The 47,962-nt window shown below is 72.6% G+C and carries 38 protein-coding genes and 1 pseudogene; 12 read left to right on the top strand and 27 right to left on the bottom strand.

What is annotated here, in order from left to right:
* Nucleotides 1-115: 115 nt before the first annotated feature.
* Nucleotides 116-967 (bottom strand): GNAT family N-acetyltransferase, encoded by an 852-nt coding sequence (locus ACZ4TV_RS27425; protein ID WP_468137665.1) that lies wholly within the window; start codon nt 965-967, stop codon nt 116-118.
* A 173-nt stretch (nt 968-1,140) separates the two neighbouring features.
* Nucleotides 1,141-1,566 carry a hypothetical protein gene (locus ACZ4TV_RS27420; protein WP_468137663.1) on the bottom strand — a complete coding sequence of 142 codons (426 nt, stop codon included), beginning with the start codon at nt 1,564-1,566 and terminating at the stop codon, nt 1,141-1,143.
* A gap of 162 nt (nt 1,567-1,728) precedes the next feature.
* Between ACZ4TV_RS27420 and ACZ4TV_RS27415 the strand changes: the two genes are divergently transcribed.
* On the top strand, nt 1,729-2,460 hold the full coding sequence (locus ACZ4TV_RS27415) for an SIR2 family NAD-dependent protein deacylase (RefSeq protein ID WP_468137662.1): 732 nt from the start codon (nt 1,729-1,731) through the stop codon (nt 2,458-2,460).
* 64 nt (nt 2,461-2,524) lie between these two features.
* Here the strand turns inward: ACZ4TV_RS27415 and ACZ4TV_RS27410 are convergent, their stop codons facing one another.
* The 8 genes from ACZ4TV_RS27410 to ACZ4TV_RS27375 form a co-directional block, all read right to left on the bottom strand.
* Nucleotides 2,525-3,007 (bottom strand): VOC family protein, encoded by a 483-nt coding sequence (locus tag ACZ4TV_RS27410; protein WP_468137660.1) that lies wholly within the window; start codon nt 3,005-3,007, stop codon nt 2,525-2,527.
* Nucleotides 3,008-3,132: 125 nt separating this feature from the next.
* Nucleotides 3,133-6,711: a bifunctional glycosyltransferase/CDP-glycerol:glycerophosphate glycerophosphotransferase gene (locus tag ACZ4TV_RS27405; RefSeq protein WP_468137659.1), complete on the bottom strand. Its 3,579-nt coding sequence runs from the start codon at nt 6,709-6,711 to the stop codon at nt 3,133-3,135.
* Nucleotides 6,712-6,941: 230 nt separating this feature from the next.
* The gene (locus ACZ4TV_RS27400) at nt 6,942-7,316 is read right to left on the bottom strand and encodes a hypothetical protein (RefSeq protein ID WP_468137658.1); all 375 of its coding nucleotides are present in this window, start codon (nt 7,314-7,316) and stop codon (nt 6,942-6,944) included.
* A 92-nt stretch (nt 7,317-7,408) separates the two neighbouring features.
* The gene (locus ACZ4TV_RS27395; protein WP_468137657.1) at nt 7,409-7,807 is read right to left on the bottom strand and encodes a roadblock/LC7 domain-containing protein; all 399 of its coding nucleotides are present in this window, start codon (nt 7,805-7,807) and stop codon (nt 7,409-7,411) included.
* Between the two features lie 71 nt (nt 7,808-7,878).
* The gene (locus ACZ4TV_RS27390; protein WP_468137656.1) at nt 7,879-8,670 is read right to left on the bottom strand and encodes a transcriptional regulator; all 792 of its coding nucleotides are present in this window, start codon (nt 8,668-8,670) and stop codon (nt 7,879-7,881) included.
* Nucleotides 8,667-9,107 carry a hypothetical protein gene (locus ACZ4TV_RS27385; protein ID WP_468137655.1) on the bottom strand — a complete coding sequence of 147 codons (441 nt, stop codon included), beginning with the start codon at nt 9,105-9,107 and terminating at the stop codon, nt 8,667-8,669. The genes ACZ4TV_RS27390 and ACZ4TV_RS27385 overlap by 4 nt, the downstream gene beginning before the upstream one ends.
* A 160-nt stretch (nt 9,108-9,267) precedes the next feature.
* Entirely contained in the window at nt 9,268-9,510 is a 243-nt protein-coding gene (locus tag ACZ4TV_RS27380; protein ID WP_326586501.1) for a helix-turn-helix domain-containing protein, read from the bottom strand.
* Nucleotides 9,511-9,638: 128 nt separating this feature from the next.
* On the bottom strand, nt 9,639-10,202 hold the full coding sequence (locus ACZ4TV_RS27375) for a TetR/AcrR family transcriptional regulator (protein WP_468137654.1): 564 nt from the start codon (nt 10,200-10,202) through the stop codon (nt 9,639-9,641).
* Between the two features lie 129 nt (nt 10,203-10,331).
* Here ACZ4TV_RS27375 and ACZ4TV_RS27370 point away from each other — a divergent pair, with 129 nt between their 5' ends.
* Entirely contained in the window at nt 10,332-11,615 is a 1,284-nt protein-coding gene (locus ACZ4TV_RS27370) for a PucR family transcriptional regulator (protein ID WP_468137653.1), read from the top strand.
* Here the strand turns inward: ACZ4TV_RS27370 and ACZ4TV_RS27365 are convergent.
* The 4 genes from ACZ4TV_RS27365 to ACZ4TV_RS27350 form a co-directional block, all read right to left on the bottom strand.
* On the bottom strand, nt 11,533-13,473 hold the full coding sequence (locus ACZ4TV_RS27365) for an APC family permease (RefSeq protein WP_468137652.1): 1,941 nt from the start codon (nt 13,471-13,473) through the stop codon (nt 11,533-11,535). The two genes, ACZ4TV_RS27370 and ACZ4TV_RS27365, sit on opposite strands and share 83 nt — an antisense overlap.
* 51 nt (nt 13,474-13,524) lie before the next feature.
* A complete protein-coding gene (locus ACZ4TV_RS27360) occupies nt 13,525-14,943 on the bottom strand; it encodes a helix-turn-helix domain-containing protein (protein ID WP_468137651.1) in 1,419 nt (472 codons plus the stop codon).
* Nucleotides 14,944-15,114: 171 nt separating this feature from the next.
* A complete protein-coding gene (locus ACZ4TV_RS27355; protein ID WP_468137650.1) occupies nt 15,115-15,570 on the bottom strand; it encodes a (2Fe-2S)-binding protein in 456 nt (151 codons plus the stop codon).
* Nucleotides 15,571-15,590: 20 nt separating this feature from the next.
* Nucleotides 15,591-17,837 carry a xanthine dehydrogenase family protein molybdopterin-binding subunit gene (locus ACZ4TV_RS27350; protein WP_468137649.1) on the bottom strand — a complete coding sequence of 749 codons (2,247 nt, stop codon included), beginning with the start codon at nt 17,835-17,837 and terminating at the stop codon, nt 15,591-15,593.
* A 305-nt stretch (nt 17,838-18,142) separates the two neighbouring features.
* Between ACZ4TV_RS27350 and ACZ4TV_RS27345 the strand changes: the two genes are divergently transcribed.
* Both ACZ4TV_RS27345 and ACZ4TV_RS27340 read left to right on the top strand, forming a co-directional pair.
* Nucleotides 18,143-18,391: an SCO4226 family nickel-binding protein gene (locus tag ACZ4TV_RS27345; RefSeq protein ID WP_468137648.1), complete on the top strand. Its 249-nt coding sequence runs from the start codon at nt 18,143-18,145 to the stop codon at nt 18,389-18,391.
* Between the two features lie 193 nt (nt 18,392-18,584).
* The gene (locus ACZ4TV_RS27340) at nt 18,585-20,006 is read left to right on the top strand and encodes a PP2C family protein-serine/threonine phosphatase (RefSeq protein WP_468137647.1); all 1,422 of its coding nucleotides are present in this window, start codon (nt 18,585-18,587) and stop codon (nt 20,004-20,006) included.
* A 194-nt stretch (nt 20,007-20,200) separates the two neighbouring features.
* Here the strand turns inward: ACZ4TV_RS27340 and ACZ4TV_RS27335 are convergent, their stop codons facing one another.
* Nucleotides 20,201-21,688: a DNA-binding protein NsdB gene (locus ACZ4TV_RS27335; RefSeq protein ID WP_468137646.1), complete on the bottom strand. Its 1,488-nt coding sequence runs from the start codon at nt 21,686-21,688 to the stop codon at nt 20,201-20,203.
* A gap of 230 nt (nt 21,689-21,918) precedes the next feature.
* Here ACZ4TV_RS27335 and ACZ4TV_RS27330 point away from each other — a divergent pair, with 230 nt between their 5' ends.
* Nucleotides 21,919-23,043, top strand: a complete 1,125-nt coding sequence (locus ACZ4TV_RS27330; protein WP_468137645.1) for an aminoglycoside phosphotransferase family protein — start codon at nt 21,919-21,921, stop codon at nt 23,041-23,043.
* Nucleotides 23,044-23,129: 86 nt separating this feature from the next.
* Here ACZ4TV_RS27330 and ACZ4TV_RS27325 read toward each other — a convergent pair whose 3' ends face one another.
* The gene (locus ACZ4TV_RS27325; RefSeq protein ID WP_468137644.1) at nt 23,130-23,786 is read right to left on the bottom strand and encodes an ankyrin repeat domain-containing protein; all 657 of its coding nucleotides are present in this window, start codon (nt 23,784-23,786) and stop codon (nt 23,130-23,132) included.
* A 153-nt stretch (nt 23,787-23,939) separates the two neighbouring features.
* Here ACZ4TV_RS27325 and kstD point away from each other — a divergent pair, with 153 nt between their 5' ends.
* A complete protein-coding gene (gene kstD, locus ACZ4TV_RS27320) occupies nt 23,940-25,718 on the top strand; it encodes a 3-oxosteroid 1-dehydrogenase (protein WP_468137642.1) in 1,779 nt (592 codons plus the stop codon).
* Between the two features lie 45 nt (nt 25,719-25,763).
* On the opposite strand, the gene ACZ4TV_RS27315 is transcribed toward kstD, so the two are convergent.
* The 6 genes from ACZ4TV_RS27315 to ACZ4TV_RS27290 form a co-directional block, all read right to left on the bottom strand.
* Nucleotides 25,764-26,264, bottom strand: coding sequence for a hypothetical protein (locus ACZ4TV_RS27315; protein WP_319723853.1), 501 nt, complete (start codon nt 26,262-26,264; stop codon nt 25,764-25,766).
* A 981-nt stretch (nt 26,265-27,245) separates the two neighbouring features.
* The gene (locus tag ACZ4TV_RS27310) at nt 27,246-27,473 is read right to left on the bottom strand and encodes a DUF397 domain-containing protein (RefSeq protein WP_374778183.1); all 228 of its coding nucleotides are present in this window, start codon (nt 27,471-27,473) and stop codon (nt 27,246-27,248) included.
* A 165-nt stretch (nt 27,474-27,638) separates the two neighbouring features.
* Nucleotides 27,639-28,814: a thiolase domain-containing protein gene (locus tag ACZ4TV_RS27305; protein ID WP_468137641.1), complete on the bottom strand. Its 1,176-nt coding sequence runs from the start codon at nt 28,812-28,814 to the stop codon at nt 27,639-27,641.
* Nucleotides 28,811-29,869 (bottom strand): thiolase domain-containing protein, encoded by a 1,059-nt coding sequence (locus ACZ4TV_RS27300; protein WP_468137640.1) that lies wholly within the window; start codon nt 29,867-29,869, stop codon nt 28,811-28,813. The genes ACZ4TV_RS27305 and ACZ4TV_RS27300 overlap by 4 nt, the downstream gene beginning before the upstream one ends.
* Nucleotides 29,869-30,837 carry a Zn-ribbon domain-containing OB-fold protein gene (locus ACZ4TV_RS27295; protein ID WP_468137639.1) on the bottom strand — a complete coding sequence of 323 codons (969 nt, stop codon included), beginning with the start codon at nt 30,835-30,837 and terminating at the stop codon, nt 29,869-29,871. The genes ACZ4TV_RS27300 and ACZ4TV_RS27295 overlap by 1 nt, the downstream gene beginning before the upstream one ends.
* A gap of 233 nt (nt 30,838-31,070) precedes the next feature.
* On the bottom strand, nt 31,071-31,871 hold the full coding sequence (locus ACZ4TV_RS27290) for a crotonase/enoyl-CoA hydratase family protein (protein ID WP_468137638.1): 801 nt from the start codon (nt 31,869-31,871) through the stop codon (nt 31,071-31,073).
* A gap of 188 nt (nt 31,872-32,059) precedes the next feature.
* On the opposite strand from ACZ4TV_RS27290, the gene ACZ4TV_RS27285 reads away from it, so the two are divergent.
* The 3 genes from ACZ4TV_RS27285 (at nt 32,060) to ACZ4TV_RS27275 (ending at nt 36,268) form a co-directional block, all read left to right on the top strand.
* Complete coding sequence (locus ACZ4TV_RS27285) at nt 32,060-33,691, top strand: acyl-CoA synthetase (RefSeq protein WP_468137637.1); 1,632 nt, start codon at nt 32,060-32,062, stop codon at nt 33,689-33,691.
* 322 nt (nt 33,692-34,013) lie between these two features.
* The gene (gene paaK / locus ACZ4TV_RS27280) at nt 34,014-35,342 is read left to right on the top strand and encodes a phenylacetate--CoA ligase PaaK (protein ID WP_468137636.1); all 1,329 of its coding nucleotides are present in this window, start codon (nt 34,014-34,016) and stop codon (nt 35,340-35,342) included.
* Nucleotides 35,343-35,413: 71 nt separating this feature from the next.
* A complete protein-coding gene (locus tag ACZ4TV_RS27275; RefSeq protein WP_468137634.1) occupies nt 35,414-36,268 on the top strand; it encodes a YhjD/YihY/BrkB family envelope integrity protein in 855 nt (284 codons plus the stop codon).
* A gap of 161 nt (nt 36,269-36,429) precedes the next feature.
* On the opposite strand, the pseudogene ACZ4TV_RS27270 reads toward ACZ4TV_RS27275, so the two are convergent.
* Nucleotides 36,430-37,943, bottom strand: a pseudogene (locus tag ACZ4TV_RS27270) (fatty acyl-CoA synthetase).
* Between the two features lie 237 nt (nt 37,944-38,180).
* Here ACZ4TV_RS27270 and ACZ4TV_RS27265 point away from each other — a divergent pair.
* Complete coding sequence (locus ACZ4TV_RS27265) at nt 38,181-40,616, top strand: penicillin acylase family protein (protein ID WP_468137633.1); 2,436 nt, start codon at nt 38,181-38,183, stop codon at nt 40,614-40,616.
* Nucleotides 40,617-40,663: 47 nt separating this feature from the next.
* On the opposite strand, the gene ACZ4TV_RS27260 is transcribed toward ACZ4TV_RS27265, so the two are convergent.
* The 3 genes from ACZ4TV_RS27260 to ACZ4TV_RS27250 form a co-directional block, all read right to left on the bottom strand.
* Nucleotides 40,664-41,767 (bottom strand): calcium:cation antiporter, encoded by a 1,104-nt coding sequence (locus ACZ4TV_RS27260; RefSeq protein ID WP_468137632.1) that lies wholly within the window; start codon nt 41,765-41,767, stop codon nt 40,664-40,666.
* Nucleotides 41,768-41,955: 188 nt separating this feature from the next.
* Entirely contained in the window at nt 41,956-43,539 is a 1,584-nt protein-coding gene (locus tag ACZ4TV_RS27255) for an acyl-CoA synthetase (RefSeq protein ID WP_468137630.1), read from the bottom strand.
* Nucleotides 43,540-43,544: 5 nt separating this feature from the next.
* Nucleotides 43,545-44,660, bottom strand: coding sequence for a nitronate monooxygenase (locus tag ACZ4TV_RS27250; protein WP_468137629.1), 1,116 nt, complete (start codon nt 44,658-44,660; stop codon nt 43,545-43,547).
* Between the two features lie 552 nt (nt 44,661-45,212).
* Here ACZ4TV_RS27250 and ACZ4TV_RS27245 point away from each other — a divergent pair.
* On the top strand, nt 45,213-47,093 hold the full coding sequence (locus ACZ4TV_RS27245; protein WP_468137627.1) for a serine hydrolase domain-containing protein: 1,881 nt from the start codon (nt 45,213-45,215) through the stop codon (nt 47,091-47,093).
* Between the two features lie 185 nt (nt 47,094-47,278).
* The gene (locus ACZ4TV_RS27240; protein ID WP_468137625.1) at nt 47,279-47,551 is read left to right on the top strand and encodes an SH3 domain-containing protein; all 273 of its coding nucleotides are present in this window, start codon (nt 47,279-47,281) and stop codon (nt 47,549-47,551) included.
* A 107-nt stretch (nt 47,552-47,658) separates the two neighbouring features.
* Here ACZ4TV_RS27240 and ACZ4TV_RS27235 read toward each other — a convergent pair whose 3' ends face one another.
* Nucleotides 47,659-47,958: a DUF1876 domain-containing protein gene (locus ACZ4TV_RS27235; protein WP_468137624.1), complete on the bottom strand. Its 300-nt coding sequence runs from the start codon at nt 47,956-47,958 to the stop codon at nt 47,659-47,661.
* Between the last annotated feature and the right edge of the window lie 4 nt (nt 47,959-47,962).

The following is a 47,962-nucleotide window of genomic DNA, read 5'->3' as shown; positions in this document are numbered from 1 at the left end:
GCGCAAGTACGTCCAGTACGAGCCGCGATCCTCCGCCTTGCGATCCACCGCACCGGACGCCGCGACCCGGCAAACCTTTCCGGCCACAGCACTAGGGAAGCAACGCCCCCTTGTATCAACCCAGTTCGAGACTGGTCACACCGAACAGCTCGGCCAGGGCGAGGTCCGGGGCGGGGCCGGTGTACATCCGGGCGGTTTCGAAGACCGGGACCAGGCCCAGGTCGGCGAAGAGTGCGGTGGCCGCCGGGTTCGCGTCCGGCACGTCCACGGACACCAGCCGTCCGGGCGCGTGCCGCGCGAGCCGTCGCAGCAGGGCGGCCGCCACCGCCGGGGTGGCCGCGTACAGCGGGCCGATCCGGTGGGCGGCGCTGGACGGGCGGATCACCCCGAGGCCCTCGATCCGGCCGTCGCGAACGGCGGCCAGCGCCGTCCGGCCGGGCAGTCCGGTCCAGGCGGACAGGAAGGCGTCGCGCGGTTCGGGGAAGAACCGCCGGTCGTAGGCGGCGAGCAGGCCGAAGGGCAGCGAGGCCGCGTCCACGATCTCGACCCCGCCGTCGACCCCGCCGTCGTCGCCACGGGGCACGCCCTCGTGGCGGATGTTGTTCCAGGCCGGACGGAAGCCGGACTTGCGGTAGTTGCCCTGCTGGGCGACAACCCCGTCCAGGCCGACGAGCCGCCCGTCGAGGCGTTCCATGGCGGCGTCCCACAGCCGGATGCCGTAGCCCTGACCGCGAAAGGCGGGGCGGGCGATGTAGAAGCCGATGAAGCCGAAGCCCCCGCCGTAGCGCACGGCGGAGACGCAGGCCACCGGTTCGCCGTCGAGCCGGCCGACGAGGAAGCCCTCCGGGTCGGCGACCGCGAACGCGAACCGGTCCGAGTCCCCCGGATTCCAGCCCTCCTCGTCGGCCCAGCCGCGGATCAGCTCCATGTCGGCGCCGCTCGCGCCGGTGATCTCGAATCCCGTCATGCTGGTGTTCTACCAGATGCCGATGCCGCGCCCGGACGCTGATGACAAACCGTCAGGAGCCGTCGGCACGCAGGGAGATCGTCCTCCCGGGTGGAGGTCGCCGACCTGCCCGTCACCCACTTCCACGACCCTCAGGCGCCCCGTGGCCGGCCGCGCGGAGCACCGTACGGGGGTCAGCCCGCGCAGATCACGTCGTCGAGCAGGATGAGCTGGGAGTCGAGGCGTACGTACGCGGTGAAGGTGTCGGTGGCGCCGGAGGTCCAGTGGGTGGTGATGGTGGCCCAGCCGACCCGGGCCTCCTGGGCGACGGTGACCGGGCCGATGCTGATGGCCTGGGGTTCGTTCTGGGCGCAGAGCAGGACGTCGGCCTCCGCGTTCTCCTGCTGTCTGTCCTTGAGGACCTGCGAGACGCGGTGCTCCCGGTCGTATGCCGAGGGGCCGTGGTCACCGTAGAACTCGGCGAGGAAGCGGCTGATCTGGACGGCGGTGTGCCTCTCCCCGGTGGCACCGGGCGCGGCGAGGGCGGGCACTGAGGGCATGACCAGCAGCGCGAGCAGGGTCAGCAGCGGGGCGCCAATGCGGCATGACTTGAGCATCATGTCCGGTTTGTACCCGCCTGGCTCGTCCACCGGCAGGGCGTGGCCCGGATCTCACTCCTGTGGGGGGCGGGATTCACCGCAGAAACGACCCTCCGGCCACCGTGCGGCCGGGGCGTGGAAATGGTGTCGCGGCCCTTCGGCGTTCGTACGTAGGGTCGGTGCATGAGGAAGCCGCTCGTCGCCGTGTTCACTGGGGCCGGGATGTCCACCGACTCCGGAATTCCGGACTACCGGGGGCCCCAGGGCCTGTGGCGGCGGGATCCCGACGCCGAGAAGCTCGTGACGTACGCGTACTACATGGCGGATCCGGAGATCCGGCGCCGGTCCTGGCTGATGCGGGCCGAGCTCGGCGCGCTCGGCGCGCGGCCGAACGCCGCGCACCTGGCCGTGGCCGAGCTGGAGCGCGGCGGCACCCCGGTCCGGGTCATCACCCAGAATGTGGACGGGCTGCACCAGCTCGCCGGAGTGCCCGCGCGCAAGGTGTTCGAGCTGCACGGCTCCGCCCGATCGGTGGTGTGCACGGCCTGTCACGCCAGGTCGGGCATGGACGAGGCGCTGGCCCGGGTGGCCGCCGGGGAGCCGGATCCCGCCTGCCTGGTGTGCGGCGGGATCCTCAAGTCGGCGACGGTGATGTTCGGCCAGCGGCTCGACCCCGAAGTGCTGGGGCAGGCGATGGCCGTCGCCAAGGCGTGCCAGATCTTCATCGCCGTCGGGTCGACCCTCCAGGTGCAGCCCGCCGCCTCGCTGGCCGGGATGGCCGCGGAGGCCGGGGCCCGGCTGATCATCGTGAACGCGGAGGAGACCCCGTACGACCCCCTCGCCGACGAGATCGTCCGCGAACCGATCGGGACCGCCCTGCCGGACCTGCTGTCCAGGATCGCGGCCGAGGGCTGATCCGACAGGAACGGCCGGGCCCGGGCCCGGCAAGATCCGAAAGAGACGGCCCGGGGAGACCCGGCTACTCCCCCGCAGCCGCGCGCCGCAGCTCCGCCACGTCCAGCTTCTTCATCTTCATCATGGCGGCGGTGGCCCGGGCGGCCCGCTCCGGGTCCGGGTCGGCGATCAGGTCGATGGCACCGGGCGGGATGACCTGCCAGGACACGCCGAACTTGTCCTTGACCCAGCCGCACGCGGACTCCTGACCGCCGTCCTTGGTCAGCTCGTCGTAGTAGTGGTCCGCCTCGGACTCGTCGTCGCAGTGGATCTGGAAGGAGATCGCCTCGGTGAAGTGGAACTCCGGACCTCCGTTGAGGCCGATGAACTTCTGCCCGTTGATCTCGAACTCGACGGTCATCACCGAACCAGCCGGCCCGGGGCCCACGTCGGTGTAGCGGCTGATCCGGCCGAGCTTGCCGTCCTTGAAGACGGACAGGTAGTAGTCGGCGGCCGCCTCCGCTGCGCCGTCGAACCACAGACACGTGGTGAAACCCTTGCCGCTCATCTCTGCCTCCAGGCCGGTGTGTGGACGGTGGATACCGTTCCTCACATACGGACCGGCCCCGGGCCCGAAATTCATCGGTGGGCCCGGGGCCGGTCCGTGTTCGGCCGGGAATTCGCTCGGACGGCCTACTTCGCCGGCGCCTCGCCCATGGCGAGCATGCGGTCGACGACGCGCCCGGTGGCGCCGCCGTCGTCCAGGTCGCAGAACTCGGCGCGGAACGCCGCTCGCGCCTCGGCGTACTGCGCCCCGACCTCGTCCGCGTTGCGCACGGCCTCGATCAGGCTCGCCGAGTCCGCCAGCAGCGGTCCGGGCGCCTTCTCCTCCAGATCGAAGTTGAAGCCGCGCAGAGTGCCCCGGTAGTGGTCCAGGTCGTACGTGAAGAGCAGGATCGGCCGGTCGGTGAGCGCGAAGTCGAAGATCGCGGAGGAGTAGTCCGAGATCAGCACGTCGGCGACCAGCAGCAGGTCGGCGGCGTCCGGCCAGCGGGAGACGTCGATGACGAAGCCGTCGCGGACGCCCTCGCGGACCTGCTCGGTCACGTGGTGGTGGCCGCGGACCAGCAGGACGTGGTCCTCGCCCAGCTCGCGGCGGGCGTGCTCAAGGTCGATCCGCAGGTCGAGCTTGTAGCCGCCGGACCAGCCCTCGCAGTTCTCGCGCCACGTGGGCATGTAGAGGACGACCTTCTTGCCCTCGGGCAGGCCGAGCCGCCGCCGGACCTCGGCGATCCGCTCCGCGTCGGGCCGTACGAGCGCGTCCGTACGCGGGCTGCCGGCCTCGATGACCTCGCCGTCGTAGCCCAGGGCACGCTTGAGGAGGGGCGTCGCGTACGAGCTCGGGGAGGCCAGCAGGGACCACTGGGCGCTGTCGTGCGCCAGCCCCTCCAGGATCTCCGGGCTCGTGTAGTAGTCGTGCACGAAGTCGTGGCCGATCTGCTTGATCGGCGTACCGTGCCAGGTCTGGACGACGACCTGGCCGGCGCGGCGGTGGAAACGCCGCGGCACGTTGTCGTTGGTCACGTAGTAGCGGGCGCGGGCCAGCAGGTCCCAGGACTCCACGCTGTCGTACTGCACGGCGCGGGCGGTCGCCGGGACCTCGGCGCGGCCGTCACGGACCAGCCAGACGTGCTCCAGCTTCTCGCCCCGGCGCAGCAGCTCCTCGTGGATGGCACGCGGCGAGTCGCCGGCGCCCTTCCCCTGGAAGGTGTCGTAGACCACGATGTCCTTGACCGGCAGGGCGCGCTGCGCCGGGTAGGTCTCGACACGGGCCACGCGCTGGGCGTAGTTGGAGCGGTCGTGCGGGCTGAGCAGGGGGTCCGCGACGAGCACCATGCGGTCGTAGAAGCGGGTCTCGACCCGCATCCGGCGGCCCTGCACGGTGAAGGGGTGCGGTCCGGCGAAGAGCAGGCCGGGCCCCATCTGCACCGGGGCGCCACGGTCGACGCCGAGCAGGCCGGCGGTGGTTCCGCCCTGGGCGGCGGGGCGCAGCGTGGGCCACCAGCGGCCCTCGGGGAGCGTGGTGCGGCCGGCGTACGCCTCGGGGAGCACCGGCTCGAAGGTGGTCTCGAAGCCGTCGCCCTCGCGGGTGACGGGGTAGCTGAACTCCATGCCGTGCGCGTTGTGCAGGACGAGTTCGTACGGCTCGTCGGTGGGCGCGACGAACCGGCCCCGCAGGGTCACGGTGCCGTCCTTCGCCTCGACGGAGTCGATCAGCGGCGGGGAGGGCTGCACGGAGAGGGTCAGGTGACCGGTGTTGCCGCGCTTGGCGAAGAGGGAGCGACCGGTGTCCTCGCCGGGCAGGGGCAGGACCAGGCCGTTGAAGCCGCCGCGCTCGTCGTGGACCATGCGGTGCTCGGCGCCGTCGGCACCGACCACGGACAGGCTCCAGGGCTCCGGGGCCCACTCGCCGGGCTCGCACGCGGCGTCCGGTACGGAGGCCAGCTCGGCCAGCGGTACGCGGGCGGTGAACGGGATCCGGCCGGAGCGGGCCGCGGCGGTCTCCAGCGGGAAGCCGAGGACGGCGCCGGTGGAGACGTGGACGGCCCGCAGCGTGGCGCCGGCGCCGACCTCGGCGGAGAGTTCGCCGGTGATCTCGACGGCGTCGTCACCGGCGCGCCGGACGTCCAGGGCGCGGGCGCGGACGATCTCCACCTGGATGGTGAGGGCGCCGGAGACGGTGGGCATGATCCGGACGTCCGGGGCCACCCAGTGGGCGGGCGGGTTCTGGCCGGTGTCGTGCTCGCCGCCCCTGAGCCGGGCGCGGTGCAGGCCGCCGGCCCCGGTCACGGCGACGGACGTGGTCCATATTCCTTCGTGCCACGTGCCGCCCGACTGGAAGATCGAGGGGTCGACGACGGCGGTGAAGCCGGCCCAGTCGGCGTGCCGCAGGGCGAGGTGCGGGGAGTTCACGGTGGCCATCGGCGAGGCGACCGTACGGGCGCTGACGACGGAGCGGCGGCGCTTGCCCCCCTCGCGGAAGACGAGCATCTTGCGGGAGCCGAGGCGGCTCTCCGCGCCGAGGTGCCCGGGCAGGGCGTAGCCGCGCAGGAGCAGCTTGCCGTCGGCCCAGGCCGCCTGCTCCAGGCGGCTGACGACCCGGCGCTCGCGCGGGCCGAGGGTGAGGACCTTGGCGGGGACCGGCGGGCGGCCCTGCAGGAAGGGGTAGTCCGCCTGCGGGCGGGCGAGGCCCTTGACCGGCACGCTGTAGTGGTAGTCGCGCTGGTGGTTCTGGAGGGCGATGAAGTCCTCGACGCGGCCTTCGCCGGCCAGGTACGCCTTGAGGCGGTCGGCGACGGTCAGGTCGGACCAGGGGCCGGTGCCGATCTCGCGGACGAGACCGCCGACCTCCTTGACGAACGCGGCGCGGAAGTCGGGGCCGCCCTCACCGACGTACTTGTAGATGAGCGGGAGTTCCTCGCTCAGCACGTTGTAGTCGTAGTCGCGCAGGTAACGGACGTACTTCGCGCCCTGCTTGGCCTTGAGGGCCTCGCGGACCAGGCGTACGGAGGTCACCCGGTCGATGAGGGAGACCGGGTCGGTGGAGCGCTGGGTGATGGAGCGCTCGCCGGTCTCGCGGACGCGCCAGTGGTAGACGCAGTCGCTGATGATGTCGACGCTGGAGGCGAAGTAGTGCGCGGGGATGCTGACCGGGGCGTCCTCGTAGAGGATGCCCTCGGGGTACTGGAAGTTGTGCTCGTCCCAGAAGCTGCGCCGGTAGACCTTGTTCCACGCGGTGCGGTCGGTGACCAGCGCCGGGAACTTGGAGATGTGGGTCTTCAGTTGGGTCCGGGCGAAGGCGGCCCGGTGGCCCCAGGACTGCTGCATGCCGACGGAGCGGAAACGCTTCACGTTGCCGCCCGCGAAGTCCGAACCCGTCTCGTCAAGTGCTTCGATGAGCCGCTGGTAGGCGTAATCGGGCATCGTGTCGTCACTGTCGACGAAGGCCAGGTACTCGCTGTCCTTGTCGGCGTGACGGGCGCCCACGTTGCGGGCGGCACCGAGGCCGGCGTTCTCCTGCATCACCACGCGGAAGCGCTTGTCCCGGGCGGCGAAGGCCTTGGCGATGACGGCGCTCGTGTCCGTGGACCCGTCATCCACGAGGATGACCTCGAAGTCATCGAAGGTCTGAGCGGCGATGGACTCCAGGCATTCGTCGAGGTAGAGCTCGACGTTGTAGACGGGGACGACGATGCTCAGGCGCGGGGGCATGGGTGGCGGGTTCTCCAGCGTTTTATGCTTTACCGATGATCAGCTGCTCACAGCATCTTACTCTGTAACAGAGTCATAAACTCCACCCATATGGGGCATACGCAGCTGATCGCCGGGGCGGACGGCAAAGAATTCAGCCGTCCGCCACCTCGACGATGCGGGGACGCGCCGGGACCGGGGCCGGGACGCGTCCGGATCGGGGCCGGCCGGGGCCGGGGCCGGGGACCCCGTCAGACCTCCAATTCGGATTCGATCTTCTTCAGCTGATGGCGGGCCATCGCGAGGTTGGCCCGCCCCTTGTCGAGTGCCAGATAGAGGAAGAAGCCCGACGTACCGCGCCCCTTCAGCAGCCGGATCAGGTGGTACTGGCCGCCGAGCGTGATGAGGATGTCCTCGATCTCGTCCTTGATCCCGAGCATCTCCATCGTGCGGACCTTGGCGCGCACGACGTCCGTGTTGCCCGCGGCGGCGACCGCGAGGTCGAGGTCCTTGCCGCCGCCGACGGTACCGAGGGCCATGCCGCTGCCGTAGTCGACCAGGGCGGCGCCGAGCGCGCCCTCGATGGTGGTGGTGGCTTCCTTGAGCGCGGTCTCCACATTGACCATGAGAGTTCCTCTTTCTCGTTTCGCTGTAACGGGGCACAACTGGGCACAACTGGGCGTAACTCGGCACAACGGACAGGGCCGGCGGTGACCGGCTAGCGTCGCCCGAGGGTGTGGTCGATCAGTTCTGCTATCCGCAGGCTGGAGCGCCGGGCCTCCAGGTGGAGGCGCCCGACGTTGACGCGGGGCTCCGCGGTCAGAGTGAGGACGGCCGCCAGGCCCGCCGCGTAGGTGGCCACGTATCCGTCCTCACCGCGCACCAGCAGTTCGCGGAACGCGCCCTGGCCCGTGCTGTCGCTGAGCCGCTGGGCCACCCCGAGGGCGGCCGCTGTCAGCGCCGCGACGGACTCGGCCTCGGCGGCGGCGCTGTCCTGCGCGAGGACGAAGCCGTCGGCGCTCGCGGCGAGGGCGCCGGTCAGCTGGGGGACGCGGGCCCGCAGCCCGCGGAGCTCGGCGAGTATCTCGGCCTCCGCCTCGGGGGGCACCGTGCTCATGTCGGCCTTTCTCCTTTCGGGCTGCCTCCGCTCGGAACGGTCGGCGCGCAGGGCCGGTCGCAGCGGGAGCCTCACAGGCTTGCCTCCAGTGCGTCGCGTAACCGGCGGAGCAGCGCCACGTCCGGAGATCGGGCGTCGGTCATCCAGTCGGGCAGGGGTGCCGCGGCCGCCGGCGGGGCCGGGGTGTGCGGGGTCTCGACCAGTCCCGCCGCCGCGAGGCGCCGTACGTCGAGCAGCGTGTGGAAGGCGGGCCGGCCCAGCACCCAGGCGAGGTCGGCCGGGGTGCGTACGCCATCGGCCCGGTCCAGCAGGATCCGCTGCCGGGCGGTGACCGTCTGGCCCGGCGCGGCCGGCCGGGGGACCACCGGGGCGGTGTCCAGCCGGGGGTACGGCCAGACCGCGTCGAGCAGTTCCCGGCGGCGCCGGGTCTCCCGTTCGACGGCGGCGGCCGGAACGGAGCGGACGGAGCCGATCCAGTGGGTGGCGCCGCGGCGGAAGCGGGAGGGCCCGCTGCCCGGGGACAGTGCGAAGAAGGCGGCGTCGAAGATGGCGGCGAGATGGCAGATCTCCAGCTCACCGCCGGCGAGCCCGCCGCTGTCCACGAGGAAGCGGGCGACCTCGCGGCGGGCACCGGCCCGGTCCACGGCCTCACGCCAGCGCTCGGGGGCGAGGCCGCCGCCGGTGGTGAGCAGCACGTCGAGGCCGGGGGTGGCCGGGCTCTCGGCGTGCACGATGCGGCCGTCCTCGAGGAAGAGCGTGCCGCGGTCGCGGAGCAGGGCGCCGGTGGCGCGTTCGGCGGCGAGCCGGGTGAGGAGGGGGGAGACGGCGGCGGAGGCGTTCGGAGCCGTGGCCGGGGCGGTCACCGGAGCACCAGCCCTTCGGCCAGGGCGCGGAGTCTGTGGCGCGCGAGGGCGAGGTTGCCGTCGGCGCGGTCGAGCCACAGGTGCAGGAAGACGCTGCTGTCGAAGCTCGTCTCGACGAAGCGCAGCACGTGGTAGCCGGTGCGGGTGGTGACGATCAGGTCCTCGACGGGTGGGCCGGCCGTCGGGCCGGCGGCCGAAGCGGCGGAGGGGAGGGATCCGTCACCGCGCGCCGGATCGGGCCGGGCCGGGGCGAAGGACTCGTACTCGGCGGCCGCCCGGGCCAGCTCGGCGGTTTCGGCGGCGGTGGTCTCGTGGTCGCCCACGGGCGAGTCCCCGGCGGTGCCGAGGGCCAGTCCGCTGCTCCAGTCGACCAGCGCGGCCCCCCGCGCACCAGGCAGGGCCATGGCTTCGAGCAGGCATTCGTCGATCCCGGGCACGCGGGCTCCCCTCCCGGCCGGACGTGCTGGGTGCACGGTCGTACGGCGCGACAGGAGGGAACTTACTCAACTTCCACAGTACGAAAGGGCGTTCTGGCATTTTCCGCTGGAACATGCCAAGAAGCGCGTAACAGCTTGGCCGGAACGCGTCGATATTTGATCACGAGGCGAGTGGAAGATCGTCCGCGAGACGGAACGACCCGCCCTCGCGCTGGACGTAGCCCTCGTGGCTGAGGGTGCGCAGCAGGTGGTAGACGGTGGGCAGGGGGATCCCCGTGACCCGGGCGAGCCGTTTGGCCGTCGCCCCGCCCTCCGCGTACATCGCTTCCACGAGGCGCAGCGCGCGCTGCACGGAACCGATCAGGGTGGGTGTGCTGTCCTTCTGGCTGTGGTCGGTGCCCATGGGTAGTCCCCCTGCTCCGGTACGAGGCCTGGCAAACCCATCAAAGTCCCTCACCGGCCGCAAAACCAGCTGACTCGCGTAAACCTGAGCATAAGATCACCGGACCCGCCCCCGGCCGGCGCCGCTGCTCAGTGCGCCGCCCGCTCCGGGAGGAGGCGCTCGACCATCGTGGCGATGAGGTCCTCCAGCGGGTAGTCGTCCAGCAGCGTCGGCGCGGTCAGGTCGTCCACGATCAGGCCCAGCATCGCGAGGTAGAGCAGCACCACGCCCTGGCGGTCACCGGGCAGGCCCGCGTCCAGGTGCCACGTGATGTTCGCGTTGAGCTCCAGACGCTGGAACCCGGACAGCTCCGCCTGGAGTTCGGGGCGCCGGGTGCCCTCCAGCCGCAGCTCCAGCATCGCGATGTGCACGCTGCGTTCGCGCCGCATCCGCTCCAGGAGCCGGCGGAGCAGCACCTTGGTGTCGAGCGGGCCGGTCAGCTCGGCCGGGTCGGGCACGAGCCGCTCGCGCGTGCGGTGCAGGATCTGTACGAGCAGCTGGGCCCGGTTGGCGAAGTAGTTCGAGGCGGTGCCCGTGGGCACGCCCGCCTCCGCGTCCACCGCGCGCAGCGTCAGGCCGCGCGAGCCCTCCCGCGCCAGGACTTCGATGGCGGCGTCGAGCAGCGCGGCACGACGCTGCGGATTCTGGCGCATGGGCGGATCCTCGGGTGCGGGGGCGTCACAACATGGGAGCACTGCAAGTGCAGTGCTTCGCTCACGGTAGCGGACGCAGCCGGTCCGGGCCCTCCCCACCGCACCCTCCCCCGTGTCAGGCTGCCCGTCATGGAGCGGATCATCGAGGAGATACGCGAGGACCTGTCCCGCCGGATCGCCGTGGCGGCGGACCGGCTCGCCGACCGGACGCTGACCGAAGACCCCGCCTACGCCGCCCTGCTCGGCCGGGCCGAGCTGCGCGAGCGCATCCACCACAACCTCCGCCAGGCAGTCGAAGGCCTGGTCCGCAGCTCCCGTGGCCTTCCGGTGGAGCTGGCCGACGCCCGGGCCACCGGCACGCTCCGGGCCGAACAGGGGCTGCCGCTCACCTCCCTGCTGCGCACCTACCGCCGCGGCGGCCGGCTGCTGTGGCAGACCCTGACCGAGGCAGTGGCCGTGCACGACCGGGAGGCGCTGCCCCGGCTGCTGCCGGGTGCGACCGCGCTGTGGGACGTACTGGACCAGCTGACGGACGCGGTGACCGAGTCGTACCGCCGTGCGGAGGCCGCGCACACCGACCGCGACCGGGAACGCCGGGCGGCCCTGCTGGACGTCCTCCTGGACGGAGCGGCCGCCACGGACGGTGCGACGGCCTCGGAGGCCGCGGCGCAGCTGGGCCTGCCGGAGCGGGGGCGCTTCGCGGTCGTCGCGGTGGCTTCCGGCGGCTCGGGCGGGGCCGCCGGACCCGCCGGGAGAGCAGGCGGCGACGGGAGAACCGGCGGCGACGGCGCCCCTCGTGTGCAGTGGCGGATCCGCGCCGACGGGGAGACCGGCCTGGTGGAACTCGGCCACCACCCGCTGGAGTCCGTACGGGAGCTGCTCGCGCCGCTCGGGGTGCGCGCCGGGGTCAGCCCGGTCGTCGGGGCGCCGGCGGAGCTGGCCGGGGCGCACCGGCTTGCCGCCCTCGCCCTGCGCACCGCCCCCGAGTCCGGCGGTCCGCGCACCGCGCTGCTGGACGAGCGGCTGCCGGCGGCTCTCGTCGCCGCCCAGGCCGAACTCGCGGGGCGGCTGCGCCAGGTGGTGCTGGGCCCGGTGCTCGCGCTGCCCGCGGAGGACCGCCGGACGCTGCTGAGCACCCTGGGCACCTGGCTGAGCTGCCAGGGCTCGACGACGTACGCCGCGCAGCGGTTGTACTGCCACCGCAACACCGTCTCGAACCGACTGCGCCGCCTGGAGCAGCTCACGGGCCGCTCCCTCTCCGACCCGCGGGACGTGGTGGAACTGGCGCTGGCGCACGCGGCGGTGCTCCAGCGGGGCGCCGGCGAACCGCCTACCCCTCCCGCCGCGCGGCCTGCGCGGGTTTCGCCGACTCCAGCAGGTACGGCACGTCGATCACCGCGACGCCCGGCGTGAACAGCAGTCGCGCCTTCAGCCGCAGGGCGTTCTGGTTGTGCAGGGGCTGCTCCCACCAGTGGCCCACCACGTACTCCGGGATCACCACCGACAGCACTTCCGTCGCGGAGTCGGCGGCCAGTTCCTCCACGTGCGCCAGGATCGGGCCCACCACCTCGCGGTAGGGCGAGTGGAGGATCTTCAGCGGAAGGCCGGTGTCGTGCTCGGCCCACGCCTCGCTCAGCCGGGTCGCGTCCTGCGCGTCCGCCGCGACGGTGACCGCCGTCAGGGTGTCGGGGCGCAGGCCCTGCGCGTAGCCGATGGCTTTGAGTGTGGGGGCGTGCAGGGCGGAGACCAGGACCAGTACGTGGTGGCGGGCCGGCATGCGCGCTCTGGCGTCGGGGGCGACGGCGACCTGCTCGGCGACCTGGTCGTAGTGGCGGCGGACGCCCTTCATTCCGAAGAAGAGCAGCGGCATGGCGATGACGACCAGCCAGGCTCCGTGCGTGAACTTGGTGATCAGGACGATGACCAGGACCAGGGCGGTCAAGGTGGCGCCGACCGCGTTGATGGCGCGCCTGCGGTGGATGTGGACCCGCTCCTCGCGCGCAGTGGCGGGTGAGGCGAGCTCCTTCCTCCAGTGCCGGACCATGCCCGCCTGGGAGAGGGTGAAGGAGACGAAGACGCCGATGATGTAGAGCTGGATGAGCCGGGTCAGTTCGGCGTCGAAGGCCACGATGAGCGCGATGGCGGCGAGCGCGAGGAGTACGACGCCGTTGGAGTAGACGAGCCGGTCGCCGCGGTTGGAGAGCTGGCGGGGGGCGTACCGGTCCTTGGCCAGGATCGAGGCGAGCATCGGGAAACCGTTGAAGGCGGTGTTCGCGGCGAGGATCAGCACGCCGGCGGTGACGGCCTGGAGCAGGTAGAAGAGGAAGTGCCAGTCGCCGAAGGTGGCGCGGCCGATCTGGGCCAGGGCGGTGGAGGTCGGCGTACCGGGCGGCAGGCCCAGTTCGGTGGGGTCGGCCGCGACGTGCACCCGGTACGACAGGGCGAGGGCCGTGATGCCCACGAACATCGTCACCGAGAGCACGCCCATCGCGGCGAGCGTGGTCGCCGCGTTCCTGGCCTTCGGCTTGCGGAAGGCGGGTACGCCGTTGCTGATCGCCTCGACGCCGGTCAGGGCGGTACAGCCGGAGGCGAAGGCCCGCATCGCCAGGAACACCAGGGCGAGGCCGGTGTAGGTGCCTTCCGCGGTGATCGGCAGGTGGGCGGACTCGGCGCGGATGGTGTCGCCCGTCCCGAGCCGTACGGCGGCGACGGCGAACATGACGTAGACGACGAGGACGAAGCCGTAGGTGGGGATGGCGAAGACCCGGCCCGACTCCCGTACGCCGCGCAGGTTCATCAGGGTCAGCAGCACCACGAAGGCGACCGACAGGGCCACTTCGTGGTCGTTCAGCGCGGGTACGGCGGAGGTGATGGCGAAGACGCCGGAGACGACGGAGACGGCGACGGTCATCACGTAGTCGACGAGGAGGGCGCTGGCGGCGGTGAGCGCGGCGGTCGGCCCCAGGTTCTCCGAGCTGACGACGTACGCGCCGCCCCCGCCGGGATAGGCGTGGCAGGTCTGCCGGTAGGAGGCGACGACCACCACGAGCAGGAAGACGATGGCGGCGGCCGCGTACCAGGCGAGGTGGAGCAGTGCGACGCCGCCGAGGGCCAGGATCAGCAGGATCTCCTCGGTGGCGTAGGCCACCGAGGAGAGCGGGTCGCTGCAGAAGACCGGCAGGGCGAGCCGTTTGGGCAGCAGGGTCTCGCCCAGGCGCGCGGTGTCGAGGGGTTCACCGACCAGCACTCGTTTCGCATGGATGCGCCTCATGGGGGAATGATCGTGGATTTTGTTCGCTGATCACCCCTTCTGCGGCTTGTGTCACCGGGCGAGTTCCTGCGCCCGGTGCGCCAGCCACAGGTCGTACCGGGCGCTCGGGGACTGCAGGAGCGAGCGCTCCAGCAGCGCCTCGATGCGGCTCAGCCGCTTGCGCGCGCCCGGGACGGAGACGCCCAGCGCGGCGGCCGTCGGGGCGAGTTGGGCATCGTGCGCCAGCCAGACGCCGACCGTGGCGCGGGCGCCCGGCGGGGCGTCCGGTCCGGTCAGCGCGCTCAGATGGGTACGGGCCCAGGCGGTCAGGCGCGGATCGCGCAGCACCGTGTCGAGGTCCGGGGCGGGCGCCCTGGCCGCGCCCCTCCCGTGGCGCGCGCCCTGGCTCAGCCGCAGGGCCAGCGAGAGCGCCGCCTGGTCCCCCAGGCGCGCGAGGTCAAGGCCGAGCAGCGACTCGACCAGTCGCAGCCTGGCGGCCAGGGTGTTGCGGTGGATCTTGAGCAGCCGCGTGGCGTGCGAGGTGAAGTTCAGCCAGGCGTGGGCGGTGGCGCGCAGTTCCTGCCCGCCGGGGTCCTGGGGACGCCGGGGCTCGTACGCGTGCAGGGGCGCGAGCAGGGCCTCGGCCCAGCCGGCGCCGGCCCCGTGGGCGGCGAGCGCCAGCTCGGGGCCGGGCCCGAACCGGGCGTGCCGTTCGCCCCGGCCGCGGGCGACGGCCAGGGCGTGGAAGGCCTGGACGTAGGCGGCCGGGGCCTCGCGCAGGCCCGTCTCCCCGCTGACCCCGACCGCGCAGTCCGGGGCCACCCCCACCAGAGCCCCGGACAGCGGGTCGTGGTCGGCCGAAGCCGCCGGCAGGCCGGCCGGGACGAGCACGATGAGGTGGCGTACGTAGACCGGACAGCGCACGATCCAGGCCCGGCCGCCCGTCAGCTCCTCGCACAGCCGGGTCACTTCGGCGCGCCGGCCGGCCGGGCATTCGACGACGTACATCCGCATCGGCTCGGGCAGCGAGGGGCCCAGCGCCCCTGCGATCTGGTGGGCGGTGGAGATCCGGCCGCCCATCAGCAGGTGCAGCACCGCTTCACGGGCCCGCGACTCGGCGAGCCCGGCCCGCTCCTCCCGCCGCGCGGCCTCCTCGGCGCGCAGGACGAGGGCCAGCGGTACGGCGGCGTCCGCCAGCAGCGTGGGCGCGCCGGGGTGGTGCGGCTGCTCCAGTACGGCGGCCAGCGCGCGCCCGCCGTCCAGCGCGAAGAGCAGCGTGGCGAAACCGGCGTCGTGCAGGACGGCGGACCGTACGCCGCGGGCGCTCATCTCGGCGGCGCCGCGCACGGCGCTCTCCGGACCCTTCCCGTCTTCGGCGCACACGACCCCGGCCCATCCGCCGAGGCGGGTGGCGAGCCACCCCAGCAGCGCGGCCGATCCGCCGGTGTGGGCGAGCCGGTGGAGCTTGAGGACGTCGTCGGACCGGGACACGGCCGCATTCAACCATCCGCCGCACACTGTGCACTGTGATACCCGTCTCGCCCGGTCACTGGGCGCAGCGAACCCTGCGAGTGGCCCCGCCCGCGCATAGATTGGGCCACGAGCGGCAGGGTCCCGGTATCCACGGGGGAATCACCGGGACCCACAGCCGCTCACCGCCGCTCACATCTTGGCGGCGGCGCTGCGGATGGCCTCGCGGATGCGGAAGTAGGTCCCGCAGCGGCAGATGTTGGCGATGGCGTCGATGTCCTCGTCCGTGGGCTCGCTGGTGCGCTGGAGCAGGGCGACGGCCGCCATGATCTGGCCGGGCTGGCAGAAGCCGCACTGGGCGACGTCCTGTTCGAGCCAGGCCTCCTGCACCGGGTGCAGGTCCTCCCCGTTCGCCAGTCCCTCGATGGTGGTCACCGTTTTCCCCGCGCAGGCGGAGACCGGCACCACGCAGGGTCGGATGCCTGCACCGTCGAGATGACTCGTACAGGCCTTGCAGACGTCCACGCCGCAGCCGTACTTGGGCCCGGTGACGCCCAGCATGTCGCGCAGGACCCAGAGCAGGGGCAGGTCGTCGGGCGCGTCCACGGTGACGCTCCGCCCGTTGACGGTGAAGGTGTGCGAGGGCACGGCGTACTCCTGGCTGCGGGCTATCGCGGGTAGGGGGTGAAGTCGACGTCGAAGTCGAGGGGGAAGCTGCGCGGCTTGGAACCGGTCGCCCGGGCCCAGGCGTTGGCGATCGCGCCGACCGCGGCGGGAACGCCGAGCTCGCCGGCGCCGCCCGGGTCCTCGCCGGTGGCCGGCAGCACGAAGACCCGTACGTCCCGCGGGGTGTCGCGCTGCCTGGCCCAGTGGAACTGGCTGTAACTGCCTTCCAGCGGGAGCCCCTTGTCCAGGTGCAGGCCGGCGCGCAGGGTGGTGGAGATGGCGTCGGTGAGGCCGCCGATCATCTGGGCCTCCAGTCCGCGCGGGTTGACCGGCAGGCCCACGTCCACGGCGATGACCGCCTTGGTGACGCGGACGTGCTCCGGGTCGCGGGTGTCGATCTCGACGAGGCACGCGGTACGGGACTTGTATTCCTCGTGGAAGGCGATGCCCTGTGCGCGGCCCGCCTCCATCGGCCGCCCCCAGTCCCCTTCCGTCGCCACCTTGTCGAGTACGGCGCGCTGGGCGTCGGTCTTCAGGAAGGCGCGCCGGAACCGGTACGGGTCGCGGCCCGTCCGCGCGGCCAGTTCGTCGACCACGATCTCCTCGGCTCCGCGCGTGTTGGCGGAATACACCGAGCGCCAGGAGCCGGTGGGGATGCCGGTCGGCACCTCGGTCAGCGCCTGGGTGGTGAGCCCGAAGTGGTACGGGGACTTCACCGTGGTCAGGAACAGGGTCTGGGCGAGGGTGGCGTTGCCGATGCCGAGCGGCAGGTGCGCCGCGGTGGCGGTGATGATCTCGCCGAGCCCGTGCCGGAAGTCGGTCTCGGCGGCGGCGACGCGGTGTTCGAAACTGAGCACCTCGCCCAGCAGGTGGGTGGCCCGGATCCTGTGGTGGGTCGCGGGACGCATCCGGCCGTGCCGGGTGTCGTCCACGCGGGTCCACATCAGCTTGACCGGGCGGCGGCAGGCCTTGGAGATCCGGGCGGCCTCCAGGGCGGCGTCGAAGAAGAGCCGCCGGCCGAAGGAGCCGCCGGCCTGCACCACGTGCACCCGCACCTTGTCCAGCGGCAGGCCGAGTTCGGCCGCGATGGTCTGTCGGGCCACGATCGGGGACTTGAGCCCGGACCAGATCTCGGCCCGGTCGTCCCGCACGTCGGCGATGGCGGAGTTGGTCTCCATCGGGGCGTGGCTGACGAAGGCGAAGTCGAACTCGGCGTCCACGTACGGGGTCAGCAGGGGCGGCACCAGCAGCGGCGGGGTGGCGGCGCGCAGCTTGGCGCGGACCTGCTCGTCGGACAGCTGATCGGCGGGGCCGGGCCCCCAGGTGACCTGGAGGGCGGACTTGGCGTCGATGGCCTGACCGAAGGTCTCGGCGACGACGGCGACCCCGGTCGGGACGGTCACCACGTCCAGGACCCCGGGCATGGCCCGGACGGCGGCGAGGTTGGTGACGCCCCGGACGGTGCCGCCGAGGGTGGGCGGGCGGCGCACCACGCAGGGTTTCGCGCCCGGTACGTCGAGGTCGAGGGTGTACTGCTGGGCGCCGGTGACCATGGCGCGGGCGTCGACACGGCCGGCCGGCTTCCCGACCAGGGAGTGCTGCGCCCTCTTCTTCGGGCTGGCCCCGAGGACGATCAGGCCGGGGTCGGCGGCGGCCGCGGCGAGGCCGCCGTAGTCGGCGGTGCGGCCGTCCGGGGCGCGCACGGCTCCGTTCGCGGTGGTCAGCGATCCCGGGGCGAGGCTCCAGCGGTGGGCGGCGGCCGCGACGAGGCGGGCCCGGGCGGTGGCGGCGCACTGGCGGACCGGCCCGTAGAGGGAGCGGATGGAGTTGGAGGATCCGGTGAGCTGGTTGAAGAGCAGTTCGGGCCGCGCGTCGTCCAGTTCCACGCGTACGTCGGCCAGTGGCGCGTCGAGTTCCTCCGCGACGAGCATCGCCACGGCGGTGGTGAGGCCCTGTCCGACCTCCTCGCGCGGCAGCCGGAAGCGGATGGTCCCGTCCGCCTCCACGGCGAGCGCCAGCAGGGCGGAGGTGGGCGCGCCGGCCAGGATGAACAGGTCGCCGAGGTCGATCACGTCGGCGATGGCCGGCAGGGAGGGCACCACGGCATGGGCGGACTGCGGGGCGAGCGCGTCGGCGCCGGCGCGGGTGACGAGGGCGAGGGTCGGAGCGGCCACGAGGTAGGTGAGGAACGAACGGCGGCTCTGCCCGGTGGCGTGGTTCTGCCCGGTGGCGTGGTTCTGCCCGGTCATCTCGTTGTCCCCACGCTGCGCGGGCCCGCCCGCACGGACCTCCCCCGGTTCATTACCGGCACGTAGCGTAGCGAGCGGGGCGGGCGAGGGGAAGCCGTACGCCGAGGGCGTGCGCTCCTTCGTTCGGGGGGTGTGGGGCGGGCCGGTTGATCCGCTCCCTGATCGAGTACGGCGGGCGGGAGGCCTCGCACATCTCGGCCGTACGATCGATCACCTCCGCTCGAAAGGCCGGTTTCCGGCCATGGGCGGACGATGGAATGAGGACAGCAACCGAGACCGTCGAGACGGTGAGGAGGCACTGGGCCATGACGAAGTACATGGACGTGCACCACGACATGCGGGGCATCACGCAGGAACAGCTGTCGGCCGCCCACAAGGCGGACCTGGCCATCGAGAAGGAAGAGGGCGTGCACTTCGAGCGGGCCTGGGCCGACCCTGACGCGGGGACGGTCTACTGCCTGTCCGAGGCTCCCTCGGCGGAGGCCGTCCAGCGGATCCACGAGCGGACGGGACACCCGGCCAACGAGATCCACCCGGTACCGCTCAGCGTGTGACGGCCCGGCGCGGGGCCGGGCCTGACCGGAAACATTCGCACAGCGAAAGGGGGCAGGGAGGCCTGCGGCATGTGCCAGAAGCAAGAACATAGCGGATGTTGCCAAACGCCTTACAGGCTGTCGCTGGCTGTGCAACAGTCGTTACCGGTCCTTCCTTCAGACTTGGCCGTGCCGCGCCTGTATCGGAGTTCTCATGCCGTCCCACCTGTTCGCGGACCGTCCCGCGCAGCCGCCCGAGCCGGGGTCGGTGGACGCGCTGATCTCTCAGACCCGCCGGCTGCGGGGAGAAGTGGACGCGGTCCGCCGCGACACCGTCGTGGACGACGACGACGCCCAGGGCCGCTGGCAGCGCGCGCTGTGCGATCTCGCCGTCCACCACCTCGACGACCTCGGCGAACACCTCGGCCAGCTCAAAGAGGGCCTGCCGCCGGTGCCCGAGACCATCGAGTTCCCCCAGGCGGCCCCGGAAGCCGGGCCCGAGGCCCACACCCGCGTAGGCAGCGCCGAGTGGAACCTGCTGACCGACGAGGTCAGTTGGTCCGACGAGCTCTTCCAGATCTTCGGCCGCTCCCCCGAGGCGGGCGCGCTGCCCCTCGACGAACTGGGCTCCACCCTGTTCTCCGAGGACCAGCCGCTGCTCACCGCGTGGGTCACCGCCTGCCTGGTGGACGGCAAAGCGATCGACGGCGAGTTCCGCATCGTCCGGGCCGACGGCAGGGTCCGGACCCTGCACATGAGGGGCGAGCCGGTGCTCGACTCCGACGGCTGTACGGCCTCCATGTGGGCCGTGCTGCGGGACGTGAGTGAGCTGCGCCGCAGCCAGCGTGCGGTGCGCGAGTCCCGTGACTCCCTGCAGCGCCAGCGGGAGATCGCGCAGACCGAGCACCGGCTGGCGGTCGAGCTGCAGGAAGCCGTGCTCCCCCCGTGGCGCGGCTCCCTGCGGTTCCCGCACAGCCCCGCGGGCGCGCTGGACGTGGCCGCGCACTACCTGCCGTCCGCGACCAGCGCGCTGATCGGCGGTGACTGGTACGACGCCCTCGAACTCCCCGACGGCCGCTCGATGCTGACCGTCGGCGACCTGACCGGACACGGGGTGACCGCCACCTCCGGGATGGCCATGATGCTGGGCGCCCTGCGCGGAATGGCGATGGCGGGGATCGAACCCGGCCCGCTGATGGGCTGGCTCAACCAGCTTCTGGAGACTTCCGTACAGCCCGCACTCGGCTCGGCCGTGTGCTGCCGGTACGATCCCGCGCGCCGGGTGCTGTCCTGGGCTCAGGCGGGCCACCCGGCCCCCCTGCTGTTCCGCCGCGGGTCGGGCCGCTCCCTGCTGCCGCCGGAGGGCGTCCTGCTGGGCGCGACCTCCGGAGCCTCGTACGGACAGGCCGAGGAACGGCTCGAGGTGGGGGACCTGCTGGTGCTGCACACGGACGGGCTGACGCCGCGCAGCATCGAGTTCAGCCGGGCGGACGGCATCGAGCGACTGCTGGCGCTCGCGCCGCGGTTCGCGGCGGCGCGGTCGGCGCAGGACTGCGTGCGGATCGTGATCGAGGAGTTCGGCGAGAGCGAGCGGGAGGACGACGCCTGCGTGCTCGTGGCCCGGGTCGGCGGGTAGCGGGCGCCGACCGTACGGGCTTCAGGGCCGCGCCGGAAGGCGCGGCCTTTCTCGTCTCCGTGCAAGACGTACGAGGCGTGCAAGAGGTACGAGGCGTACCGGGCGTACGGGGGAAGAGACGTACGACGCGTGCACGGCGTACAGCACGTGCGGGGCGTGCGGGGCCCGCGGCACGCGCAGGGGCCGGCGGAGGACTACACCCCCGTGCCGCGCTGCGCCGGGATGTCGGGCAGGGCCAGCTTGATCTCCTGGCGCAGGTCCTCGATGCGCGCGTACCCGGAGTACTGGGCGGTGAGCCGGTACATCTCGCGCAGCCGGTCCCAGGTCCGGTGCGACGAGGTCTCGTTCATCGAGACCAGGGCGAGGCGCGCGTAGCGGTCGGCCTGTTCCGGCTCGTCGGCGATGAAGCAGGCCGAGGCCAGGGAGATGTAGTCGAAGATCTGCGAACGCTGGTAGCCCTCGCCGCGCAGCCGCAGGGCCTCCTTGGCGTGGCGCGCGGCGACCGGCGCCGCGGCGGCGTCGTGGTCGGCGAGGGTCCGGTACGCGAGGGCCTGCATGCCGTGCAGGTCGGCCTCGTCGAAGTGCTGCATCCAACTCGGCGGCGGTACGTCGCCCTTGTCGGAGACGAACAGTTCCTCCGCCTCGCCCAGGGTGCGGCGCATGGCCTGGCCCTTGCCCATGGCGGCCTGCGCCCAGGCCTCGATGGTGTGCAGCATGGCGCGCGTGCGCGGCAGCGTCCGCTCGCCGGAACCGGACTGGGCGAGCTTCATCAGGTCCAGGGCCTCGTTCGGCTTGCCGAGGTGGACCATCTGGCGGGCGGCGCGGGACAGCGCCTCGCCCGCGCGCGGCCGGTCACCCCCCTCGCGGGCGGCGTGCGCGGCGATGACGAAGTACTTCTGCGCGGTGGGTTCGAGGCCCACGTCGTGGGACATCCAGCCCGCGAGCACCGCGAGGTTGGCCGCCACCCCCCAGAGCCTGCGCTGGAGGTGGTCGGGGTGGTGGTAGGCCAGCATCCCGCCGACCTCGTTGAGTTGGCCGACGACGGCCTTGCGCTGGAGTCCGCCGCCTCTGGAGGCGTCCCAGGCACGGAACACCTCGACGGAACGTTCCAGTGCCTCGATCTCCTGGGAGCCGATCGGGGCGGCCTCGTAGCGGTCGTATCCCGCTGGGTCGGCCTGGAAGGAGTCCCCGAAGTTCCGGGCCTCCTTCGAGAGGGCGGGGTCGGTGTGCAGCCAGTCGTACATGGCGTTGCTGAGGGCGGAGCCGGCGGTGAGCACGGCGCCCGCGCCCATCAGACCGCGACGGTTGAGCATGAGGTCCATTCCCGTGAATTCGGTGAGGACCGCGGCTGTGCGTTCGGGCGCCCAGGGCATTCCGTCGGGGTTCTCACGAGCCCCTTCCGGCTGCCGTCTGGAGGTGCGCCGCTGCCGTACGAACCCGAGGTCCTCGATGGTCACGACACGACCGAGCCGCTCGGTGAACAGTGCTGCCAGTACCGTGGGCACCGGTTCGCGGGGGGTCTCCCCCATGTCGATCCAGCGCCGCACCCGCGAGGTGTCGGTGGCCAGCTGGGGGTGGCCCATGGCCGCCGCCTGCCGATTGACCATCCTCGCCAGTTCGCCCTTGGACCAGCCGGCCAGGCCGAACAGGTCGTTCAAGCGGGTGTTTGGACCTTTGCTCACGTCAAGCCCCCAGGTTCTCGGCTGATTTGACAGTAGCCCCCCGTCAGATGCCCAGCGACTATTCGCCAGGCTTCGCCAGGGCACGCCCGATGGTTCGCCACCTTGCGCCGGGTGTCAGGTAGGAATGCGCCTCCCCGACCCGGTCACCGGCGGAACTCCCCAGGGTGAAGTACGGGATCCGGCGGGGCGGCGTACGCAACTCGTCGGCGCACGAAGGGATCCGTATCACCATGTACGCAGCAACCTCCTCCGTGTCCGCACCGGTCCGGTCGCACCGCACGCTCCCGGCGGGCGGCGGCCCCTACCTCGAACCCGGCCGCCCGTCGGCGCCGGCGCAGAGCGCCGTCCGGGCGCGGCGGATGCCGAGTACCGGATCACAGCCCGTCAGCGGAAGAATCGACCTCTCGGGGCCGCAGGGGGCGCAGTTGCGCACCGCGCTCGCCTCGGTACAGCGGATCTGTCCGGAGTTCGCGCCGGTGCAGGTACTGCGGCGCAGCGGCCGCTCGGTGCTGCTGGTGGGCACCACCGGGCGGATGACCGCCGTCGCGAAGGTTTTACTGGATCATTCGCCGGAGTGGCGCGAGCGCTACCGGCACGAAATAGCGGCATACCGGGCCTTCGTCCGGCACCGCCCGCCGGTGCGGGTCCCGCGGCTGATCGCCGCCGACCCGGAGAACTGCACCCTGGTGGTCGAGCGGATGGCGGGCCGGGTCGCGGCGCTCCAGCGGCACCCGGTGGAGCCCCCGCCGCGGGTCGATCTGCGGGCGGCCCTGGGCGCGGTGTGCCGAGTCAACCAGTGGCAGCCGCCGGCCGAGCTGTTCGGGACCCCGATGAACTACGCGCGGCGGATCGCCCGCGACTACGAGTTGGGGCTGCTGACCGACCGGGACCTCGGTGACCTGCAGAAGCTGTTGCACGGCGTCAAACTGTCGGGCACGGCGCTGCAGTTCAACCACGGTGACGCGCTGCTGTCGAACCTGCTGCTGTCCCCGGCCGGGCCGGTGCTGCTCGACTGGGAGCACGCGGGCTGGTACCTGCCGGGCTACGACCTGGCCACGCTGTGGACGGTGCTGGGCGACGCCCCGGCCGCCCGCGCCCAGATCAGCCGGCTCGCCCAGTCGGCCGGTCCGGCCGCGCGGGACGCCTTCCTGGTCAATCTGATGCTGGTGCTGACCAGGGAGATCCGGATGTCCGAGACGGCGGTGCAGCGCTCGATGCTGGCGACCGCCCCGACCCAGCCGCTGCCGGCGGGCGCCCTCTCCTCCGGGGAGGAGCAGCGGCTGCTGCTCCGCCGCCTGCACGACGACGCCGGGATGGCGCGCAGAGCGGTCCGCGCGGCGGTCGGCACGCGCTGACCCGGCCCCCCGAACGCGAAGTCCCGTGGCCCCCACCGCCACGGGACTTCGCTCGTGCGGGTAGGGGCGGGCGCGGACCGGTCGGGTCAGTCGAACCCCTCAGCGACCAGTTCGGTCGACCGGACGGTGATGCGGTGGCGTCGGCCCGAGCCGCCGACGACGCGGCTGGAGCTCTCGGTGACGAGGCTGTCGCCGTCCAGCCAGTAGCGGAAGCCGCCGTACATGCCGGGAACGGGGAAGTACATCCCCGGCTCGGCGAGTTCGGTCAGGACGGCCAGCGTCGGCAGCCTCAGGCCGTGCTGGTCGGCGAGGCCGTGACTGTCCGCGCGGATCAGCGCGTGCAGCCGGCCTTCCAGCGCGTCCAGCGTCGGGGACGGCACGGGGTGGCGCACCACGGGCTGGAGCAGGCCCGACAGCTCCTTGTGACCGCGGGCCAGGGCGATGTCCAAGGCTCGCTCCCCCGCCGCGGTCGGCAGGGTACGCCAGGCCCCGCAGCCGACGAGTACGGCGGCAGCGGCCTCTGCCCCGTGCCAGGCCGCCTGGTGCAGCGGGGTGAACCCGCTGGGGCCGCCCAACCTGGTCGCGTTGACCCAGTCGGGGTTCTGCGCCAGCTGCTCGAACACCTGCGGCCAGTCGCCGTCGCGGGCCGCGTCCGCCAGCAGGTCCCGCCGGGCCAGGACGTCCTCGGGGTACACGTCGCGGCTGGTGACGCCGTCCCACCGCATGCGCTCTGTATTCGCCATGCCCCGATCCTAAGGAGGGCTGCCTTCCGACCGGGTGCCGGAGCCCCTATGCCTTGACATCACATGATCCCCCGAACACCTTCCCTACCTGACATGTCATCAGAATGCCTCGGCCGCACCGGCGTTCCCCCCTCACACCGCTGGAGACCGCCCATGAAGTCCTCCCTCCCGTCCCGCCGCAGCGTCCTGGCCGGGACCGGCGCCGGGGTGCTCGCCGCCACCGTGCTGCCGCGCGCCGCGGCGCGGGCCGACGGCGCCCAGGACGGACCCCCGCTCGGCGAGTACGACGTCGTGGTGGTCGGGTCCGGGGCCGCCGGGATGACCGCCGCGCTGACCGCCGCCCGGCGGGGGCTGAGCGTACTGGTGGTCGAGAAGGCCCCCACCTTCGGCGGATCGGCCGCACGTTCCGGAGCCGGTATCTGGCTGCCCAACAATGCGGTGATCCTGCGCGCCGGAGTGCCGGACAGTCCGCAGAAGGCGGCGACGTACCTCGCGGCCGTCGTCGGACCCGAGGTCCCGGCGGACCGGCAGGCCGCGTTCCTCGCCAACGGGCCCCGGATGCTGGACTTCGTGATGGCCAACAGTCCGCTCAGGTTCCGCTTCATGGAGGGGTACAGCGACTACTACCCCGACCTGCCGGGAGGTCTGCCGAACGGCCGGTCCATCGAGCCGGACCAGCTCGACGGCAACGTGCTGGGGGCCGAACTGGCCCGTCTGAACCCGGCGTACATGCCGGTTCCGGCCGGGATGGTGGTCTTCAGCCAGGACTACAAGTGGCTGAACCTCGCGGCGGTGAGCGCCAAGGGGCTCGCCGTGTCCACCGAGTGCCTGGCGCGCGGCACGGAGGCGGCGCTGCGCGGCGAGAAGCCGCTGACGATGGGCCAGGCCCTGGCGGCCGGGCTGCGGGCCGGACTGCTGCGGGCCGGAGTGCCGGTGTGGCTGAACAGCCCTTTGGTGGACCTCGTCCAGGAGGGTGGTGCGGGCGGTCCCGTGACGGGGGTGCTGGTGGAGAAGGAGGGCGTACGGGGCACCGTACGGGCCCGCCGCGGGGTGATCATCGGCTCGGGCGGCTTCGAGCACGACGCGGCGATGCGGGCGCAGTACCAGCAGCAGCCGATCGGCACCCAGTGGTCGGTGGGGGCGAAGGAGAACACCGGCGACGGGATCCGCGCGGGGCAGCGGGCCGGGGCCTCGCTGGCCCTGATGGACGACGCGTGGTGGGGGCCGTCGATCCCGCTGCCCGGGGAGCCGTACTTCTGCCTCGCCGAACGGACCCTGCCGGGCGGGCTGATCGTGAACGCGAACGGCGCGCGGTTCGTCAACGAGGCGGCGCCGTACAGCGATGTGGTGCACGTGATGTACGAGAAGGACCGCACCGCGACCGGCTCTCACATCCCGGCCTGGCTGATCGTGGATCAGAACTACCGCAACAAGTACCTGTTCAAGGACATCCTGCCGACGCTGCCCTTCCCCGACGCGTGGTACGAGGCGGGCGCGGCGAAGAAGGCGTGGACGTGGGACGCGCTGGCCGGCCAGATCGGGGTTCCGGCGGGCGCGCTGCGGGCGACCCTCAACCGGTTCAACGCGCAGGCGTGGAGCGGGACCGACTCCGACTTCCACCGGGGCGACACGGCGTACGACCACTACTACACGGACCCGAACGTGCATCCGAACTCGTGCCTGGCGCCGGTCTGGGCGCCGCCGTTCTACGCGTTCAAGATCGTGCCGGGGGATCTCGGGACGAAGGGCGGGATCGTGACGGACGCGCGCGCCCGGGCGCTGCGGGCGGACGGCTCGGTGATCCGTGGCCTGTACGCGGCGGGCAACGCCAGCGCCGCGGTGATGGGCCACAGCTACGCGGGAGCCGGATCGACGATCGGCCCCGCGATGACGTTCGGGTACGTGGCGGCGAACGACATCGCGGACGCGTGACCGTCCGTACCGGGACCAGCAGGGCCCGCCAGGCCCGCCAGGGGCTTAACCCTGCTGGAAGAGCTCGGCGGGGAGCGGCTTCAGGAGGGCGTAGAGGTCATCGGTGATCGGGCGGTCCCAGCTGGCGATGGTGACCAGCACGTTGTCGCTGCGGTCGAACTGGACGCAGGAGATGCGGGACTCCGACAGCTTGACCTTCCGGACGATGAGGAGGTTGTCGCCCTGCATGACGGGGCAGTCCTCGACGCCGGTGACCTCGACGTCCTCGTCGTTCTCCAGGGCGTCGAGGAGCTGGGCCACCTCGAAGGGGACCTCGCCGTCGGAGAGGTCCCGGGCCGGGGATCCCTCGGGGAGGTTCCCGATGATCATCGCGGGGCCGCGTCCGCCGAACAGGTCGTAGCGGAGGAAGACGCCCTGGCAGCTCCCGTCGGGCGCGGGCAGCAGCCCGGCCCCGAGATTGCCCGGCCAGTCCCCCGGGTCCATGGCCAGGACGTCGAAGTCCGGGCCGGCGGGTGTGGCGGCGCGGTGGCGGCGGAGGAAGGACATGCCGCCATGGTACGTGGCCGCACGAGATTTCCGGCCCGGGGGCCCGTATCCCGGCCCACCCGGCCGCGCGCGCCGGTCCGGCCCGTCGCAGGCCGTGCCCGAGGCCTCGACGGGCACCGGGGCGGTGACGCCGGGCTCCGGCGGGACCTCGTCCGGCGCGCAGACCACCGTCCGGGATTCCGGCCGGCCCGTACTCCGGAAGCGGTACCACTGCCCCGCCGTCACCCGCGGGCGAGCGCAGACCCCCGTCACGGACTGAGCGTGCCGGCGGTGAACCGCCGGCTCGATCGTCCGCATCCACGGCACGGACCCCGGCCCGGCGCCCGGTCGGGCCCCGGTCGGCGGGTCGGCACCCGCGGGTCGGCCGGGAGACCGTACGGGGAGAGGCCGCCGGCGCCGGGCGGACCGGGCCCGACCGTGATCCGGCCGGACATCCGCCGGATCAACCGGACCTCCCCGGGCACCCGTGTGAGAGCCGGCGGTGCCAGCCCGCGTACCGGACGGTGCCCAGTGCCGCTGCGCGGCCGGCGGGTGGGTGGGAGGGCCGGAAGGGTACGGCGCCGGAATCCCGGCCCGGGGAGCGGCGAGCGCGGTGCGGCAGGTCTGCCTCCGGCCGATGCCGTTCGGCTCCGCCCGGTGGACGGTCGCGCTCGCGGCGGCCGACAGCCCGTCCACGCACGGCAGGTGCCGCACCCACGCGGGCGGGCGACGGTCCTCGAAGGCTCCTCGTGCGGCGCGCACCGCGCCGGCGGCGGTGGATCATCATGAGGCCCACGCTGCCCGGCCGGTTCCCGCGCGGCAACGGATTCCGCGGCGGCCGGGGAGAGGCAGGCCTCGGCACGCGCGCGCTCCGGAAGTCCGTGCGTCGCCGCCGGGGGAGGGGCAGCCGGCGCACCGCCGGGGCGGCGGCTGCGCGCCCGGTGGTGCGCCGCGTACAGCGGCCCCGCGCGGTGCTACGTGCTACGTGCTACGTGCTACGTGCTACGTCAGGTCGAACTCCCCGCCGCGCGCGTTCAGCACGAACTTGTGCCACTCGTCCGGCGTGAAGATCAGCGAAGGGCTTTCGGGGCGCTCGCTGTTGCGCATCGCGATGAAGCCCTCGACGAAGGCGATCTGGACGTCACCCGCTCCCCGGCTGCTCGACTGCCAGTCCGCCTCGGTGAGATCGAGGTCCGGCTTGCCCCAGCCAGCGAGGGGCTGTGAAGTCATGCTCTCGGCCACGTGCGTGCTCCTCCCGGTACGTCGTCCGGGGGCAAGGTTAACCACCGCAGCGCGTGTCGCACAGGCCACCGTGAGTCACGCGTGGCCTGTGCGGCACTCCGGCCGGCCCCTCCGTCGTCGTCCGGTCTTGCGGTTCAGGAGGCGGGTTCGTCGTCAGGAGGCCGGTTCCTCGGACCCCACCAGCCACATGGAGAAGAACTGCGCGCCGCCGCCGTACGCGTGCCCCATGGCCCGGCGGGCGTCGGGGACCTGGTGTTCCCCTGCCTGGCCGCGGACCTGGAGGGCCGCCTCCGCGAAGCGGATCATGCCGGAGGCGCCGATCGGGTTGGTGGACAGGACGCCGCCCGACGGGTTGACCGGGAGGTCCCCGTCGAGTTCGGTGACCCCGGCCTCGGTGAGCTTCCAGCCTTCGCCCTCCGCCGCGAATCCGAGGTTCTCCAGCCACATCGGCTCGTACCAGGAGAACGGCACGTACATCTCCACCGCGTCGATCTCGCGGCGTGGGTCGGTGATTCCCGCCTGGCGGTAGACGTCGGCCGCGCAGTCCTTCCCGGCCTGCGGCGAGACGAAGTCCTTGCCCGCGAAGAGGGTGGGCTCGCTGCGCATCGCCCCGCCGTGCACCCAGGCGGGCGGTTTCGGCGAACGGGCCGCGCCCGCCCGGTCGGTGAGGATCATCGCGCAGGCGCCGTCCGAGGAGGGGCAGGTCTCGGAGTACCGGATCGGGTCCCACAGCATCGGCGAGGCCTGGACCTTCTCCAGGGTGATGTCGTGCTCGTGCAGGTGTGCGTACGGGTTCTTCAGCGCGTTGCGCCGGTCCTTGTACGCCACCAGCGAGCCCACCGTGTCCGGCGCGCCGGTGCGCCGCATGTACGCGCGCACGTGCGGGGCGAAGAATCCGCCCGCGCCGGCGAGCAGCGGCTGCTGGAAGGGGACGGGGAGCGACAGGCCCCACATGGCGTTGGATTCGGACTGCTTCTCGAAGGCCAGGGTGAGGACGGTGCGGTGGACGCGGGCCGCGACCAGGTTCGAGGCGACGAGGGCGGTGGAGCCGCCGACCGAACCCGCCGTGTGCACGCGCAGCATCGGCTTGCCGACCGCGCCGAGCGCGTCCGCGAGGTACAGCTCCGGCATCATCACCCCCTCGAAGAAGTCGGGGGCCTTGCCGATGACGACCGCGTCGATGTCCGCCCAGGTCAGCTCGGCGTCCGCGAGGGCGCGCGCCGCCGCCTCGCGGACCAGTCCGGCGATGGACACGTCGTGGCGGGCGGCCACGTGCTTGGTCTGGCCGATGCCGACGACGGCCACCGGCTCCTTGCCCGACGTGCTCATACGGGGTCCCCTTCCAGGACGGCGACCAGGTTCTGCTGGAGGCAGGGGCCGGAGGTGGCGTGTGCGACGGCCCGGTGGGAGGCGCCGCGGTGGATCCGGGCGGCCGCTTCGCCGATGCGGATCAGGCCGGCGGCCATGACGGGGTTGGCGGCGAGCGCTCCCCCGGACGGGTTGACGGCCACGCCGTCACCGAGTCCGAGTGCCTTGCGGAGCACGACCTCCTGGGAGGAGAACGGCGCGTGCAGTTCCGCCGTGTCCACCGGGGCCTCGAAGACACCCGCGTGTTCGGCGGCGATCCGGGTGGACGGGGAGTCGGTGAGGTCGCGCAGGCCGAGGCTGTGGGCCTCGATGCGGTGGTCGATGCCGGTGATCCAGGCGGGGCGTTCGCACAGCCGGCGGGCGAGGTCGCCGGCGGCCAGGATCACCGCGGCCACGCCGTCGCCGACGGGCGGGCAGTCTCCGGTACGCAGCGGCTGGACCTGGTAGCCGCCCTGCGGGACGGAGCCGCTGAGCTGGGCGTGCGGGTTGGCCTCGGCGGCGGTCCGGCTGCGCGCTCCGATGGCCGCGAGGGCCGGCTCGTCGGTCTCCCCCGCGTCGATCAGGGCCTGGGCCTGGAGGGCGGCCAGGGCCACCGAGTCGGGCCAGAGCGGGGCCACGTAGTACGGGTCGAGCTGCCGGGTGAGCACGTCGCGTACCGACCCCGGGGAGGACTTCCCGTACGCGTAGACGAGCGCGGTGTCCGCCTCGCCCGTCTGGATCTTGACCCAGGCCTCGTAGAGGGCCCAGGCGCCGTCCATTTCGACGTGCGACTCGGAGATCGGCGGCCAGGCGCCGACCCCGTCGAGGGTCATGGTGAAGGAGAAGGCCCGGCCGGCCAGGTAGTCGCTGGAGCCGGAGCAGGTGAAACCGATCTCGCCGGCCTTCAGGCCGGTGGCGGCCAGCACCTGGTGCAGGACCGGCATGACCATCTCGACTTCGCTGAGCTCGTCGGTGCGGCGCAGGTGGTCGCTCTGCGCGAAGGCCACCACCGCGACCTCACGGGCGTATCGGGCCATCAGATGAGCTCCTTGTACGCGTCGTAGTCCGCGTCCGGTTCCCCGGTGGGGCGGTAGTGGTCGGGGTAGCGGCCGCCTTCGGTCCATACGGGCTCGACGCGCAGGCCCATGCGGACCTGGTCGTACGGGATGCCGCCGATCCGGCCGTGGAGGGCGAGGCCGGCGCCGTCGAGGGCGATGTGGGCGTAGACGTACGGGACCTCGATGTCGAGGTTCCTGGCCTTGATGTTGACGATGCAGTACGTGGTGACCGTGCCCGCCGGGCCGACCTCGACCTGGTCGGTGGTGGCCACCCCGCAGGTCGGGCAGGCGCCGCGCGGCGGGACGTACACCTTGTGGCAGGAGGGGCAGCGCTCGCCGACGGTCCGCTGCTCGGAGAGGGCGTTGATGTACGCGGTCTGGGCGCGGCCGGGGCTGTAGACGTAGTCCAGGCGGGCTTCGGCGACGATGCCGGTGACGGCGTCCGCGAAGACCCCGTCGTGCGGGGCGGCTGCGCCGCTGTCCCCGCCGTCCTCACCGTCGTACGGTTCGAAGCAGGCGATGTCGGTGATGGCGCCGGTGCGGGCGGCGGCCCAGCGGATCCGCACCCGCATGCCGGTGCGCACGGCGTCGGGGCCGGGTGCGTCGAGGGCGTGCAGGAGGGCGGTGTCGGCGCCGTCGAGCTTGACCAGCACCCAGGCGAAGGGGGTGCCGAGGGGCTGGTTGGGGCGGGGCCGGCCGTTCCACGCCCAGGTGGTGACGGTGCCGGTGGCGGCGACCTCGACGAGCTCGCGGATCTCCTCGGCGGTGACGGGGTCGTACTCGACGGGCGGGACCATCACCTGGCCGCCGGAGGTCTTCACACCGAGGACGACGCCTTCGCGCAGACCGGTGAGGAAGGCGCTCTGGACGGGCCCGAGGGACCGGGTGAAGGGAAACTCGACGACGAGCGGCGCACGGAGCACCTCCGGTGGGGACGCGGCAGTCATGGGCGGCTCTCCGATGTGTATTGATTCCGACGGACACAATCCAGCTCGGCCACAATCCAGCTCGGCCACAATCCAGCCTCGCCGGCGTTTGAGGCGCGGGGTCCGGGGCGGAGCCCCGATCTTCATCCCGCCGGGGACGAACCGGCCCGGCGGGCACAATCCAGCCCCGCCGGCGTTTGAGGCGCGGGGGTCCGGGGGCAGCGGCCTGGCAGCGGCGGCGCGGCACGCCCCGCCTACTCCCGCCGATACACCGCGGGCCGCTTCTCGGCAAAGGCCCGCGCCCCCTCCTTCGCATCGGCCGTATCGAAAACCGGCCACCCCCGCAGCAGTTCCGCCGCCAGCCCCTCCCTCTCCGTCAGCTCGGCGGTCTCGTAGACCGACGCCTTGACCGCCTCCACCGCCAGCGGCCCGCACGCGTTGATCCGCTCCGCGATCTCCAGGGCCGCCTCCCGCGCCGTGCCGTCCGGCACCACCCGCCCGACCAGCCCGATCCGCGCCGCCTCCTCGGCGGAGTACGGGCGCCCGGTCAGCAGCATCTCCAGCGCGTGCGTACGCGGGATCTGCCGCGGCAGCCGCACCGTCGAGCCGCCGATCGGGAACAGCCCCCGCTTGACCTCGAACAGCCCGAAGGTGGCGCCGGCGCCGGCGACCCGGATGTCGGTGCCCTGCAGGATCTCGGTCCCACCGGCCACGCAGTACCCCTCCACCGCCGCGATCACCGGTTTGCGCGGCCGGTGGTGGCGGAGCATCGCCTTCCAGTGCAGGTCGGGGTCGTCCTTGAGACGGTCCCGGTACTGGTCGCCCGCCATTCCCTTGCCGGCCAGCGCCTTGAGGTCCATGCCGGCGCAGAAGTCCCCGCCCGCGCCGGTCAGCACCACCGAACGGATCCCGTCGTCGGCGTCCGCCTCCAGCCAGCCGTCGTACAGCCCCACCAGTAGCGGCAGCGAGAGCGCGTTCTTCGCCTCGGGCCTGTTCATGGTGAGCACCAGCGTTGCGCCGTGCCGTTCCACGGTCAGGTGTTCCGTCCCACCCATTGCCGTCCTCCCGTCTCAAGACCTAGAACAGGTTGCAGTAGGGGCGGGTGCAGTTCAATAGTTTTCTGACACTCAGTCAGATTCTTTGGGCGGCGCCCTTCCCAGTTGCCGTCTGCGGCGCTCTAATGACCGCCGGAGCAGACCAGCCACGGGGCCAGTCGTCGGGAACATCGGGGTCAGGAGGAACGGTGGAGTACAACCTTGCCGACCTGTTCGAGTCGGTCGTGGACGTGGTCCCGGACCGCGAGGCCCTCGTGTACGTGGACCACCCGGGGACCGGCGCGGAGCGCCGCCTCACGTACGCGGAGCTGGACGCGGCCGCGAACCGGATCGCCCACCACCTGCTGGACAGCGGGCTGAAGCCCGGCGAGCACCTGGGCCTGCACCTCTACAACGGGATCGAGTACCTCCAGACCGTGCTGGCCTGCCTGAAGGCCCGGCTGGTCCCGGTGAACGTCAACTACCGGTACGTGGAGGAGGAGCTGGTCTACCTCTACAACGACGCCGATCTCGCCGCCCTCGTCTTCGAGGGCGAGTTCACCGAGCGGGTCGCGGCCGCACTGCCGCAGACGACGGGGCTCCGGCACCTGATCCGGGTCGGTGAGGTTCCCGAGGGCGCCCCGGAGCCCTCCATCCCGCCGGTCGCGTACCCGGACGCCGAGGCGGCCGGCTCGCCCGAGCGCGGTTTCCCGCCCCGCAGCGCCGACGACCTGTTCATCATCTACACCGGTGGCACGACCGGCATGCCCAAGGGCGTCATGTGGCGGGCGGAGGACCTCTTCTTCGCCGGGCTCTTCGGGGGCGAGCCGTCGGGCGAGCCGGTGAAGCGTCCGGAAGAGCTGGCCGAGCGGGTCATGGCACGCGGCGCCGGGCTCACCTTCTTCCCGGCCCCGCCGCTGATGCACGGCACGTCGACGCTGACCTCGTTCATCGCCTTCAACTACGGCCAGCGGGTGGTCATCCACCGCAAGTACGCACCCGAAGAGGTGCTCCGCACCATCGAGAAGGAGAAGGTCTCGAGCGTGTCGCTGGTCGGCGACGCGATGATCAGGCCCCTCATCGACGCCCTGAACGGCCCGCTCAAGGGAACGGACCTGTCCTCGCTGTTCAGCGTCTCCTCGTCCGGGGCGATCATGTCGGAGACGGTGCGCGCCGAGTTCCAGCGGCTGGTGCCGAACGTGCTGCTCCTGAACAATTTCGGGTCGTCCGAGTCCGGTTCCAACGGCCGGGCCACGGACGACTCCGGCCCGGACAAGGGCTTCCGCCTCCAGGTCAACGACCGTACGCAGGTGGTCGACCCGGTGACGCACGAGCCCGTGGCGGTGGGCGAGCCGGGACGGCTCGCCCAGCGCGGCCACGTCCCGCTCGGCTACTACAACGACCCGGCCAAGACCGCCGAGACCTTCTTCCAGAAGGGCGGGGAGCGCTGGGTGCTGCTCGGCGACATGGCGACCGTCGATGAACAGGGCATCGTCACGGTGCTCGGACGCGGCTCGCAGTGCATCAACACGGGCGGCGAGAAGGTGTATCCGGAAGAGGTCGAGCAGGCACTGAAGTCCCACCCCGACGTGTACGACGCCCTGGTCGCCGGGGTCCCGGACCCGACCTGGGGCAGCCACGTGGCCGCGGTGGTCCAGGTCCGGTCCGGTTCCCCGGCGCCGACCCTGGACGAGATCCAGAGCCACTGCCGCACCCGGCTGGCGGGCTACAAGATCCCGCGCCAACTGGTCATCACACCCACCATCCAGCGCTCCCCGAGCGGCAAGGCGGACTACCGCTGGGCAAAGACAGTGGCAACGGAGGCGAACACACCCGACTGACCGAGCACAACCCAGCACCACCGGCCACAACCCAGCCCGCCGGCGCTTGAGGCACGGGGCCCGGGACGGAGCCCCGCTCTCAGCCCGCCGAGGTCACCGAGGTATGCGGAGACCCGCATGGCGCCGCCGGGGACGCAGACGAGCGGTTCGCCCTCTCCCTGGACGCCGTAGGCGAGTCGGGTTCCGTCGTAGGGGGTGAAGGCAGGCATGCCCGCCATCACAACAGACGATCACTCGTTCGAGTCATTGATTTAACCTGCCGCGGCCTGGCAGTCTACCGAATGATCGGTCGGTTGGCCCACGATGAGGTGACGGTGACGGCATGGCGGTGTACACGGATCTCCACGACGAAGGCGAGCGGCTGAGCCCCGACGAGCTGGCCTCCCTCCAGCTGACGCGGCTGCGCGCGACCCTGCACCGCGCCTACGAGCGGGTGCCGTTCTACCGGCAGGCCTTCGACAAGGCCGGCATACGTCCCGACGACTGCCGTTCCCTCGCCGATCTCGCCCTGTTCCCCTTCACCACCAAGGCGGATCTGCGCGACCAGTACCCCTTCGGGATGTTCGCCGTTCCGCGCTCCGAAGTGCGCCGCGTCCACGCCTCCAGCGGCACCACCGGGCGCCCCACCGTCGTCGGGTACACCGACGGTGACCTTTCGACCTGGGCGGATGTCGTCGCCCGGTCGATACGCGCGGCGGGCGGGCGGCCCGGCCAGATCGTCCACATCGCCTACGGCTACGGGCTGTTCACGGGAGGCCTCGGCGCGCACTACGGCGCCGAGCGCCTCGGCTGTACGGTCGTGCCCGCCTCGGGCGGGATGACGGACCGCCAGGTGCGACTCATCGAGGACTTCCGGCCGGAGGTCATCATGGTGACCCCCTCCTACATGCTGACCCTGCTGGACGAGATGGAGCGCCAGGGCATCGACCCGCGTGCCACCTCGCTGCGGACCGGGATCTTCGGCGCGGAGCCGTGGACCGAGGAGATGCGCCGGGAGATCGAGGAACGGCTCGGCATCGACGCGGTGGACATATACGGCCTGTCCGAGGTCATCGGACCGGGAGTGGCGCAGGAATGCGTGGAGAGCAAGGACGGCCTCCACATCTGGGAGGACCACTTCTACCCGGAGGTGGTCGATCCCCTGACGGGCGCGGTGCTGCCGGAGGGCGAGCCGGGCGAGCTGGTGTTCACCTCCCTCACCAAGGAGGCCATGCCGGTCATCCGCTACCGCACCCGGGATCTGACGCGGTTGCTGCCCGGCACGGCCCGGCCGGCGTTCCGCCGGATGGAGAAGGTCACGGGTCGCAGCGACGACATGATCATCCTGCGCGGGGTGAACATGTACCCGACCCAGATCGAGGAGATCCTCCTGCGGACGGCCGGTCTGGCTCCCCACTTCCAGCTGCGGCTGACCCGTGAGGGGCGGATGGACGCCCTGACGGTACGGGTGGAGGCGCGCCGGGACACGGACGCCGACCGGCGGGAGGCCGCGGCGGCCGGCGTGGTCAGGGCCGTCAAGGAGGGGATCGGGGTCTCGGTGCAGGTCGAGGTGGTGGATCCGGAGACGCTGGAGCGGTCGGTGGGGAAGATCAAGCGCCTGGTGGACCTCCGCGGCGCCGTGGAGGGCGGTGACACGATTCCAGGCAGCTGAAACCACCCCTTCGGGCCCATTTCGGGGCGGCTCACGGGAGCCCGAGTGCGCTCGCGGGTAGTGCATGAGGCGTGACCTCGACCTACCGGCGGCTCTACTTCCGGCTCCAGGCGTCCCCCGCCGGGCTGGCCTGGAGCCGTGGCCGGGAGATGGAGCTGATGCACCGGGCGATGGGCTTCGCGGCCCTCGGGTTCCTCACCCTGGTGCCGCTCCTGGTGGTCGTGGCCGCCGCCGCGCCCGGCAGCGGATCGGGCTTCGGCCGCTGGCTCGCCCAGGCCCTCGGGGTGACGGAGTCCTCGCGGCCCCGGGTGGAGATGCTGTTCAGCGCGGCGGACCTGGCGCTGGAGCGGACCACCGCCTTCGGACTGGCCGCCCTCGCGGTGTTCGGCCTGACCTTTGGCTCGGCCGTGCAGACGGGCTACGAGAAGGTGTGGGACCTGCCGACCGCCCGCTGGCACACCATGTGGCGGCACGTCGTCTGGCTCGCCCTGCTGGTCTGCTACCTCGCCCTGCTCGTGGGGATCCCCGCACCGTCGAACGACGTCGTCGGGACCGTCCTCGGCGCCCTGGGCGACCTCGCCGGCACCTGCCTCTTCTTCTGGGGCTCTCAGCGGCTGCTGCTCGGCGGCCGGGTCCGCTGGCGGGCCCTGCTGCCGGGCACGCTCGCGACCAGCCTCGGGCTGCTGGGGCTGCGGGTCTTCTCGCAGCTGGTGTTCTCCCCCCTCATCGCCTCCAACGCCGTGACCTACGGCCCCTTCGGCACCCTGCTGGTCGTCCAGTCCTGGCTGGTCGGCGTCGGCTTCGTGGTGTACGGCGGCGCGCTGGTCGGCCGCCTCCTCCACGAGTACCTGACCCTGCGCCGCTACCGGCGCAGCGGGATCCTGCCTCCCGACAGCGGCCATCCCGACCATCCCGTACCGGGCTGACCCGCCGCGCCCGCCCGGAACCGCAGCAGAACCCGCGCCCGCCGCACCGCCGCGCCGGCCCGGAACCGCGGCCGACCCCATGCCGGCAGCGCCCCCGCCGGCTGTGCCCCGACCGGCTATGCCGCCCCCGTACCGGACCGCGGCCCCGTAACCCGCCCGGGTCAGTCCGCCGCCGCCGCGGGTCCGGCGAAGCGGTCGCGGAGTTCACGCTTGAGGATCTTGCCGCTGGCGTTGCGCGGGAGGGCGTCCACGAAGAGCACCCGCTTGGGGCCTTGAAGTGGGCCAGCTCCTCCCGGGCGTAGGCCATCAGCTCCGCCTCCGTCACCTCCCCCGCCTCGCCGCGCGGTACCACCACCGCGGTGACCGCCTCGATCCACCGCTCGTCCGGCAGTCCGACCACCGCCGCCTCGGCCACGCCCGGGTGGGTGTAGAGCACGTCCTCCACCTGCCGCGAGGCGACCAGCACTCCGCCCGAGTTGATGACGTCCTTCACCCGGTCCACGACCGTGAAGTACCCCTGCGCGTCGCGCACGACGAGGTCGCCGGAGCGGAACCAGCCGTCCCGGAAGGCCTTCTCCGTGGCCTCCGGGTCGTTCCAGTACCCCAGGCAGAGCTGTGGCGAGCGGTAGACCACCTCGCCCGCGGCGCCGTCCGGCACGTCCCTGCCGTCCTCGTCGACGACCTTCGCCTCGACGTGGCGTACCGGGCGCCCGCAGGAGTCCATCCGCCCCTCGTGTTCGTCCGGCCCGAGCACCGTGGCCAGCGGCCCGATCTCGCTCTGGCCGAAGCAGTTGTAGAAGCCGAGCCCCGGCAGCCGCGCGCGCAGCCGTTCCAGGACCGGAACCGGCATGATCGAGGCCCCGTAGTACGCCTTGCGCAGGGCGCCCAGGTCGCGCACCGCGAACTCCGGGTGGTTGGCCAGCCCGATCCACACCGTCGGCGGGGCGAAGAGACTGTCCGCCTCCCCCGCCTCGACGAGGCCGAAGATCTGCTCCGCGACCGGCGCGTCGACGATGGTGTTCCGCGCCCCCACCGCAAGGTACGGCAGCAGGAAGACGTGCATCTGCGCCGAGTGGTACAGCGGAAGCGAGTGCACCGGCCGGTCCTCCTCGGCCAGGTCCAGCGCCTCGATCGCGCTCTCGTACTCATGGGCCAGGGCCCGGTGGGTCATCATCGCGCCCTTGGGCAGGGCGGTGGTCCCCGAGGTGTAGAGCAGCTGCGCGACCGCGCCCGCATCCCGGTCAGGTTCAAAGGACAGCGGCTCGGCCAGCTCCGCCAGGAAGGAGCCGGGCGCGTCGCGCAGCGCCCGTACGGGACACCCGTCGGGGATCCGCCCGGTCAGGTCGGGATCGGCGAGGACCAGGGCGCTCGCGGAGTGGTCCAGGATGTACGCGAGGTCCTCGCCGGTGAGGTTCTGGTTGACCGGGACGTGCGTGAGCCCGGCCCGGGCGCAGGCGAGGAAGGCGAGGAGGTAGGCGTCGGAGTTGTGGGCGAAGGTGGCGACGCGGTCGCCCTCGGCCAGCCCGTACCGCTCCCGCAGCACGGCGGCGCCGGTGCTGACGGCCGCGTCGAGTTCCGCGTAGGTCCAACTCCGTTCGCGGTAGCGGACGGCGAGGCGGCCGGGGACCCGCCGGGCGCTGTCGTGCACCAGCCCGTCGACCGTGTTGTGCCGCACGGCCCGTACCGCCCCTACCGGGCCTACCCCGCCTACCGGGCCTACCCCGCCTACCGCCCGCACTTCCCGCGCTGCCGTCATGGCGCGATCCTCGTCTCCCCGTAGCCCGAGGTCAATCACCGGGATACCAAACGGGATGTTGACAGATCATCGGACCGCCTGCATGAGTGTGGGGGCACGGACGCACCGCCTGTCCCCGGGCAACCATGCCCATCCGCAGGCTACTTGGGAGGTACGTTGCACCTCAGCACCCGTCCGATACTCCGCCGCGCCGCCCTCATCGGCGCCGCCCTGCTCGCCGCGACGGCCGCGATGCCGCAGGCCTCGGCGGCGCCCGGTGACCGGATACCGGCCGGCGGCGGTCTGTCCGCCGTCATCCGGTACACCGAGAACGGCATCCCGCACATCCTCGCCCGCGACTACGCGCACCTCGGCTTCGGCACCGGCTGGGCGCAGGCCGCCGACCAGGTCTGTGTCCTCGCGGACGGCTTCGTCACCGTCGCCGGTGAACGCTCGCGCTGGTTCGGGCCCGACGCCGCGCCGGACGGATCGCTCTCCTCCGCCGCCAGGAACCTCTCCAGCGACCTGTACTTCAAGGGCGTCCGGGAGTCCGGCACGGTGGAGAAGCTGCTGGCGACCGCGGCCCCGGCCGGACCCAGCAAGGACCTGAAGGAGCTGATGCGCGGCTGGGCCGCCGGTTACAACGCCTGGCTCGCCCAGAACGAGGTCACCGACCCGGCGTGCAAGGGCGCCGGCTGGCTCCGCCCGGTCACCGCCGCCGACGTGGCCGCCCGCGGCTTCGCGGTCTCGGTGCTCGGCGGCCAGGGGCGCGGCATCGACGGCATCACGGCCGCGCAGCCGCCGGGGCCGGGGCCGGCGGCCGCCCGTCCGGCGGCGCCGGGGGAGGTCGACCCGGCGGGGGCCGCCGCGGCCGCGAGGGAGTTCTTCGACACCAGCCGCTACGACATGGGTTCCAACGCGGTGGCCTTCGCCGGCTCCACCACGGCGAGCGGCAGCGGGCTGCTGCTGGGGAACCCGCACTACCCGTGGCAGGGCGGGCGCCGCTTCTGGCAGTCGCAGCAGACCATCCCGGGCAAGCTGAACGTCTCGGGCGGCTCCCTGCTCGGCACCACCGTGGTCAACATCGGCTTCAACGAGAAGGTGGCCTGGAGCCACACGGTGGCCACCGGCACCCCCGTGAACCTGCACCAGCTCACCCTCGACCCGGCGGACCCGACCGCCTACCTCGTCGACGGGAAGCCGGAGAGGATGACCCGGCGGACCGTCACCGTCCCGGTCAGGAGCGGCGATCCGGTGACCCGCACGCAGTGGTGGACCCGCTACGGACCGGTGGTCACGAGCCTCGGCCCGAGCCTGCCGCTGCCCTGGACGGCCGGTACCGCGTACGCGCTGAACGACCCCAACGCGGCGAACCTGCGCGGCTCCGACACCGCGCTGGCCATGGGCAGGTCCCGCTCGGTCGCGGGGATCCAGGACGCCCTGGCGCGCACCCAGGGCCTGCCCTGGGTCAACACCGTGGCCGCCGACTCCGCGGGCGGCACCCTCTTCACCCAGTCCCAGGTGCTCCCCAGGATCACGGACGAGCTCGCGGCCCGCTGCTCCACCCCGCTGGGCAGGGCCACGTACCCGGCCTCGGGGCTGGCGGTGCTGGACGGTTCGCGCGGTGACTGCGCGATCGGCTCGGACGCGGACGCGGTACAGCCAGGCGTCTTCGGCCCGGCCGAGGCCCCGACGCTGCGCGACGCGCCGTACGCCGAGAACTCCAACGACAGTGCCTGGCTGGCCAATGCGGAGCGGCCGCTGAGCGGCTACGAGCGGATCTGGGGCACGGTCGGCACCCCGCGCTCGATGCGTACGCGCGGCGCGGTCGAGGACGTGTCGGCGCTGGCCGCGAAGGGCCGGCTGACGGTGGCCGACCTGCAACAGCAGCAGTTCGCCAACCGGGTACCGGCCGGTGACCTGGCGGCGGCGGACGCGGCGAAGGCGTGCGCCGCCCTGCCCGGCGGTACGGCGAGCGCGGGCGACGGCTCCACGGTGGACGTCTCGGCGGCCTGCGGGGTGCTGGCGGGCTGGGACCGTACGACCGACAGCGCCAGCCGGGGCGCGCTGCTCTTCGACCGCTTCTGGCGCAAGCTGACCGCCTCCACGCCCGCCAAGGACCTGTGGCTGGTGCCGTTCTCGGCGGCCGATCCCGTACGCACGCCCCGTACGCTCAACCAGGCGGCGCCCGGCATCGGGCGGGCGCTCGCCGACACGGTGGCGGAGCTGAGGGCGGCCGGGATCGCGCTGGACGCCCCGCTGGGCGAGCACCAGTTCGTCGTGCGCGGCGGGCAGAAGCTGCCGGTGGGCGGTGGTACCGAGGCGCTCGGTGTCTGGAACAAGATCGAGGCGCCGTGGAACGCGGCGGCCGGCGGCTACCCGGAGGTCGTGCACGGGTCCAGCCACATCCAGGCGGTCGGCTGGGACGGCGGCCGCTGCCCGGTGGCGCGCACGCTGCTGACGTACGGCCAGTCCTCGGACCCGGGCTCGCCGTACTACGCGGACCAGACCCGGATGTTCTCCCAGGAGCGCTGGGTCACCGCTCGTTTCTGCGAGCGGGACATCCTCGCCTCGCCCGGGCTGAAGGTGGTCCTGGTCCGCGAGCGTCGGTGAGCGTCGGTGAGCGTCTGTGACCCGTGTCCTCTTCCTGGCCGCCGCTCTCAGGGGCTGACGGCCAGGAAGAGGTACGCGGCCAGTAGGACGAGGTGCACGCCACCCTGGAGCAGCGTGGCGCGGCCGGGGGCGATGGTGAGGGCGCTGACCACGACGGTCAGGGCGAGCAGCACCATGTGGACCGGGCCGAGGCCCAGCGTGAGCGGGCCGGAGAGCCAGATCGAGGCCAGGGCGATCGCCGGGATGGTCAGGCCGATACTGGCGATGGCGGATCCGTAGGCCAGGTTGAGGCTGGTCTGGACGCGGTCGCGGCGGGCGGCGCGGACGGCGGCCAGGGTCTCGGGCAGCAGGACGAGCAGGGCGATGATCACACCGACGACCGCGTGGGGCAGGCCGGCGTCGGCGACCCCCTTCTCGATGGTCGGGGAGACGGCCTTGGCGTTGCCGACCACGGCGACGAGCGCGACCAGCAGCAGTCCGAGGCTGGCCAGGGCGGCGCGGGCGGTGGGCGGCGCGGCGTGGTCGTCGTGTTCGCCGGGGGGCCGCTCGGGGGCCACGGGCAGGAAGTAGTCCCGGTGGCGGACCGTCTGGACGGTGATGAAGAGGCCGTAGAGGGCGAGCGAGGCGACGGCGGCGAAGGTCAGCTGGGCGGTGGAGAACTCCGGGCCGGGCTTGCTCGTCGTGAAGGTCGGCAGGACGAGGCTGAGGACGGCGAGGGTCGCGACGGTGGCGAGGGCCGCACCGGAACCCTCGGCGTTGAAGACGGCGACCCGGTTGCGCAGGGCGCCGACGAGCAGGGACAGGCCCACGATGCCGTTACAGGTGATCATGACGGCGGCGAAGACCGTGTCCCGGGCGAGCGAGGAGGTCTTGTCGCCGCCGTCGGCCATCAGGGTGACGATGAGGGCGACTTCGATGACGGTGACCGCGACGGCGAGGACGAGGGAGCCGAAGGGTTCGCCGACGCGGTGGGCGACGACCTCGGCGTGGTGGACGGCGGCCAGCACCGCGCCCGCGAGGCAGAGCGCGACGAGGACCACCGCGGGCGAGGGCAGCTCGCGTCCCCAGCTGAAGACGAGCGCGACGAGCGCCACCACGGGGACCAGGAGGGTCCAGTCGGTCAGGGGGGATCTGCGGGTAGCCGTACTCATATCGGCCAAATTGCCAGAACTGTCCCTCCGGTGCGGCGCAAGGGCCGCCGCCCGGGCCCTGACGTGGCCCTTCTCACGAAACCCCGGGCGTGGCGGGGGCGGAATTTCAGCCCCGCCGGCGTTTGAGGCGCGGGGGTCCGGGGGCGGCGCCCCCGGCAGCGGCGCCGTCACGCGCTGGTGACGTCACGTCACATGGCGCGCTCGTGGCCCTCCCAGTACGGGTCGCGCAGCCGCCGCTTGTAGAGCTTGCCGTTCGGGTCGCGCGGCATGGTCTCGATGAAGTCGACCGTCTTGGGGCGCTTGTAGCCGGCGAGCTGCCGCTCGCAGTGGTGCAGGATCTCCGCGGCCAGGGCGTCGCCCGCCACGAAGCCCTCGGCCGGTTCTATGACCGCCTTGACCTCCTCGCCCCAGTCGGCGTGCGGGATGCCGAAGGCGGCGGCGTCCGCGACGGCCGGGTGGGTGAGCAGGGCCGACTCGATCTCGGCCGGGTAGATGTTGACCCCGCCGGAGATGATCATGTCGATCTTGCGGTCACGGAGGAAGAGGTAGCCGTCCTCGTCCATCAGCCCGAGGTCGCCGACGGTGAAGAAGTCGCCGATGCGGTTCTTCCTCGTCTTGCCCTCGTCCTTGTGGTAGCTGAAGCCGCCGGTGTTCATCTTCAGGTAGACGGTGCCCAGTTCGCCCGCGGGCAGCCGGTTGCCGTCGTCGTCGAAGATGGCGAGTTCGCTGATCGGCCAGGCCTTGCCGACCGTTCCCGGCTTCTTCAGCCAGTCCTCGGCGGTCGCGAAGGCGCCGCCGCCCTCGCTCGCCGCGTAGTACTCCTCCACGCAACCGCCCCACCAGTCGATCATCGCCCGTTTGACGTGGTCGGGGCAGGGCGCGGCGCCGTGGATGGCGTGGCGCATCGAGGAGACGTCGTAGGCGTCCTTCGTCTCCTGCGGGAGCGCGAGGAGCCGGTGGAACTGGGTGGGGACCATGTGGGTGTGCGTGCAGGCGTGCTGATCGATCAGGCGCAGCATCTCCTGCGGGGTCCACTTGTCCATCACGACCAGCGGGTGCCCGATGTGCAGGGCGGCGCCCGCGAACTGGAGGACGGCCGTGTGGTAGAGCGGCGAACAGACCAGGTGGACGTTTCCGTCGAAGGGCCGGATGCCGAAGATGCCGAGGAAGCCGCCGAGGTACGTCTCCTCCGGGAGCTTGCCGGGCAGCGGGCGGCGGATCCCGCGCGGGCGGCCGGTGGTGCCGGAGGTGTAGTTCATGACCCAGCCGAGGGTGCGGTCCTCGGGGGGCGTGCCGGGCTGCCCGTCGAGGAGTTCCCCGTACGGCCGGAAGCCCGCGACCGTTCCGACGGCGTAGCGGTGGCTCGCGGGCAGGGCGGCCTCGTCGGCCGCGGCGGTGGCGGCGTCGGCGAAGCGCTCGTGGGCGATGAGGACCTTGGCGCCGGAGTCGGAGACGATCCAGGCGATCTCGGGGCCGACCAGGTGGTGGTTGACGGGGACGAGGTAGAAGCCTGCCTGGGAGGCAGCGAGGTAGGCGGTGAGGAACGCGACGCCGTTGGGGAGGACGACGGCGAAGACGTCACCCTTTTCCAGGCCGGCGGCGCGCAGGCCGTGGACGAGGCGGTTGACGTCGGCGTGCAGCCGGCCCGCGCTCCACTCCTCGCCCTCGGGCGTGATCAGGACGGTGCGCCCGGGGTCGGCGGCGGCCTGCGCCCAGAATCCGTTGGGCGGCTGCTGGTCGGCCGTGGCGGTCGTGGACGTCGTGGCGGTCATGGCGGTCACACCTCTCGGACTCGGCCGGCGATCCGGTTGACGCGGTCGATCGCCCGCTCGAACCCGCTGGTGAGGTCGTCGAAGACGGCCTGGACGCTGCGCTCGCTGTTCATCCGGCCGACGATCTGGCCGACGGGCGTACCGAGCAGCGGCTGGACCTCGTACTTCTGGATCCGGGAGACGGCCTCGGCCACGAGCAGGCCCTGGAGTGGCATGGGGAGCGCGCCCGGGCCCTGCGGGTCGTCCCAGGCGTCGGTCCACTCGGTGCGCAGCTGGCGGGCGGGCTTGCCGGTGAGGGCCCGGGAGCGGACGGTGTCGCCGGAGCTGGCGGCGAGCAGTTTCTCGGTGAGGGCGCGCGAGTGCAGGTCGGCCTCGGTGGTGGTGAGCCAGAGGGAGCCGAGCCAGGCGCCCTGCGCGCCGAGGGCGAGCCCGGCGGCGATCTGCTCGCCGCTGCCGATGCCGCCGGCGGCGAGCACCGGGAGCGGGGCGACGGCCTCGACGATCTCGGGGACGAGGACCATGGTGGCGATGTCGCCGGTGTGGCCGCCGGCCTCGTAGCCCTGGGCGACGACGATGTCGATGCCGGCTTCGGCGTGGCGGCGGGCGTGTTTGGCGCTGCCGGCGAGGGCGGCGACGAGGACGCCGTGGTCGTGGGCGCGCGCGATGACGTCGGCGGGCGGGGAACCGAGGGCGTTCGCCAGGAGTTTGACGGGGTAGTCGAAGGCGACGTCGAGCTGGTTGCGGGCGACCTGCTCCATCCAGCCGGTGATCCGCCAGCCGGAGGCCTCGCCCTCGGCGAGCTCGGGCACGTGGTGCTTGGCGAGGGTCTCGCGGACGAAGGCGCGGTGCCCGGCCGGGATCATCGCCTCGATGTCGGCCTCGCTGACGCCGTCGACGGCCTTCTTGGCGGGCATGACGACGTCGAGGCCGTAGGGCTTGCCGTCGGTGTGCGCCTGCATCCAGTCGAGGTCGCGCCTCAGGTCGTCGGGGGCGGTGTAGCGGACCGCGCCGAGTACCCCGAATCCGCCCGCGCGGGTGATGGCGGCGGCCACCGCCGGGAAGGGCGTGAAGCCGAAGATGGCGTGTTCGACTCCCAGTTTCTTGCTCAGCTCCGTCTCCATGGGCGGCAGGATGCCGCAGCCCGGCATGCGAGGGAAGAGATTTTCTGATGCAGTGTCAGATTCTTTACGGGCCGGCCGGTGCGGCCGATGCCCGACGGCCGGGCAGATACCCACTAGCGTGCGGCAAACCCGACCCAGCCTCATCCAACCCTCCCGGGGCAATTCCAGCCCTCCCCGGGCAACTCCAACCCCGCCGGGCAGCTCCAGCCCAGCGGCCGTTGGGGGCCTGGGCTCCGCCCCGGAGCCCGCTCCTTCAGCCCCGCCGGGCAACTCCAGCCCCGCCGGCGTTTGAGGCGCGGGGCCAGGGGCGAAGCCCGCTCCTTCAGCGCCGCCGGGCAACTCCAGCCCCGCCGGCGTTTGAGGCGCGGGGTCCGGGGCGGAGCCCGCTCCTTCAGCCCGCCGGGCAACTCCAGCCCCGCCGGCGTCGGAGGCGCGGGGCCCGGGGCGGAGCCCGCTCCTTCAGCCCCGCCGGCGTTTGAGGCGCGGGGTCCGGGGCGGAGCCCTGGGAAACGGCGCCGCAGGCGGACTCGGACAACGGACAGGAGGTCGGACATGACGGCAGGTACGGGGCGTGACGGATCGACGGGCGGAGGACCGGCCGGCACGGGCGGGCAAGGCGGCATCGACACGGGCACCGGCACCGGCATCAGCGGCGCTCCCAGCCGGCGACGGCTGGGCGCCCGGCTGCTCGCGCTCGGCGGCGTACTCCTCCTGCACGCCGCACTCCCCGGCGCCGCCGGTGCGGCGAGCAACCCGGCCGAGCGGCGCGCGCTCCAGGGACTGCGGCTCCGGTACGGGTCCGCGCGCCAGGCCGGGCTGCTGGAGCGGCACCTGGAGGGCGTGGCCGACGAGGCCCGGCGGTTCCTCGGCCCCTCCCCCGAGCACCCCTACTACGCCGGGGCGGTGGTCCTCGCCGGCCGGGGCCGCACCATCGCCCTGCACCGCGCCATGGGCGACGCCGTCCGGTACACGGACTACGACGGGCGCACCGACCGGGCCCGGGAGTTCCCGGCGGCCGAGCGGATCGCGATGACCGAGGACACCGTCTTCGACCTGGCCTCGCTGACCAAGCTGTTCACCTCGATCCTGGCCGTTCAGCAGATGGAGCGCGGGCGCCTGGAACTGGAGGCTCCGGTACGCCGGTACCTACCGGAGTTCACCGGGGGCGGGAAGGAGCTGATCACGGTCCGTCAGCTGCTCACGCACACCTCGGGGCTGCGCTCGTGGGCTCCCTTCTACCAGGAGTCCACACGCGAGGGGCGGCTGAGGCTGCTGTGGTCGGTCAGGCCGCAGGAGACTCCCGGAACCGTCTACCGGTACTCCGACCTGAACCTCATCGCACTCCAGCTGCTCCTGGAACAGATCACCGGTCGCACTCTGGATGTCCTGCTCCGCGACGAGATCACTGCTCCGCTCGGGATGCACCGCACTCGTTACAACCCACCGCTCTCCTGGCGCCGGATCACCGCCGCCACCGAGGTGCAGCGCCCGCCCTGGTCGGGGCTGGACCGCGGGCTGGTGTGGGGCGAGGTCCACGACGAGAACGCGTACGCGCTCGGCGGCGTCGCCGGCCACGCCGGGGTCTTCGGCACCGCCTTCGACCTGGCCGTCCTCGCCCGCGCCCTCCTCGACGGCGGGGTCTACGCGGGCAAGCGCATCCTGCGCCCCGCCTCCGTCGAACTGCTCTTCACCGACTACAACACGGCCTTCCCCGGCGACGACCACGGTCTCGGCTTCGAGCTCTACCAGCACTGGTACATGGGCGCCATGGCCACCCCGCACTCCGCCGGCCACACCGGCTTCACCGGTACCTCCCTCGTCCTCGACCCCTCCACCGACTCCTTCCTGATCCTGCTGGGCAACTCCGTCCACCCCGTGCGCACCTGGCGTGCCGGCAGCGCGCCGCGGGTCGCCGTCGGCAGCCGCTTCGCCCGGGCCGTCCCGGTGCGCACGCGGCACGGCGGCGCGGCCTGGTTCTCCGGGATCACCCCGGGCGGCTCGGGCACCCTCACCCTGCCGCCGCTCACCCCGGCCACCGCCGCCGCCCGGCTGCGCTGCTCCGTGTGGTGGGACACCGTGCCCGGCGAGGGCGCCTTCCACCTGGAGGTCTCCGCCGACGGGGAGACCTGGGAGCCGCTGCCCTTCAGCACCCTGCGGTCCACCGGCGGCGCCCCCGAGGACTGGCCGCGAGGCTCCGCGGGCGGCTGGTCCGGCCGCATCTGGCACCGCCTGGAAGCCCCCCTGACGGCCACCTGGGCGGGCCGCGAGGTGCGACTGCGCTTCCGCCACGCCGCGACCGGCCGCTACGTCGGGCGCGGGGTCTACGTGGACCTCGTACGCGTGGCGGAACCGGCCCGCCTGCTCTTCGCGGAGGACCGCCCCGCCGACGCCGCCCGGCTCCAGGCCATCGGCTGGACCCGGTCCTCGGACTAGGGGGTGTCCGGAGGCCCCGGGCATGGGCCACTGAGGGACGGAACCATCGGAATGACGCGCGGGCGCCGGTCGTGGCGTGCTCCGCACGCCTCCGGCTCCCCGGCGGGAATCGGCCTTACCGTGCGAGCAACCCGTCCGGATACCGGACGGTGTCCCGCCACTCCGGCGTTCCCCTGGAGGTCATGATGCCCAGTCCACCCCGGCCGTTCGGCACCGTCGTCAGCGCCGCCGGCGTCAACCTGCGGAAGTATCCGAGCACGGACTCCTCCGTCGTCGGCAACCTGAGCCACGGCGCCGAGGTCGGTCTGCACAGCAAGGTGCACGCCCAGACCATCGACGGCAACAGCATCTGGTACCTGCTGCGCGACAAGGCCGCGTGGGTCGCCGCCCGGCACGTCGACAACACCGGAGAAGTGCCGTTGTCCAAGGACGTCGAACCGGCCGCCCCTCAGGGCTGACGGCGGACCGGCCCCCTCGGGGGCCCACAGCCGTCCCGGGGGCAGCCCCCGTGGCTGTCCCCGGGACCGGACCGGGCTGTGGAAACGCCCTGGGCCGGTTCTTCGGATCAGGCCTGGTCCGCGTCCTCCGGCCACCCGTAGCCGGTGCGAGGCGGGGTGGGCACGGCGCCCACCTCGGCCAGGTCCCGGTCGGCGGCCCGCATCAGCTGACCGGCCAGGTCCCGCATGGCCCGGCTCGCCGCGAGCTCGTCACCGATCGCGGGGATCTCCACGTCCTGGGGATTGCAGCGCGCCGTGCCGCGGCCCACCATCTTCGTCTTTCCGTTGTCGAGTACCGCCCGGGCCTTGGTCTTGCCGTCCTCCTCGGTCAGGTAGACGCCCACTTTCCACTCTTCGGCGTGTGTCATCGCG

The organism is Streptomyces sp. NPDC028910 (genome assembly GCF_055564955.1).
Note: the sequence above shows the minus strand (reverse complement) of the source record. Positions and strands in the feature narration are given on the sequence as shown.

Bases quoted from the DNA above. Each gene is read 5' to 3' on its own strand.
- ACZ4TV_RS27400 (WP_468137658.1), bottom strand. From the start codon at position 7,316: ATGGTCAATGTGGAGACCGCGCTCAAGGAAGCCACCACCACCATCGAG.
- ACZ4TV_RS27235 (WP_468137624.1), bottom strand. From the start codon at position 47,958: ATGACACACGCCGAAGAGTGGAAAGTGGGCGTCTACCTGACCGAGGAG.
- ACZ4TV_RS27380 (WP_326586501.1), bottom strand. From the start codon at position 9,510: ATGGGCACCGACCACAGCCAGAAGGACAGCACACCCACCCTGATCGGT.
- ACZ4TV_RS27325 (WP_468137644.1), bottom strand. From the start codon at position 23,786: ATGGCGAATACAGAGCGCATGCGGTGGGACGGCGTCACCAGCCGCGAC.
- ACZ4TV_RS27370 (WP_468137653.1), top strand. From the start codon at position 10,332: ATGGAGCGGATCATCGAGGAGATACGCGAGGACCTGTCCCGCCGGATC.
- ACZ4TV_RS27315 (WP_319723853.1), bottom strand. From the start codon at position 26,264: ATGTCCTTCCTCCGCCGCCACCGCGCCGCCACACCCGCCGGCCCGGAC.
- ACZ4TV_RS27250 (WP_468137629.1), bottom strand. From the start codon at position 44,660: ATGGAGACGGAGCTGAGCAAGAAACTGGGAGTCGAACACGCCATCTTC.
- kstD (WP_468137642.1), top strand. From the start codon at position 23,940: ATGAAGTCCTCCCTCCCGTCCCGCCGCAGCGTCCTGGCCGGGACCGGC.
- ACZ4TV_RS27310 (WP_374778183.1), bottom strand. From the start codon at position 27,473: ATGACTTCACAGCCCCTCGCTGGCTGGGGCAAGCCGGACCTCGATCTC.
- ACZ4TV_RS27240 (WP_468137625.1), top strand. From the start codon at position 47,279: ATGCCCAGTCCACCCCGGCCGTTCGGCACCGTCGTCAGCGCCGCCGGC.
- ACZ4TV_RS27295 (WP_468137639.1), bottom strand. From the start codon at position 30,837: ATGACTGCCGCGTCCCCACCGGAGGTGCTCCGTGCGCCGCTCGTCGTC.
- ACZ4TV_RS27245 (WP_468137627.1), top strand. From the start codon at position 45,213: ATGACGGCAGGTACGGGGCGTGACGGATCGACGGGCGGAGGACCGGCC.
- ACZ4TV_RS27345 (WP_468137648.1), top strand. From the start codon at position 18,143: ATGACGAAGTACATGGACGTGCACCACGACATGCGGGGCATCACGCAG.
- paaK (WP_468137636.1), top strand. From the start codon at position 34,014: ATGGCGGTGTACACGGATCTCCACGACGAAGGCGAGCGGCTGAGCCCC.
- ACZ4TV_RS27340 (WP_468137647.1), top strand. From the start codon at position 18,585: ATGCCGTCCCACCTGTTCGCGGACCGTCCCGCGCAGCCGCCCGAGCCG.
- ACZ4TV_RS27410 (WP_468137660.1), bottom strand. From the start codon at position 3,007: ATGAGCGGCAAGGGTTTCACCACGTGTCTGTGGTTCGACGGCGCAGCG.
- ACZ4TV_RS27305 (WP_468137641.1), bottom strand. From the start codon at position 28,814: ATGAGCACGTCGGGCAAGGAGCCGGTGGCCGTCGTCGGCATCGGCCAG.
- ACZ4TV_RS27420 (WP_468137663.1), bottom strand. From the start codon at position 1,566: ATGATGCTCAAGTCATGCCGCATTGGCGCCCCGCTGCTGACCCTGCTC.
- ACZ4TV_RS27300 (WP_468137640.1), bottom strand. From the start codon at position 29,869: ATGGCCCGATACGCCCGTGAGGTCGCGGTGGTGGCCTTCGCGCAGAGC.
- ACZ4TV_RS27425 (WP_468137665.1), bottom strand. From the start codon at position 967: ATGACGGGATTCGAGATCACCGGCGCGAGCGGCGCCGACATGGAGCTG.
- ACZ4TV_RS27395 (WP_468137657.1), bottom strand. From the start codon at position 7,807: ATGAGCACGGTGCCCCCCGAGGCGGAGGCCGAGATACTCGCCGAGCTC.
- ACZ4TV_RS27330 (WP_468137645.1), top strand. From the start codon at position 21,919: ATGTACGCAGCAACCTCCTCCGTGTCCGCACCGGTCCGGTCGCACCGC.
- ACZ4TV_RS27375 (WP_468137654.1), bottom strand. From the start codon at position 10,202: ATGCGCCAGAATCCGCAGCGTCGTGCCGCGCTGCTCGACGCCGCCATC.
- ACZ4TV_RS27415 (WP_468137662.1), top strand. From the start codon at position 1,729: ATGAGGAAGCCGCTCGTCGCCGTGTTCACTGGGGCCGGGATGTCCACC.
- ACZ4TV_RS27290 (WP_468137638.1), bottom strand. From the start codon at position 31,871: ATGGGTGGGACGGAACACCTGACCGTGGAACGGCACGGCGCAACGCTG.
- ACZ4TV_RS27365 (WP_468137652.1), bottom strand. From the start codon at position 13,473: ATGAGGCGCATCCATGCGAAACGAGTGCTGGTCGGTGAACCCCTCGAC.
- ACZ4TV_RS27405 (WP_468137659.1), bottom strand. From the start codon at position 6,711: ATGCCCCCGCGCCTGAGCATCGTCGTCCCCGTCTACAACGTCGAGCTC.
- ACZ4TV_RS27255 (WP_468137630.1), bottom strand. From the start codon at position 43,539: ATGACCGCCACGACGTCCACGACCGCCACGGCCGACCAGCAGCCGCCC.
- ACZ4TV_RS27350 (WP_468137649.1), bottom strand. From the start codon at position 17,837: ATGACCGGGCAGAACCACGCCACCGGGCAGAACCACGCCACCGGGCAG.
- ACZ4TV_RS27260 (WP_468137632.1), bottom strand. From the start codon at position 41,767: ATGAGTACGGCTACCCGCAGATCCCCCCTGACCGACTGGACCCTCCTG.